The 56,772-nt window shown below is 33.8% G+C and carries 62 protein-coding genes (1 of these 62 only partly in view); 8 read left to right on the top strand and 54 right to left on the bottom strand.

Annotated elements, in window-relative coordinates:
* From FLACOL7796_RS16860 to FLACOL7796_RS16830, 7 genes are all read right to left on the bottom strand, one after another.
* Positions 1-3,506: the 5' portion of a PAS domain S-box protein gene (locus tag FLACOL7796_RS16860; RefSeq protein WP_173971901.1), read on the bottom strand. The gene continues 544 nt to the left of window position 1, outside the view; the window shows 3,506 of its 4,050 coding nt (coding positions 1-3,506); the start codon lies at positions 3,504-3,506; its stop codon lies off the left edge, out of view.
* A gap of 92 nt (positions 3,507-3,598) precedes the next feature.
* The gene (locus tag FLACOL7796_RS16855) at positions 3,599-4,390 is read right to left on the bottom strand and encodes a DUF2189 domain-containing protein (RefSeq protein ID WP_173971900.1); all 792 of its coding nucleotides are present in this window, start codon (positions 4,388-4,390) and stop codon (positions 3,599-3,601) included.
* Between the two features lie 123 nt (positions 4,391-4,513).
* Positions 4,514-5,842, bottom strand: a complete 1,329-nt coding sequence (locus FLACOL7796_RS16850; protein WP_173971899.1) for an aldehyde dehydrogenase — start codon at positions 5,840-5,842, stop codon at positions 4,514-4,516.
* Between the two features lie 75 nt (positions 5,843-5,917).
* Positions 5,918-6,607 (bottom strand): RluA family pseudouridine synthase, encoded by a 690-nt coding sequence (locus tag FLACOL7796_RS16845; RefSeq protein ID WP_173971898.1) that lies wholly within the window; start codon positions 6,605-6,607, stop codon positions 5,918-5,920.
* Positions 6,608-7,057: 450 nt separating this feature from the next.
* Positions 7,058-7,876 carry a 3-methyl-2-oxobutanoate hydroxymethyltransferase gene (panB, locus tag FLACOL7796_RS16840; protein ID WP_173971897.1) on the bottom strand — a complete coding sequence of 273 codons (819 nt, stop codon included), beginning with the start codon at positions 7,874-7,876 and terminating at the stop codon, positions 7,058-7,060.
* Positions 7,877-7,925: 49 nt separating this feature from the next.
* Complete coding sequence (locus tag FLACOL7796_RS16835) at positions 7,926-9,119, bottom strand: SH3 domain-containing protein (RefSeq protein ID WP_173971896.1); 1,194 nt, start codon at positions 9,117-9,119, stop codon at positions 7,926-7,928.
* A gap of 123 nt (positions 9,120-9,242) precedes the next feature.
* Positions 9,243-10,670, bottom strand: coding sequence for an L-serine ammonia-lyase (locus FLACOL7796_RS16830; RefSeq protein WP_173971895.1), 1,428 nt, complete (start codon positions 10,668-10,670; stop codon positions 9,243-9,245).
* A 320-nt stretch (positions 10,671-10,990) separates the two neighbouring features.
* Here FLACOL7796_RS16830 and FLACOL7796_RS16825 point away from each other — a divergent pair, with 320 nt between their 5' ends.
* The 5 genes from FLACOL7796_RS16825 to FLACOL7796_RS16805 all read left to right on the top strand — a co-directional run bounded on the left by FLACOL7796_RS16825 (position 10,991) and on the right by FLACOL7796_RS16805 (position 15,736).
* Positions 10,991-13,138 carry a cation:proton antiporter gene (locus FLACOL7796_RS16825; RefSeq protein WP_173971894.1) on the top strand — a complete coding sequence of 716 codons (2,148 nt, stop codon included), beginning with the start codon at positions 10,991-10,993 and terminating at the stop codon, positions 13,136-13,138.
* Between the two features lie 27 nt (positions 13,139-13,165).
* On the top strand, positions 13,166-13,813 hold the full coding sequence (locus tag FLACOL7796_RS16820) for a hypothetical protein (protein WP_173971893.1): 648 nt from the start codon (positions 13,166-13,168) through the stop codon (positions 13,811-13,813).
* 111 nt (positions 13,814-13,924) lie between these two features.
* Positions 13,925-14,587 carry a class I SAM-dependent methyltransferase gene (locus FLACOL7796_RS16815; RefSeq protein ID WP_173971892.1) on the top strand — a complete coding sequence of 221 codons (663 nt, stop codon included), beginning with the start codon at positions 13,925-13,927 and terminating at the stop codon, positions 14,585-14,587.
* A 2-nt stretch (positions 14,588-14,589) separates the two neighbouring features.
* A complete protein-coding gene (locus tag FLACOL7796_RS16810) occupies positions 14,590-15,288 on the top strand; it encodes a VanW family protein (protein WP_173971891.1) in 699 nt (232 codons plus the stop codon).
* A gap of 85 nt (positions 15,289-15,373) precedes the next feature.
* The gene (locus FLACOL7796_RS16805; RefSeq protein ID WP_173971890.1) at positions 15,374-15,736 is read left to right on the top strand and encodes a VOC family protein; all 363 of its coding nucleotides are present in this window, start codon (positions 15,374-15,376) and stop codon (positions 15,734-15,736) included.
* A 129-nt stretch (positions 15,737-15,865) separates the two neighbouring features.
* Here FLACOL7796_RS16805 and FLACOL7796_RS16800 read toward each other — a convergent pair whose 3' ends face one another.
* The 6 genes from FLACOL7796_RS16800 to FLACOL7796_RS16775 all read right to left on the bottom strand — a co-directional run bounded on the left by FLACOL7796_RS16800 (position 15,866) and on the right by FLACOL7796_RS16775 (position 20,137).
* Complete coding sequence (locus FLACOL7796_RS16800; protein ID WP_173971889.1) at positions 15,866-16,546, bottom strand: mutarotase; 681 nt, start codon at positions 16,544-16,546, stop codon at positions 15,866-15,868.
* A gap of 8 nt (positions 16,547-16,554) precedes the next feature.
* Positions 16,555-17,454 (bottom strand): TlpA family protein disulfide reductase, encoded by a 900-nt coding sequence (locus FLACOL7796_RS16795; RefSeq protein WP_173971888.1) that lies wholly within the window; start codon positions 17,452-17,454, stop codon positions 16,555-16,557.
* Positions 17,455-17,486: 32 nt separating this feature from the next.
* Complete coding sequence (locus FLACOL7796_RS16790) at positions 17,487-17,855, bottom strand: iron chaperone (protein ID WP_173971887.1); 369 nt, start codon at positions 17,853-17,855, stop codon at positions 17,487-17,489.
* Positions 17,856-18,025: 170 nt separating this feature from the next.
* Positions 18,026-18,493, bottom strand: coding sequence for an SRPBCC family protein (locus FLACOL7796_RS16785; protein ID WP_173971886.1), 468 nt, complete (start codon positions 18,491-18,493; stop codon positions 18,026-18,028).
* Positions 18,494-18,785: 292 nt separating this feature from the next.
* Positions 18,786-19,736: a polysaccharide deacetylase family protein gene (locus tag FLACOL7796_RS16780; RefSeq protein ID WP_173971885.1), complete on the bottom strand. Its 951-nt coding sequence runs from the start codon at positions 19,734-19,736 to the stop codon at positions 18,786-18,788.
* Positions 19,737-19,741: 5 nt separating this feature from the next.
* A complete protein-coding gene (locus FLACOL7796_RS16775) occupies positions 19,742-20,137 on the bottom strand; it encodes a DoxX family membrane protein (RefSeq protein WP_173971884.1) in 396 nt (131 codons plus the stop codon).
* Between the two features lie 86 nt (positions 20,138-20,223).
* Between FLACOL7796_RS16775 and FLACOL7796_RS16770 the strand changes: the two genes are divergently transcribed.
* On the top strand, positions 20,224-21,057 hold the full coding sequence (locus tag FLACOL7796_RS16770; protein WP_173971883.1) for a helix-turn-helix domain-containing protein: 834 nt from the start codon (positions 20,224-20,226) through the stop codon (positions 21,055-21,057).
* Positions 21,058-21,234: 177 nt separating this feature from the next.
* Here the strand turns inward: FLACOL7796_RS16770 and FLACOL7796_RS16765 are convergent, their stop codons facing one another.
* The 34 genes from FLACOL7796_RS16765 to truA form a co-directional block, all read right to left on the bottom strand.
* The gene (locus tag FLACOL7796_RS16765; RefSeq protein WP_173971882.1) at positions 21,235-21,816 is read right to left on the bottom strand and encodes an LOG family protein; all 582 of its coding nucleotides are present in this window, start codon (positions 21,814-21,816) and stop codon (positions 21,235-21,237) included.
* A gap of 135 nt (positions 21,817-21,951) precedes the next feature.
* Positions 21,952-22,494 (bottom strand): GNAT family N-acetyltransferase, encoded by a 543-nt coding sequence (locus FLACOL7796_RS16760; RefSeq protein ID WP_173971881.1) that lies wholly within the window; start codon positions 22,492-22,494, stop codon positions 21,952-21,954.
* Positions 22,495-22,861: 367 nt separating this feature from the next.
* Positions 22,862-23,986, bottom strand: coding sequence for a lactonase family protein (locus FLACOL7796_RS16755; RefSeq protein ID WP_173971880.1), 1,125 nt, complete (start codon positions 23,984-23,986; stop codon positions 22,862-22,864).
* 240 nt (positions 23,987-24,226) lie between these two features.
* Positions 24,227-25,324, bottom strand: coding sequence for an MBL fold metallo-hydrolase (locus FLACOL7796_RS16750; protein ID WP_173971879.1), 1,098 nt, complete (start codon positions 25,322-25,324; stop codon positions 24,227-24,229).
* An 8-nt stretch (positions 25,325-25,332) separates the two neighbouring features.
* Entirely contained in the window at positions 25,333-25,758 is a 426-nt protein-coding gene (locus tag FLACOL7796_RS16745) for a DUF1801 domain-containing protein (RefSeq protein WP_173971878.1), read from the bottom strand.
* 6 nt (positions 25,759-25,764) lie between these two features.
* Complete coding sequence (locus FLACOL7796_RS16740) at positions 25,765-26,811, bottom strand: serine hydrolase domain-containing protein (RefSeq protein ID WP_173971877.1); 1,047 nt, start codon at positions 26,809-26,811, stop codon at positions 25,765-25,767.
* Positions 26,812-27,036: 225 nt separating this feature from the next.
* Positions 27,037-27,405 carry a nuclear transport factor 2 family protein gene (locus tag FLACOL7796_RS16735; RefSeq protein WP_173971876.1) on the bottom strand — a complete coding sequence of 123 codons (369 nt, stop codon included), beginning with the start codon at positions 27,403-27,405 and terminating at the stop codon, positions 27,037-27,039.
* Positions 27,406-27,505: 100 nt separating this feature from the next.
* The gene (locus FLACOL7796_RS16730; RefSeq protein ID WP_173971875.1) at positions 27,506-28,201 is read right to left on the bottom strand and encodes a hypothetical protein; all 696 of its coding nucleotides are present in this window, start codon (positions 28,199-28,201) and stop codon (positions 27,506-27,508) included.
* Between the two features lie 16 nt (positions 28,202-28,217).
* On the bottom strand, positions 28,218-28,898 hold the full coding sequence (locus FLACOL7796_RS16725) for an aspartate/glutamate racemase family protein (RefSeq protein WP_173971874.1): 681 nt from the start codon (positions 28,896-28,898) through the stop codon (positions 28,218-28,220).
* A gap of 9 nt (positions 28,899-28,907) precedes the next feature.
* Positions 28,908-29,123 (bottom strand): ArsR family transcriptional regulator, encoded by a 216-nt coding sequence (locus FLACOL7796_RS16720; RefSeq protein WP_173971873.1) that lies wholly within the window; start codon positions 29,121-29,123, stop codon positions 28,908-28,910.
* A gap of 22 nt (positions 29,124-29,145) precedes the next feature.
* Positions 29,146-29,556, bottom strand: coding sequence for a hypothetical protein (locus FLACOL7796_RS16715; protein ID WP_173971872.1), 411 nt, complete (start codon positions 29,554-29,556; stop codon positions 29,146-29,148).
* Between the two features lie 63 nt (positions 29,557-29,619).
* Positions 29,620-30,534: a helix-turn-helix domain-containing protein gene (locus FLACOL7796_RS16710; RefSeq protein ID WP_173971871.1), complete on the bottom strand. Its 915-nt coding sequence runs from the start codon at positions 30,532-30,534 to the stop codon at positions 29,620-29,622.
* 12 nt (positions 30,535-30,546) lie between these two features.
* Positions 30,547-31,443 carry an NmrA family NAD(P)-binding protein gene (locus tag FLACOL7796_RS16705; RefSeq protein WP_173971870.1) on the bottom strand — a complete coding sequence of 299 codons (897 nt, stop codon included), beginning with the start codon at positions 31,441-31,443 and terminating at the stop codon, positions 30,547-30,549.
* Between the two features lie 102 nt (positions 31,444-31,545).
* Entirely contained in the window at positions 31,546-32,031 is a 486-nt protein-coding gene (locus FLACOL7796_RS16700; protein ID WP_173971869.1) for an SRPBCC family protein, read from the bottom strand.
* A 96-nt stretch (positions 32,032-32,127) separates the two neighbouring features.
* Positions 32,128-32,553 carry a hypothetical protein gene (locus FLACOL7796_RS16695; protein ID WP_173971868.1) on the bottom strand — a complete coding sequence of 142 codons (426 nt, stop codon included), beginning with the start codon at positions 32,551-32,553 and terminating at the stop codon, positions 32,128-32,130.
* Positions 32,546-32,932, bottom strand: a complete 387-nt coding sequence (locus FLACOL7796_RS16690; protein ID WP_173971867.1) for a hypothetical protein — start codon at positions 32,930-32,932, stop codon at positions 32,546-32,548. The genes FLACOL7796_RS16695 and FLACOL7796_RS16690 overlap by 8 nt, the downstream gene beginning before the upstream one ends.
* A gap of 93 nt (positions 32,933-33,025) precedes the next feature.
* On the bottom strand, positions 33,026-33,232 hold the full coding sequence (locus FLACOL7796_RS16685) for a helix-turn-helix domain-containing protein (protein ID WP_173971866.1): 207 nt from the start codon (positions 33,230-33,232) through the stop codon (positions 33,026-33,028).
* 3 nt (positions 33,233-33,235) lie between these two features.
* Positions 33,236-33,775 carry a DUF2975 domain-containing protein gene (locus FLACOL7796_RS16680; RefSeq protein ID WP_173971865.1) on the bottom strand — a complete coding sequence of 180 codons (540 nt, stop codon included), beginning with the start codon at positions 33,773-33,775 and terminating at the stop codon, positions 33,236-33,238.
* Between the two features lie 379 nt (positions 33,776-34,154).
* Positions 34,155-34,781, bottom strand: a complete 627-nt coding sequence (locus FLACOL7796_RS16675) for a hypothetical protein (RefSeq protein ID WP_173971864.1) — start codon at positions 34,779-34,781, stop codon at positions 34,155-34,157.
* Between the two features lie 14 nt (positions 34,782-34,795).
* The gene (locus tag FLACOL7796_RS16670) at positions 34,796-35,581 is read right to left on the bottom strand and encodes a hypothetical protein (protein WP_173971863.1); all 786 of its coding nucleotides are present in this window, start codon (positions 35,579-35,581) and stop codon (positions 34,796-34,798) included.
* Positions 35,582-35,754: 173 nt separating this feature from the next.
* Complete coding sequence (locus FLACOL7796_RS16665; RefSeq protein ID WP_173971862.1) at positions 35,755-36,171, bottom strand: hypothetical protein; 417 nt, start codon at positions 36,169-36,171, stop codon at positions 35,755-35,757.
* Between the two features lie 146 nt (positions 36,172-36,317).
* Entirely contained in the window at positions 36,318-36,728 is a 411-nt protein-coding gene (locus FLACOL7796_RS16660; protein ID WP_173971861.1) for a hypothetical protein, read from the bottom strand.
* A gap of 69 nt (positions 36,729-36,797) precedes the next feature.
* Complete coding sequence (locus tag FLACOL7796_RS16655; RefSeq protein ID WP_173971860.1) at positions 36,798-37,217, bottom strand: GNAT family N-acetyltransferase; 420 nt, start codon at positions 37,215-37,217, stop codon at positions 36,798-36,800.
* Between the two features lie 34 nt (positions 37,218-37,251).
* Entirely contained in the window at positions 37,252-38,154 is a 903-nt protein-coding gene (locus FLACOL7796_RS16650; RefSeq protein ID WP_197913332.1) for a PhzF family isomerase, read from the bottom strand.
* Positions 38,155-38,173: 19 nt separating this feature from the next.
* The gene (locus tag FLACOL7796_RS16645; RefSeq protein WP_173971859.1) at positions 38,174-38,833 is read right to left on the bottom strand and encodes a DUF2306 domain-containing protein; all 660 of its coding nucleotides are present in this window, start codon (positions 38,831-38,833) and stop codon (positions 38,174-38,176) included.
* A gap of 28 nt (positions 38,834-38,861) precedes the next feature.
* Complete coding sequence (locus FLACOL7796_RS16640) at positions 38,862-39,095, bottom strand: hypothetical protein (protein WP_173971858.1); 234 nt, start codon at positions 39,093-39,095, stop codon at positions 38,862-38,864.
* A 363-nt stretch (positions 39,096-39,458) separates the two neighbouring features.
* Complete coding sequence (locus FLACOL7796_RS16635; protein WP_173971857.1) at positions 39,459-39,848, bottom strand: DUF1801 domain-containing protein; 390 nt, start codon at positions 39,846-39,848, stop codon at positions 39,459-39,461.
* Between the two features lie 257 nt (positions 39,849-40,105).
* On the bottom strand, positions 40,106-40,750 hold the full coding sequence (locus tag FLACOL7796_RS16630) for a suppressor of fused domain protein (RefSeq protein ID WP_173971856.1): 645 nt from the start codon (positions 40,748-40,750) through the stop codon (positions 40,106-40,108).
* A gap of 180 nt (positions 40,751-40,930) precedes the next feature.
* On the bottom strand, positions 40,931-41,680 hold the full coding sequence (locus tag FLACOL7796_RS16625; protein ID WP_173971855.1) for a DUF2314 domain-containing protein: 750 nt from the start codon (positions 41,678-41,680) through the stop codon (positions 40,931-40,933).
* A gap of 172 nt (positions 41,681-41,852) precedes the next feature.
* On the bottom strand, positions 41,853-42,341 hold the full coding sequence (locus FLACOL7796_RS16620; protein WP_173971854.1) for a TPM domain-containing protein: 489 nt from the start codon (positions 42,339-42,341) through the stop codon (positions 41,853-41,855).
* Between the two features lie 237 nt (positions 42,342-42,578).
* Positions 42,579-43,967: a dihydrolipoyl dehydrogenase gene (gene lpdA / locus FLACOL7796_RS16615; RefSeq protein ID WP_173971853.1), complete on the bottom strand. Its 1,389-nt coding sequence runs from the start codon at positions 43,965-43,967 to the stop codon at positions 42,579-42,581.
* A gap of 340 nt (positions 43,968-44,307) precedes the next feature.
* Complete coding sequence (locus FLACOL7796_RS16610) at positions 44,308-44,892, bottom strand: NUMOD4 domain-containing protein (RefSeq protein WP_173971852.1); 585 nt, start codon at positions 44,890-44,892, stop codon at positions 44,308-44,310.
* A 143-nt stretch (positions 44,893-45,035) separates the two neighbouring features.
* On the bottom strand, positions 45,036-46,790 hold the full coding sequence (locus tag FLACOL7796_RS16605; protein ID WP_173971851.1) for an ABC transporter ATP-binding protein: 1,755 nt from the start codon (positions 46,788-46,790) through the stop codon (positions 45,036-45,038).
* Between the two features lie 146 nt (positions 46,791-46,936).
* On the bottom strand, positions 46,937-47,677 hold the full coding sequence (truA, locus tag FLACOL7796_RS16600) for a tRNA pseudouridine(38-40) synthase TruA (protein WP_173971850.1): 741 nt from the start codon (positions 47,675-47,677) through the stop codon (positions 46,937-46,939).
* A 278-nt stretch (positions 47,678-47,955) separates the two neighbouring features.
* Between truA and FLACOL7796_RS16595 the strand changes: the two genes are divergently transcribed.
* Positions 47,956-48,450: a metallophosphoesterase family protein gene (locus FLACOL7796_RS16595; RefSeq protein ID WP_173971849.1), complete on the top strand. Its 495-nt coding sequence runs from the start codon at positions 47,956-47,958 to the stop codon at positions 48,448-48,450.
* A gap of 1 nt (position 48,451) precedes the next feature.
* On the opposite strand, the gene FLACOL7796_RS16590 is transcribed toward FLACOL7796_RS16595, so the two are convergent.
* The 3 genes from FLACOL7796_RS16590 to FLACOL7796_RS16580 all read right to left on the bottom strand — a co-directional run bounded on the left by FLACOL7796_RS16590 (position 48,452) and on the right by FLACOL7796_RS16580 (position 50,665).
* Complete coding sequence (locus tag FLACOL7796_RS16590; protein ID WP_173971848.1) at positions 48,452-49,378, bottom strand: sensor histidine kinase; 927 nt, start codon at positions 49,376-49,378, stop codon at positions 48,452-48,454.
* 47 nt (positions 49,379-49,425) lie between these two features.
* Positions 49,426-50,088 carry a response regulator gene (locus FLACOL7796_RS16585; protein WP_173971847.1) on the bottom strand — a complete coding sequence of 221 codons (663 nt, stop codon included), beginning with the start codon at positions 50,086-50,088 and terminating at the stop codon, positions 49,426-49,428.
* Between the two features lie 163 nt (positions 50,089-50,251).
* Positions 50,252-50,665: a DUF4293 domain-containing protein gene (locus FLACOL7796_RS16580; RefSeq protein WP_173971846.1), complete on the bottom strand. Its 414-nt coding sequence runs from the start codon at positions 50,663-50,665 to the stop codon at positions 50,252-50,254.
* Positions 50,666-50,846: 181 nt separating this feature from the next.
* Here FLACOL7796_RS16580 and rho point away from each other — a divergent pair, with 181 nt between their 5' ends.
* On the top strand, positions 50,847-52,757 hold the full coding sequence (rho, locus tag FLACOL7796_RS16575) for a transcription termination factor Rho (RefSeq protein WP_173971845.1): 1,911 nt from the start codon (positions 50,847-50,849) through the stop codon (positions 52,755-52,757).
* Between the two features lie 322 nt (positions 52,758-53,079).
* Here the strand turns inward: rho and FLACOL7796_RS16570 are convergent, their stop codons facing one another.
* The 4 genes from FLACOL7796_RS16570 to FLACOL7796_RS16555 all read right to left on the bottom strand — a co-directional run bounded on the left by FLACOL7796_RS16570 (position 53,080) and on the right by FLACOL7796_RS16555 (position 56,662).
* Positions 53,080-54,099, bottom strand: a complete 1,020-nt coding sequence (locus tag FLACOL7796_RS16570; protein WP_173971844.1) for a M28 family peptidase — start codon at positions 54,097-54,099, stop codon at positions 53,080-53,082.
* Positions 54,100-54,105: 6 nt separating this feature from the next.
* Positions 54,106-55,074 carry a DUF3667 domain-containing protein gene (locus FLACOL7796_RS16565; RefSeq protein ID WP_173971843.1) on the bottom strand — a complete coding sequence of 323 codons (969 nt, stop codon included), beginning with the start codon at positions 55,072-55,074 and terminating at the stop codon, positions 54,106-54,108.
* Positions 55,075-55,312: 238 nt separating this feature from the next.
* Positions 55,313-56,086: a dienelactone hydrolase family protein gene (locus tag FLACOL7796_RS16560; protein ID WP_173971842.1), complete on the bottom strand. Its 774-nt coding sequence runs from the start codon at positions 56,084-56,086 to the stop codon at positions 55,313-55,315.
* 123 nt (positions 56,087-56,209) lie between these two features.
* On the bottom strand, positions 56,210-56,662 hold the full coding sequence (locus FLACOL7796_RS16555; RefSeq protein ID WP_173971841.1) for an Lrp/AsnC family transcriptional regulator: 453 nt from the start codon (positions 56,660-56,662) through the stop codon (positions 56,210-56,212).
* Positions 56,663-56,772 lie beyond the last annotated feature (110 nt).

The following is a 56,772-nucleotide window of genomic DNA, read 5'->3' as shown; positions in this document are numbered from 1 at the left end:
TGATTGGATATAGTTAAGCCCAATCCGGTTCCTCCAAATTTCCTTGTTGTAGAACTATCTTCTTGCGAAAAAGCTTTAAAGATTTTCTTCTGATTTTTCTCCAGAATTCCAATTCCTGTGTCGATAACCGAAAACCGAATAATACAATTGCCACTTTTATTTTTTTCTAAAACTGATACATTCAGTTTAATAGCGCCTTCATTGGTAAACTTAACGGCATTGGAAAGTAAATTGATCAGGATTTGTTTGATTCTCACAATATCTGTCCAGATATATTTAGGAACATCCGGATCTACATTCAATTCCAGTTTAAGATTTTTTTGATTTGATTCGTAAACAATCAAGTCAAAAACCTGCCCCAGTACTTTTTTAATATCATATAAATCGATAAAAAGCTCCAGTTTTCCGGCTTCAATTTTCGAGAAATCAAGAATGTCGTTTATAATCTCCAGCAAAGAATGCGCTGACTGATTGATGGTTGTCATGTATTTTTCCTGAATTTCTTCCAGATCCGTTTTCATCAATAAATGCGTAAAACCTATAATGCCGTTAAGTGGCGTTCTAATTTCGTGCGACATATTGGCTAAGAAATCAGATTTAGATTTATTTGCTGCTTCGGCTAGTTGTTTGGCTTTTATAGCATCTTCGGTTTCTTTTTTGTTGGTAATGTCAAAATAAATTCCACCAACAAATTCAATTTCATCTCCTTTTTTAATAACGTCTCCAAATTCTTCAATCCAGATATATTCACCGCTCTTTCGGCGAATTCTGTAGATATTATGCAAAGGCATTCCGTTTTGTAAATTATCAATCTGATTGCCGATAACTTCATCTTTATCATCAGGATGTATAAGCGATAAAAAAGATAAATTATTCTCGATAAATTCTGATTTAGAATAACCGGTTAAATTTAAAATCTCATCATTAAGGAAAATTTTGGTAGAGAAAGCATCAAATTTTGATAGATAAACCGTGCCGGGAATGTTGTTGGCAATCAACTTGAATTTTTCTTCACTTTCGAGAATTTTAGTTTCATTACGGTTTCGCTCCAATGCCGATGAAATGTTATTGGCCAAAACCTGAAAAATGTAAATTTCTTCTTCAGACCATTTTCTTTCATTCGTACAATCATCAAAACCAATAAAACCGGTAAAAACATCATTAATATACAAAGGCAAAATCAAAATAGATTTGATTTCGTTGGCAATTAATAGTTCTTTAAAAAAGGTATCACCAAGTTTACGCGTTACCTTATTTAAGATTTTTCGGTTTTTTGCTGCTTCGTAAATTTCCTGTAAATTATCTTCGGTAAGTTGTTGTAATTCGGTGATTTGATGCGCGATTCCTTTTCTTGACCATTTGTATTTCTGGCAGACACAATTAGTTTTAAAATCTCTTTCGTAATAATACATATGATCTACCTTGGCCGCTTTACCAATTATTTCATACGTTTCCTGAAACATTTCGTGAGTCGTTTTACTCAGCAAAAATTTCTCTGTACATAAAGAAAGCGCCGATAAAAGCTGACTTTTAAATTCTAATCTTCGCTCAGCTTCCAGACGTTTTTGAGACGAAATAGCCAGCGAAATTACATCCGAAATGGTTCTGGCATAATTAATATCTTCATTATCCCAGTCTCTTTTTTCCTGAGTACTTTCAAAACAAACCACACCGCCCAATTGTCCGCTCAAAAATATCGGAACATCAAGCATTGATTTTATATGGTTTTTTGTAAAATAAAGTTTTTGAAATTCTGATGTTTCTAATTTATTAAAAACATCGGGCGCATTAATAATGGCCTTGTTTTTTAAAGTTTCAAAATAAATAGGATAAGATTCTTTATCTAATATATTTTTGTCGTTTAAGTTTTGATTATCAACGCTAAATAGATTTTTGCATTTAATGAAATCTTTATCGTATTTCCAGAAACTGACCCTGTTTGTTTTTGTAACCGTGGCCGCTTCTTCTATGATGTAATCTATAACAGTATTTAGATTGTCGTATTTGCTAAAATCGGTAGTCGATAATTTTTTTGTAGAATGATTGTAAGCTTCAATTTTTTTAAGACGCTTCTTTTTTTCGTTTTCAATGTTTTTAATATCGGTAATATCCCGCGCTATACCAGCGTAACCAATGGTTTGGCCTAAATCATTTTTACGAATTATAATTTTTTGAGAGATCCATAAAGTTTTTCCGTTTTTCTTTAAAATCGGAATTTCTATAGAAGGAAAATTGTTTTCGTTGATATCTAGATTTTCATAAAAGTCAACCGCATTACGTTGGTAATTTTCATGAATAAAATTCGAATAATGTTGGGCAATAATCTCATTTTCTGAATAACCTAAAATCGAGAAACCAAAATCATTTACAAAAGTAAAATAACCATCACTATCGATTTCAAATATAATATCGGTTGCAGTTTGAATCAGGTTTTTGTATTGATCCTGTACATTTATTTGTTCCGTAACATCCTGACCAATGCTGATAATCAGATCTTCGGAGAATTTTTTGTCTTTCCATTGAATGTATTTGTACTCGCCGTTTTTACTTTTTAACTTCCGAATATAAAGCTTGTTTTCTTCCTGATTTAGATTTTTTATTTCTTCGATAAAATCTATTTCTTTGGTTAGTTTCCAAAACTTTAAACCCATTACTTCATCCGGCTGATAACCTAAAATGGAGATTATTGTTTCGCTGCAAAACAAGACCTCGTTTTTTTTGTTGGTAGCAATTGTTAGCGAATTTCCTTTATGTACAATTTCGTTTGTAAACCTGAAATTATCTGTATTGTTGACCAAAACAGCATATTTTACCTGGTTGATAATGAAAATGAGAATACAAAAATTGATTAAAATAATGGATGATTTTAAAGAAATCAGATGAAAAATAACGGTTATAATTAGAAAAGTAAAAACCAGACCAACAAAGAGCCAGTATATTTTTATGGGTTTTAAAATGTTGTAAGAAAAGAAAAATGAGATTAAAAAAACAATAACCGGAATAACATCTTTTGGTAGAGCGATAATATTATGCGCGACGTAGGCGATGTAAACAAAGAAAAAGAATATAAAAATAGGCTGAACCCGGTCCCGTAAAAACTTTACTCTATTGGTTATAAAATAGATTACCAATACTGTAAAACCAATAGATACATTGGTAATCAATAAACTTTTGGGTCTTATTTTAAAAAGTTCATTGATGATTTCGATTACGATAACAGCAATACCAAAAAATAAAATATAAAGTTGGTATTCTCTGTTGGCGGTTTCAGTTTCTAATTTTTTTTCTATGAAATAGCCAATGCTTGCTTTTATTTTAAAGAATTGATAAACCAAAACTCCGAGAAGCCCAAATAAGGCCAATCCTAAAAGAATAATTTTAGGATTGTGATAAAAAATAATCTCAGAAGTAAAAACGTACCAGTTTGCAATAATTGATTTTAGGGCATTACCAAATGTGGCAATTCCTGAAATCAACGAATTGAAAAAACTATAGTTCTCTACCATAGAATTTGAGGTATGTTTGGTTTTAGTAACTGGTTTTTTGAAAATTCTAAAGAGAGTAGGTTAAGCTCTTGTTGGTATAGAATTTTCTATTTTTATTCTAAATCCGATTGCCCAATTGAGTCAATTGGATCTTCTTTTTCATTTTTGAAAATTGCATAATATATAGCATATGTCATTGAATAACTAAGCGGAACAGTAAAAAGGATTCCGATAAAAAGTGCCATAAAACCAATAATTAGCGCGGCAACAATGGTAATCATTAATCCTAAAAGTACGATGGGTTGTTTTGAAATAAGAATACAACTTGATGTAATGGCATCGACAGCTTTTAAGTTTCCGAATACAATAAGCGGAATCGTTAAAAAGGTAAAAAATGAAATCATCAGCGAAACTACGATTCCTAATAAATTTAGGTTCTGAATTTCCAGAAATGTAGAAATAGAAACACTAAAGAGTGAAATGATCGCAGTGGCTAAAAATATTTGTAAAAAGTGACTTGATTTATAATAAGTAAAAATGGTAGAAACATTAAATTCCTGATCTCTGTCTGCGCAATACGCCATTTTTAAGAATCCGGCGCCAAAAGGACTTAGAATGGCCGAAAATAAGATTGTTCCGCCAATGTAATAAACCAGCTGAAGGCTTGATAAATGTGCAGGTTTAATCGAGAAAAAGGCAGGATTGTTTAATTTCTCGACACCAAATATTACGGCTAAAAGTACTGAACCTAAAATACCAAAAAGTATAGAAAAAACTAATAATATCAACCCAGCATAAAGTGCTATTTTTTTATAGTTTTCAAAAGCATTGTTAAAGACAGTTGAAAAATCTAAGGTATAACCATGATTCTTAATGTCTTTGATTTGATCAAGTGTGGATTTCATTTTTTGTAAAAGTAGAATTGTTTTATATTCTGGGGTTTAAGGTAAATATTGAGACGTAAATATAATATTTTTAATCAAATTCATATGAAAATCTCAAAAACATTACGAAATTGTTTTTGGCAGCTATATCCAGTCTAAAATCCTTTTTATAGAAGCTAATTTGTCCTTGTAAGGCGCATATCTCATGGGTAAATCGAGCCAGTTTGCCTTTTTTACGACAGCTTTATGATGAGAGAAAATATCAAAGCTCAACTGACCATGATAAGCCCCCATACCACTGTGTCCGACTCCGCCAAAAGGCAGTCTTTTGTTAGAAAAATGAACAACCGTATCGTTGATACAACCACCTCCAAAAGCATAGGTTTTAATTAATTTTTTAGCAAATGATTTATTTTCGCTAAAAACATAAAATGAAAGAGGTTTCTCATAACGGCTAACTACGTTTTCAATGTCGGATTCTGTTTCGTAAATAAGAATTGGTAATATAGGCCCGAATATTTCTTCTTTCATAACCGGACTATCCAATGCTGGTTCTTCGATTAAGGTTGGCGAAATATAAAGTTGGTTGGCATCTGTTTCTCCTCCAAAAACTACTTTTTCAGGTTCGATCATATTGGCTAATCGCAACCAGTTTTTAGTATTGATAATTCGAGCAAAATCGGGAGATTTGTCCATTTTTTTGCCGTATGCTTTTATGATTTCCTCGATTAAAAAAGAAATGAAATTAACCTTCATATTTTTCTGAATCAAAATATAATCCGGCGCAATACACGTTTGGCCGGCGTTAATAAATTTACCCCAGACAATGCGTTTTGCGGCAAGTTTTAAATTGGCCGTTTCATCAATAATACAAGGATTTTTCCCTCCAAGTTCGAGTGTAATTGGTGTTAGATTTTCAGCTGCAGCCTTTGCTACGACTTTTCCAACAGCAACACTTCCGGTAAAGAAAATATAATCCCAGCGCTGCGCCAGTAATTTATTCGAGACTTCGACACCGCCTTCAACAACTTCGACGTGATTTACGTGAAATGTCTTTTCGATAATTTTTGCGATTATGGCTGAGGTATGCGGCGTAAGTTCAGAAGGTTTTAAAACCACTCTGTTTCCTGCTGCTACGGCCGAAACTAAAGGACATAATGCCAATTGAAACGGATAGTTCCAGGGAGCAATTACCAGAACGTTTCCGTATGGTTCTTTATAAATATAATCTGTTGAAGGAAAATTAAGAAGTGATGGGAAAACGCGTTTTCGGTTTGCCCATTTATGAATGTTTTTGATCGTGTCTTTTAGTTCCGAAATAACATAATTAGTTTCGGTCAAAACAGCTTCAAATTCTGGCTTTTTAAAATCTTCGTACAAAGCTTTTACAATTAAGTCTTCGCTTTTCTGAATGTTGTACAACAATTTTTTTAGCGTTTCTTTTCTGTATCCGATGTCGTTTTTATAGTCCATTTTTATGATTCACTTGAATTTTGTCCATGCAAGTTAATCGATAAAAATTAAAAAATTAACAATTGTATCATAAAATCAAATCGCATTCCAAATAGTTTCATCCGGAGTTGGCGCGACGATCGTAATGTTCTCTTTAGAAACAGGATGCACAAAAACTAATTTTCTGGCATGAAGGTGAATTCCGCCATCAGGATTACTTCTGTCGAATCCGTATTTTAAATCGCCTTTAATTGGTGATCCAATTGCCGACAATTGTGCACGAATTTGATGATGACGTCCTGTATGTAAATTGATTTCGAGCGCTGTGTAATTTTGAAGTTCTTTAATGATTTTGTAATCGAGACTTGCGAGTTTGCTATCAGGAACTTCTTTTAAATGCGCTTTAGAAGTATTGTTTTTTTCGTTTCTCTTTAAATAATGAACCAGTTTAGCACTTGCTTCCTGAGGTTTATTCTTAACAACTGCCCAATATGTCTTTTGTGTTTCACGATTACTGAACATTTCGTTCATTCGTGTCAGTGCTTTGCTTGTTCTGGCAAAAACAACAATTCCGGTTGTAGGACGATCTAAACGATGAATCACACCCAGAAAAACATCACCAGGTTTATTATATTTAACTTTAATATATTCTTTTACAACATCAGATAAGGGTTTGTCACCCGTTTTATCGCCTTGCACAATATCGCCCACACGTTTATTAACCACAATAATATGGTTGTCTTCGTGTAGAACCTGGAGATTATTTTTATCTGAAACGATTTTCATATTAGACTTGTGTGTAATTTTAGATTTTAGATATCCGATTTTAGATTGAGCAACGTAGCGTTTTAATCTCTCGCAAAGACGCAAAAGCGCAAAGTTAAAATTTGATTCTTTGTGACTTTGCGTCTTTGGAGAAATAATAGTAAAATTAAGAAACTTTTGAACCTTTGCTACTTTGAGCCTTTGTCCCTAAAAAAAAGGAAGCTTAGAACCTTAATGCCTTAAAAATTTAGTATTTAGATATCTGATTTTAGATTGAGCACCGTAGCGTTTTAATCTCTCGCAAAGACGCAAAAGCGCAAAGTTAAAATTTGATTCTTTGTGATTTTGCGTCTTTGCGAGAAATAATAGTAAAATTAAGAAACCTTTGAACCTTTGCCACTTTGAGCCTTTGTCCCTAAAAAAAATAAACCTTAGAGCCTTAGCAACTCAGAACCTTAGTACCTTAAAAAATTAGTATTGCTCACTAGAATTAGGAAAATCGCTCGACTTAACGTCAGCAGCATATTGACCAATTGCTTTTGTCATTTCTTCGTAAAGATTTAAGTAACGGCGTAAGAAACGCGGACTAAATTCATTGTTCATTCCTAACATATCATGAATAACCAAAACCTGACCGTCTACACCGCCACCGGCACCAATACCAATAACCGGAATCGAAATACTATCGGCTACTTTTTTAGCTAAATCAGCTGGGATTTTTTCTAAAACAACCGCAAAGCAACCTACTTTTTCAAGCAATTTTGCATCTTCGATTAATTTCTCGGCTTCCTGATCTTCTTTGGCACGAACGCTGTAAGTTCCGAATTTGTAGATCGACTGAGGTGTTAAACCTAAATGCCCCATAACCGGAATTCCTGCGTTTAATATTTTTTTGATAGATTCTTTAATTTCTTTTCCTCCTTCAAGTTTTACAGCGTGACCGCCACTTTCTTTCATGATTCGAATAGCAGAACGCAAAGCTTCTTTTGGATCAGACTGGTAACTTCCAAAAGGTAAATCTACCACAACTAAAGCTCTTTCTACAGCGCGAACTACAGACGAAGCGTGATAGATCATTTGATCTAAAGTAATTGGCAATGTAGTTTCGTGACCCGCCATAACATTTGATGCTGAATCGCCCACTAAAATCACATCGACTCCTGCGGTGTCAACAATTTTAGCCATTGTAAAATCGTAAGCAGTAAGCATAGAGATTTTTTCTCCGTTGCTTTTCATTTCGATCAATGACTTTGTTGTGATTCTTTTATAATCTTTTTTTGCTACTGACATTTTGTTTTTTTTTGAAGATGTAAAAGTATTGAATAATTATAGATTGAAATCAGCAATAGAAGAATATTTCGATGGTAAATATCTTTCCATCTTTAAATTCGATTCTAAATTCGCTGTCTTCTATTTGTATAGCGTAAATATGTGGAGTTTTTATAGACGCATTAATATAAGCTCCATATTTCTCGATAAATGCTTTTTCAGTTAAGGTATGGTCTAATGTTGCATTTGGGTTTAGAACAAGTTTGTTGTTTTCGTTAATGAAAACCTTTGTGATTTCTGCCTGATTTTTTTGTTCGTCTACAGAAGCTTCTAAATCCGGATAATAGTAAAAAAGTTCACTTAAATAAACCCCGCATTCATCATTTACATTAGCTGTTTTAGGCGGTTTTCCGAATGTCTTTACCAGATCTTTTTGGGTTAAATACCAGGCTTTGGTTTTTAATCCTTTCAGAATAAATTCTGATTTTTTAACGAAAGCCAAAATCTCTTCCGGTTTTTTATGTTTGTTTAATCCTTTGGCTACAGCCATATTCAATTCAGTATCAGTAAGAAGTTTAGGATCGTTTAATTGTTTGACCACTTCGTAATAACGTTGATATGCAGGAGCTAATGTAGTGTTCTCGCTGTTCCAGGCTAATTCTACAAGTCGTTCACCAATCGTTTTGCGTTCCGTAATATTAGTAACATCAAGTTTGTCGAAGTCTTTTAGCAAAGAATTAAAATCAGGTCTTTTGCCAACAAATTTTCTCAATGTAAATTTGGCATATTCGTCGTTAAACTGACCGCTAATATTTACCCAGTCTTCCTGATTTTTAGGAAGATAATTGATAGCAACAGGATCACCAGTGTTGAGGATTTCTCTGATTTTTGCATTTTTATCAGGTTGTGCACGTGCTTTTAAACCCGCAACCAATACAAAAAGATGATTACTGCCATAATAATCATCACTTTCTATAAGTGGATTTTCGCTGTCTTTGACCTTAACATCCCTGGCGTTTAGTCTTGTTGCAACAAACTTCTCCGGAATATAACCTTCAGATAAATTATCAGCTTTTACTTTATACCAGCCGTCTTTACTTTCGGATAATAATTGCACTTCGGCACCGTATCTAAAATAACCCAAAAACTCAGCTGAAGTACTGGCAGAAGTATACAAACGCGTATCTGAATTTAGGAAATAACGTTCTTGAGAATGCAATAAAACGGTGGTAAATAAAAGTATAAAGAGGTAATATTTTTTCATGAAGTTGATTTTATAGATTTGCCACGAATTTCACGAATTTTCACTAATTCCTAATTGAATTTTATATTTTACGAATATAAAAATTCGCGTAAATTGGTGAAATTCGTGGCAAACTTTAAGCTTTTAACAATCCGCCATATTTACGGCAATTGCCAATCCGCCTTCAGAGGTTTCTTTGTATTTTGAGTTCATGTCTTTTGCGGTTTGCCACATTGTATTGATCACTTTATCCAAAGGTACTTTTGCGTTTTTAGAATCCGTTTCAAGCGCTAATTCGGCAGCATTTATGGCTTTTATGGCGCCCATTGTATTCCTTTCGATACACGGAATCTGAACCAAACCACCAATTGGATCGCAGGTTAAACCAAGGTGATGTTCCATAGCGATTTCGGCAGCCATTAAAACCTGAGCAGGAGTTCCGCCCATTAATTCGCAAAGTGCCGCCGCAGCCATCGATGAGGATACACCAATTTCGGCCTGACATCCACCCATCGCAGCAGAAATGGTTGATCCTTTTTTGAAGATACTTCCAATTTCTCCGGCCACCATCAAAAATTGTTTGATTTCTTTTTCGCCTGCATTATGGTTTTCAATTACCAGATAATACATTAAAACAGCCGGAATTACACCAGCGCTTCCGTTCGTAGGCGCCGTAACTACGCGGCCTAAAGAAGCGTTTACTTCATTCACGGCAAGTGCAAAACAGCTAACCCATTTCAGGATTTGACGAAATTTTACTTCGGTTTTTCTAATTTCTTCCAGCCAGCTTTGCGGATCAGAATAATTCGATAAGCCTATTAAGTTTTGGTGCATATCAAAAGCTCTTCGGCGAACATTTAATCCGCCCGGAAGAATACCTCCGGTATGACAACCAATATACATACATTCTAACATTGTGTTCCAGATACGCATTAATTCAGAATGAATTTCAGCTTCCGCACGCATTGATTTTTCGTTTTCATACACAATTTCAGATATCGATTTGTTTTCTGAAACGGTATAATTTAAAAGCTCAACAGCATTTTGAATCGGGAAGGGGAAAGCACATTTGATCACCTCTTTGATCTTGGCATTCGTGCGTTCTTCTTTTACCACAAAACCTCCTCCAATAGAATAAAAAGTAGATTCGTACTCAGAATCATCAGCTTTATAAGCCGTAAATTTTAATCCGTTGGCATGAAAAGGAAGAAACTCTTTATTGAAAACAATATCCTGAAGAAAATAAAACGGAATTTTATATTCGTTTGCCAGAATAATCTCGTTGTGATCTTCGATCGTTTTTATGATTCCGGCAATGTTATCAACGGGGATATATTCAGGATCCTGTCCGCTTAAACCTAACATTACAGATAAATCTGTGGCGTGACCTTTTCCGGTTAAAGAAAGTGATCCGTATAAATCGACTTTTACACGTGTAATCTGGTCTAAAATTGATTCGTCTTTTAACTCTTCTAAAAAACGTTCTGCGGCTCTCCAAGGCCCTAAAGTATGTGAACTTGAGGGGCCAACGCCAATTTTAAGCATATCAAAAACAGAGATACATTCTTCCATTGTGCAATATTTATTAAGACAAAGATAATTGAATAATGCAATGATCATTTATTTTCGTTTGTTAATGTTGCAGTTTTGTTAAAAAAAATATTAAATATTAATAATTTGGCAACGAAACAAAAATTATTACTTAATATACCGTTTTCGTAAAAAGTTCGTATTTTTTTTAGGTATTTTTGTAATGAAACAATCACTAAAGAATCCGGTTTTTTTAATGCTAAATAAAGCAATCGGTAAACCATAACTTCAGGTATTTCATTTTAATTTGGATACACTTTTCTGGAAAGATTAAAATACCACAAAGAAGATAAAAATATATTATGATAGAATTTTTCAAGCATTTTTTACAAGAATTCGAATTACCTCTCAGCAACCCAGTATTGATTTTCTCGTTAATACTTTTCATTATTCTCTTGTCGCCTATTTTATTAAAAAAAATAAATATTCCCGGAATCATCGGACTTATTATTTCAGGCGTTATCATTGGGCCACACGGACTTAATATTTTGGCCAAAAACTCAGCCGTAGATTTATTCTCGACAATTGGGCTTTTATACATTATGTTTATTGCCGGCCTGGAATTAGACATGAATGAGTTTAAAGCCAATCGAAATAAGAGTTTGTTATTCGGATTTTTTACGTTTATTTTCCCCTTAACCATTGGGTTTCCGGTTTGTTATTATTTGTTGCAATATGATTTTAATGCCAGTTTCCTGACCGCGAGTATGTTTGCTACGCATACGCTTGTAGCTTATCCCATTGTGAGCAAGTTAGGTATCGCAAAAAATCAGGCTGTTGCCATAACGGTTGGAGGAACAATTTTAACCGATACCGCCGTTTTGATCATTCTGGCCGTTATTATGGGAAGCAGTCAGGGCAACCTGAATCAGGCTTTCTGGATAAAACTTACGGTTTCATTGGCCATTTTCTCAGCGATTATGTTTTTGGTGATTCCAAGAATTGCAAAGTGGTTTTTTAAGAAATTAGAAAGTGAAAAACACGCCCATTATATATTCGTATTGTCTGTCGTTTTCTTCGCAGCCTTTTTGGCCGAAGTAGCAGGAGTAGAGCCTATTATTGGGGCTTTCGTTGCCGGTTTGGCATTGAATCCTTTAATTCCGCATTCGTCTGCATTGATGAATAGAATTGAGTTTATCGGGAATTCATTATTTATCCCGTTTTTCCTGATTTCGGTAGGAATGCTGGTCGATATTAGTGTAATTCTTAGCGGACCAACGGCCTTAATTGTAGCCGGAACTTTGAGTGTGGTGGCAATTTTCGGAAAATGGACTGCAGCTTTTTTTACTCAGATTGTTTTTAAATATACCAAAACAGAAAGACAACTTATTTTCGGATTAAGTAGTGCACACGCCGCTGCAACGTTGGCGGTTATTTTAGTGGGATTTAAAGCAAAAATTCTGGACGAGAATATCTTAAACGGAACGATTATTTTAATTTTAATTACCTGTATTGTAGCTTCATTTGCTACTGAAAAAGCAGCTAAAAAAATTGCCATTTGCGAAGAAGAAATTTCGCATGAAGAAGCAAATAGTGATCAAATTCTTGACGAGCATATTTTAATTCCGTTAGCTAAAACTTCGGCGGCAGCCACATTATTAGATTTTGCACTTTTAATTAAAGATAAAAAATCAGCAAATCCGGTTACATTATTAACGATTGTTCCTAATAACGATCAGGCCGAAAAGAACATTTTAAAATACAGAAAAGCAGTTGATAAATTTGTGATTCAGGCATCGGCTTCAGAAGTTAAAATCAATACAATTGCCAGAATCGACCATAATCCTGCTAGTGGAATTTCGAGAACTTCAAAAGAAATCATGTCGGATATTGTGATTGTGGGCTGGCCTAGAAAAACGGGTTTTCTGGATAAAATTTTTGGTGAAAACGTAGATTCCATTATAAACAATGTCGATAAAAGTTTGTTCATCTGCAGATTTCAAAAAACATTTATAGAAGAAAGAAGATTGGTTTTTATATGTCCGCCATTTTCTGAAAGAGGAGTTGGATTTCATTTGTTATTACAGAAAATCTGCCGATTATCGCAGGAATTAAGTGTTCCGATAATCATTTATGCCGAATACAAAACGCATCAGACGATTCAGCAAATTGCAACGAATTTGAAATTGAATGCCAAATTAGGTTTTAAAAGCATTATGGATTGGGATGATTTCGAATCGATTTCTGATGAAATTAAACCAACCGATTTAATCGTTTTTAACCTTTCCAGAAAAGGTTCTGTTTCGTACCAATCGATTTTTGATAAATTACCGCAAAAATTCGAAAGATCATTCGAAGAGAATAATTTGATTTTAGTATATGCGCAAGACGATCGAAAAGTTACTTCTATGGATGCCTACGAAGATTTTACAGCAACGCCATTAACAAAAGGTCTTGAAGCCATTGAGCAAATTGGTCGTGGTTTAGGAAATATTTTGAAGAAAGGATAAAAGTCTAAAATTTTATTTTACAAATTAATGAGTAATTTAAGAACGGATTATATTGAGAAGCTTTTAAAGACGATAGAGATTCAAAGAATGATTTTAAATAATTCTAGGTTCTTTGATAAAAAATTAAAAGAAAAATCTAGTAATTTTATTTTAGATGGGTCTCGTGATTTTAGTTTAGAAAATATAATTTTAGAAATGTTAGCTAAAGAAAATCTTACTCTTACACAACTCAAGTCAACATGTAAAATGTTGTTAACTTTTTGGAATGAAGGTATAGGTGTTGATGTAGAATTATTTTGGATTGAGCTTAAAAAGCATAATATTGATTTTGAAAGAAATGATGAATTGAAATTTGCTCTTAATAAAAATAGATTTAGAAGAGTTGATCAAGGCTTTGGAGCTAGAAGAGACTGGAATCTGATGAAAGATATGCAGTCACTTAAAGATAGATTTTCAGTTTCAGAAATCGAACAGATAGGAAAAATAATAGAAGCAGATGAGAATAAAAGAGTAGAAATTTTAAAAAAATGTCTTCTAAAAAAGCAGATTCCTAAAAGTCAATATTTGAAATTTGGGGAATGTTGGGCATATTTATCTTATTGTAATTTGTTTGAAAAATATTTTGATCAAGAACAAAAAGATGAACTTTCTGATATTCATAGAAATTTTAAATAATTTTTTTAAATCAATTTGTTGTATATCAAAAAACAATATTTTGAAGAAAGGATAAAAAATGTTTTTCGAGTAAGATTTTTATTATTTTTGATTTTGTCTTAAAAATTAGAAATGAACGAAATTGTACATTATTATAATGATCTTGCCAGGACTTATGATCAGGATAGATTTGATAATTCTTATGGAAAATTTATCGACTCGCAAGAACGAAAAATTCTCGATAAATTACTGATTAATCAAGATGAACAAATTCTTGATCTGGCGTGCGGTACCGGAAGATTATTAAATTATGCTTCGATTGGTGTTGATGCAAGTGCTGAAATGATTGCAGTTGCAAAACGAAAATTTCCTGAAAAAACATTTCTGCAAAACGAAGCCGATACGATCAATTTGGCCGAGAATTCTATCGGTACCATTATCAGCTTTCATTTTTTTATGCATCTGGATCAAAATAAAATCAATCAGGTTTTAGCTGAATCCAATCGGATTTTAAAAAAGAATGGCCGCATTATTTTTGATATTCCATCGCGAAAAAGACGAAATTTGTTGGGTTATAAAAAAACGAATTGGCACGGTGCAAGCAGTTTGAATATTGCTGATTTAAAAGCTAATCCAGATTTTGTTGTTAAAAAAACATACGGATTATTGTTTTTTCCTATCCATAGATTTCCTGCTTTTTGCCGTAAATTTCTCGTGGCATTAGACTCATTTTTGGCAAATTCATTCCTGAAAGAATACAGTTCTTATTTAATTATAGTATTAGAAAAGAAATGAAAATGCTAAAACCTCTCAAGATTAATATTAAATTACTCATTAGATTTAAAAAAGATCTGTTTAGTAAAGATTTGTTCCGGTTTTCTAAAAAGTGCCAAAATGATTTTGCCTTTAATCATACGATCACTTTATCGCAGGAAATAAAACCAGGTCAGACTTTCGAGAATAAACTGCATAATATTCTTTTGGCTTCAAAAAGAATTAATAGTTATGTTCTTGAACCCAATCAGATTTTTTCTTTTTTTAAAGTAGTAGGAAACCCCAATCAGGATTTTAAGAAAAGCCGAACCTTAGTAAACGGTCAATTGGTAGAGGAGAATGGCGGCGGTATGTGTCAGGTATCCGGTATTATCTATCAGATAAGTTTAATTGCCGGTCTAGAAATTTTAGAGCGACACAATCATTCGGTTGATATTTATACCAATGAAACGAGATTTGCGCCTTTGGGTTGTGATGCGACTATTGTGTATGGTTATAAAGATTTAAGAATAAAAAATAATCTACCATTTCCGGTTCGATTTAAAATTGAAATAAAGGAAAATTTTATTCATGTCAATTTATTAAGCGAAAGTGCAATAGAAGAAAAAGAATTGCTTTTTGAATCAAAATTGGATAAAGAATTTATTACCGTAAATGTGCTGAATAATAACAGAAAATTACTGAATCAATCGAAATACAAAAGGATGAAAACAGAGTTGTAGTGTTTTGATTGGTATAAAAACGTATAAAGTTTGAATGGTTTTCTTAAATTTGACAGAATACAATCAATCCTAAATATTCAATAAAATGAAACACAAAGCCCTATCCATCAGACCCTTTATTGGAGCCAAAGATTTTGAGGTTTCCAGAAATTTTTACCGTGATTTAGGTTTCGAAGAAGGAGTTCTAGATCCTAAGTTTTCTGTTTTTAAAACGGGAGATTTAGCCTTTTATCTTCAGGATTATTATGATAAAAGCTGGATCGAAAACACCATGATTTTTCTTGAAGTTGAGAATGTCGAGTATTATTACAATCAATTGTTGGCTTTAAACTTAACCGAAAAATATGGGGTAAAGCTAACTCCCACAGTGCATTTAGAATGGGGAAGTGAATGTTTTTTGCATGATCCGGCGGGCGTTTTATGGCATTTTGGAAAATTTAATAAATAGTTTTATTGCCACGAATTTCACAAATGAACACTAATTTTACTTAAATTGACATAAGATTTAAGCGTATTTCAATTATTGAATTGCTTCGTCTGTTCGCAATCGCTCGGGTCGTGTCGGAAAAGAGAAAAATCAAATTCTAAATTCGGCCAAATGAATGGTATTTTTTTCGCGCTGATACCAGTCATTATAAACCAATTCCAGATTTTCGACCTGAAATTCTCCAAAATCATAGTCACGATATTTTTCTAAAACCTGCATTAATTTTTGCGGATTTTCAAGTTTTTCCTGAAATCGCAACACGGTCGAATGTGCTGTTGAAATGGCATATCGGGTATCGATGCTTTGTTGTAAAGAAGACTTTTTAAAATCCTCCCGAAGTTTATCCCTGAAATTATTCAAAGAGTCATCTGTTGGGAAACCTTGAATCATTATAGCAGACGGAGAAGCCGTAACACCACGAAATTCAATTTTAATTTTATCTAAAATCACCAAGCTTTGCTGAATGAGATCGATATATTCGTGAACATTTATTGCATTTAAACTAAACTCATCAGAACAGGAAATAATCGACATCAGCGTAATATGAATGTCTGAGTCGGGATAATAATATTGATTGGGTTCAATTGCCTTTAATTCATTTAAAAACGACTGAATATTCGCTTTAATTATTTCGCTTGGGCGAATGAGAAACGTAATGCCAAAACGGGAATCAGATTCGTTATTAATTTGAGAATCTAGTTTATAATTACCTGCCAGAATAGTCTCTGAAGATTTTTTATAAAGTTCGTTATAGTGTTCTTGTAAATTCATTATACTGTTTATTCAGCTTCAAAAACAGATTTCAAAAGCTGTTGTAATTCATGTTTGTTGTTCTCGCTGCTACCTTTCCATTTTCCTATAATGACTCCGTTTTTGTCAATTAAAACCTTATGCGGAATTCCATAAACAAAATAGTCTTTATCAATCGTGGCTTTGTTTTCAGTAACAGAAAGATGTTTCCAGGATTCGATTTTTTCTTTCGCAATAGCATTCTTCCAAAGATCGGCTTTTTGATCTTGAGTAACGCTAATGATTTCAAATTCTTGTTGGTGGTATTTTTTGTATAATTCTTTAATATAAGGCAGTTCTTCAAGACACGGAGCGCACCAACTTGCCCAAAAGTCTATTAGAACGTATTTCTTTTCTTTAAAATCACTTAGCGAAACGGTTTGACCAGTAATATCTTTTAAAGTAAATGCCGGGGCAATACTGCCAACTTTGCTTTGTTTGAAATACTTTAGTCGTTCCGACATTTCTTTGCCTGTTGCAGAATTCTGTACTTCAGGAGAAAAATTTTGGAAAACTTCCACGAAAGTGTCATAAAAATTCATTCCCGTAAAACGACCAACATTTATTTTCATTATTTCTAAAGCCTTTAATGAATTTGGATGTTTTCTGGCAAAATCAAAATCAAGTTTTAATTGGTTGATATCGTTTTGATCTTTCGCATTCCAAAGTGTGTCCAGACGAAGTGTAAGCAGATTTCGTTTAGCGGTATCTGTTTCAAGTTCTATTTTAAGATTGTACTCTTTGATTAATTTCGAAAGCGAATCTTGAATTTTTTGGTTTGGTTTGTGCGATTCTGCAAGTTCTTTTTCGATTGAAGTTTCGTTTTGAGCGATAATAAAAGGACTTGTAAAAAGTGAAAGAAGCAAAATAAAGAGTTGTAATTGTTTCATAGAATTGGTTGAATTCGGTTTAGGATTAAATCTTATTTCTTTTTTGCTTTTTCCAGGTTTTCTTTTACTCTGAATTTTACAATTTTTGTTATCAAATCATACGGCATGGGCTGATCCAAAGGAAATTGTACCGAACCTTTACCGGATTTATATTTCGAAAGTTCTGCCGCAAAAGTTGCATGACCACTTGGTAAAGCATACAAACCAATATGATTTTTGAAAGCAGCAAAATAAACTAAAATTCCGTTTTGTTCAAAAGCCGGCATCGAATAACTGATTTTTTCTTTGGCCTCCGGCGCCGCTTTCTGAATTGTTGCCCTTACTTTTTCTAAAATCTCCTGTACGTCATTTGGGAATGCACCAATATATTCGTCGATATTTTCAGGTTTTTTTGTTTCCATTTTTAATGCAATCTATTTTGAAGAATAGGTTAATGAATCTCTCGCAAAGGCGCGAAGTCGCAAAGTTTTAGCACTCAGATTGCGCGTATTTAAGCTGATTTTTTAATGTTTTTATTTTAAACTTTGCGCCTTTGCGCGATTAAAACATAAAATCTTAATTTATAATCTTCTTACGCGAGACCTTTCGGAAAACGATCCAATACTAAATTCAATAAAATATTATGTTCTAAATAGGCTTTTGCTCCCGCCAATACTAACGTAAAACCTTCAGTAGAATTGCGAACCTGATCGATTATTTTATCCGCATCTCCTTTTAAACCTGAGTTGGTAATGCTCACAAATGTTTCATTTTCGTTTAGCGGACTAAAAATCCATTCTACTAAAGTCGTTTCATCGGGATTTCCCCATTCGATCACAATCTTATGATTTTCCTGTAAAACATGCGTGGTAACGGTTAATGAGAAACCATACATTTCCCATGTCCACTCAGTTGTGGTGTCTTGTTCTAATTTTCCGGAACCTTTTGTAAACCAAAATTTACGGGTAATTTCCGGATTTATAAAAGCCTGAAAAACTTCTGAAACAGGTTTTCTGATCAGCATTTCGGCTTTTGCGAAGTGATTATTTTCTGCTTTCATTTTTTTATGGATGAGATGTTGTTTGTAAGATGTAAGATCTGAATCAAGCTTAATTTGTCATTTCGACGGAGGAGAAATCACACGCGTTGATCTACTACGATTGACGACATTTTTTGACGAGTTTCATGTGTGATTCCTCGTTTCTCGGAATGACAAGATTGGGTTTAAACCTGGTACTTTTTTCGAACATCTAATTTAAGAAAGAAATTCCAATTACCATTAATTAAAAAATCCACACAAGTTTTTACCTGTATGGATTATAATCTAAAATCAGCAATCTAAAATATATTAGTTATTCTCTTATTGTGGTTTTATCGTGCAAAGCGATTTCGGCAATTTCATCTTTACGTTTAAAGCTAACTCCTTTATGTTGTTGCATATATCGAATAAGATCATTTGCAGCTTTTACCATTTGCGGAGTTCCGCCAATACGATCATGAAAACTAACCGACATTTGTCGGCGTTGTGTTTCGCTTTCGGCATATAATTGATCAAATTCCATTTTGGCTTGTTGTAAAAATTGATCTACGGAGAAATTTTTTCCTTCAATCAAAACAATGTCATTGCAACGTAACGTATAAGGAACTACAGCAAAATCTTTGTTTTTTACCTGAATAATAAAAGGTTCATCTCGACTAATATCATCGATATGATATTTAAAACCCAGTTCCTGCAGAATATTTAATGTATTCGGTCCGCGACGCAACCAGTTGGCATTATAACCTACGGCGGTAAAACCAGTTACATTCTTGATCGCATCGACACCATCTTTTATAAACTTCTTTTCTTCTTCGTAAGGCATTGTATATTGCGTGCTCCAGTTCATACCGTGTGCAGCAGCTTCGTGACCGCGTTGTACAATTTCTTTGGCCAGTTCAGGATTTTTTAGAACGGCAGTTCCTACCATGTGCGAGGTCACTTTTACGCCTAGTTTATCCCAATTGTCCAGCATACGAGGGATTCCTTCTTTGTACCCGTAATTGTACCAGGTTGCGGCAGGAAGATCGATATAACCCTTTTGTATGTTTTGAGGAAACGGACTTTCGGCATTATCAGGTTGTCCGCCGGCTTCAAATTGCATCGAAATCGAAACTACTAATCTCGAACCATCGGCCCATTTTGTTTTTGGCGGCGATAAAAAAGATGACGTTTTGGATACTTCTGCGAAGGTGTCTATCGGATTCATCATTCCGACCATTCCAATAATTCCGGTTTGTTTTATAAAATTTCTTCTTGAACTCATGACTATTATTTTTTAATTAAAAATGAATCTATTGCCCAACTATTATAATCTATAAAATGTAAAAGTAAGGCAAAAAATGCAACGTGAATTAACTGTGACGGAATGGCTTCCCAGTTCTCAATCATCGAAGTTCCAAACAGTAAAGCCAGCATTACAAATCCTCCCGCAATCAAAGAAGGTTTTGTAAACAAACCCAATAGCAAAAGCAAACCAATTGCGAATTCGGCTATTGGTAAAATGTAGCTAAAAGGTGTTACGATAAATTTAGGCAGCATAGAATTTTCAAAACTGCCAATCATCCAGTTGCTGAAAGTGGCTAGTTTGGGTAAACGTACCAATCCGTGGCCAAACATGCTGATGGCTACGGCAAGGCGTAATAATAAAAAAGAAGTAGTTTCCATATTTTGTATGATTTTAAAGTACAAAGTTGAGAAGAACTGCTTTTTAAAATTTGTACAATCATTGGAATATTTTGTACTTTTGCGAGATGGAAATTAGAAATTTATACCATCCTTTTGAACTTCAGTTTTTAGAAGTTTCAGAATATGAAGCCAAAGAACGCAAGAATACATTTTTTGAAATGGTTTTTGTATTAGAAGGAAAAGGCATCCAGATTATAAACGATCATCGTTTGCCTTATGCCGGTGATAAATTATTTCTAATTTTTCCGCAGGATACGCATAGTTTTGAAGTTGTCGAAAAAACAAAATTTTTCTTTATTCGTTTTCAGGATAGTTATCTCAAAACCCAAAGTAATGACTGGATCCAGAAACTGGAATTCATTTTTCATAATCACAATCATTTGCCGGGTTGTATTTTAAAAACAATCACCGATAAACCTTTATTAAGAGCCATGATCGAGGCTTTGATTCGGGAGGAGAGTAGCAGTTTTCCGCAACAGCAAGAAGTTATCAAACAAATTCTGAATACGATTATTACGATTGCTGCCAGAAATATTTCGCTTATCTCGCCAATGGCAATTGCGCCATCTAATACAGAACAAAGTTTGGATTTACTGCATTATGTTCATCAGAATATTTACAAACCTGAAGCGCTAAAAGCAACAAAAATGGCTTTAGAATTTAATGTTTCGCCGACTTATATCAGTGAATATTTTAAAACCAAAACCGGACAAAGTATTCAGCAATATACGATGGCCTATAAAATAAAACTGATCGAAACGAGATTGAAATTTACCAATATGCAAATCAACGAAATTGTGTATGAGTTTGGTTTTAGCGATGCAAGCCACCTGAATCGATTATTTAAAAAATATACAGGATTGAATCCAAGTGATTATAAAAAGCAGTTTAAAAATTAGATAAAACCCGTTGATTATTAATTTTTTAAGTCCCATAGGGACGAAATATTTATAGAGAATCAAGAATTTACATAATAAAAGAGCCCCAGCGGGGTGAAATATTTATCTATTCAATAAAAATAAATATGTCACTCCGCTGGAGCTTTGATGTAAAAATTAATTACATTCAAGATCAATTTAAAGTTTTTTTCCATCAATCCATTTTCCAAGGGTTGGAGGATCATAATTTTTCATCTGATGTAATAAATCATCAATATTATCGCTCACTAAAAGCATTTGCTGATTAACATCTTTCAATAAACCTTTCTCTACCATCACTTTCGTTAATTCGATCAAAGAATCATAAAATCCGTTGATGTTTAAAATGGCGATTGGTTTTTTATGCAAGCCTAATTGTGCCCAGGTAAGCATTTCGAAAAGTTCTTCAAGAGTTCCAAAACCACCTGGAAGCGCAATTACACCATCGCATAAATCGTTCATTTTGGTTTTTCGTTCGTGCATGCTTTCTACCAAAATCAATTCGGTTAAACCCAAATGCGCAATTTCTTTCGATCTTAAAAAGTTGGGTAAAACTCCAATTGCTTTTCCGCCTGCATTTAAAATTCCATCAGCTACAGCGCCCATCAAACCTACGTTTGCTCCGCCGTAAACCAATTCTATATTTTGTTTTGCCAGAGTTTGTCCCAGCAAAGTCGCTTGTTCTTTATAAATTTCTTCGGTACCAAAACTGGATCCGCAGAAAACGGTAATTCTTTTCATTGTTGTTTTTTTATGTGAAAAGTGAAATTTCTCTAATTATGAGTTATGAATTATAAGTTATGAGTCGTAAGTTTTCGAAAATAGTAAATGTCTATATCCTAAATTTATAATTCATAACTCATAATTCATAATTCTTTATAATTGATAATTTTCAGCTTTCAATTCATATTCAAAATGAGGTAGATTTAGCGGAACATTACCTATAACATTTACTTCGCCAATGTTTACAGCTCCCAATTTACCAACTGCTTTTTGCGAACGAATATTATCTGTATCAATATGAAATAATACCGAGTCGACATGCTTAAAGGCATAATCGATCAATAATTTTTTATTCGATTTATTGTATAATCCGCCCCAGAATTTTCGACCAATAAAGGTAAAGCCAATCGCAATACTTGATTTCTCTGGATTGTAATCGTAGTAACGGGTATTGCCTACAATTTCGTTTGTTTTTTTATCTAAAATTAAAAAAGAACTTTTTGAGTTGATGGCCGCGTCAAAAAATGTTCTGAAAACTTCAATTTTATATCGGTCTTTCATTGGATGCTGTTCCCAAATTAAAGGATCTGACGCTACTTTATAAAGCGCGTCAAAATCGCTTTCCTGCAAAGGAACTAATTTTGTAATGTCGTCTTCTAAAAAATCAGGCTGTAAATTGAATTCTGAATTATTCATTTTTTAAAGTTTTAAAGTTTTCGTTTACCACTAAAGTTTACGAATGAGCACGAATTTAAAATAAAAAAATGACTTTAGTTTTTGTATGAGGGAGTTTTTTGCCACAGATTACAGGAATAAAATGATTTTTTACGCAAAGTTTGTTATCTCGATTTCTATGATAAATGCATTTTTTTAGGAGCTAATCCCGCTATCCGTTCCAATCTTTTGTGGCGAACACCGCCACAAAAGGATTTCCACTTCTATCGGGGCTAGGACAATCATTTTCATAATAATATTTTCGCCTAATTTGTCATTTCGAGGAATGAGAATAAAAAAAAACCAGTGCAAACCAGTTCAATCCGTAAACCCTGTGGGCAATTACAATCTAAATTCTTTTAATCTGAACACAAGAAACATTCTCCATTTGAACTTCTTTACCTACTTTTTTAAGCATTCCTGTTTTTGGATTTCTTTTAAAAACAATCACATTTCCCGAATTGACATTTGTGGCAATCAAAAACTTCCCACTTTCATCAAGAGCAAAAACTCGGGGATGATTGCCTAAAGTCGATTGATAGCCAATATTTTTTAAAAGACCCTTTTCATCAATAGAAAAAATGGCGATGTTGTTTTCTTTTCCGCGGTTTGTGGCGTATAGAAATTTTCCGTCTGGCGAAATGTGAATGTCTGAACTTTCAAATCCGGAAGTTATGCTGTCCGGATGTGTATTGATGCGCTGAATTTGTTTTAGAGTTCCATCGTGGTAATCATAAACGCTTATTGCGCCCGCCATTTCTTCGATACAATAACCAAATTTTCGGTTCGGATGAAAGGTAAAATGTCTTGGTCCGGCTTCTAAATCTGTTTTGGTAAAAGGTACTTTTGTTGCTACTAAAGGTTGTTTTAAAGTGGCATCAAAACGATAACAACGAATTTTATCGGCACCCAGATCAGGAAGAAATAAGTAATCATTTTGAGGCGAAAATACCGTCGAATGAACGTGAGATCTCGTTTGTCGTTCTTTATGAGTGCTTCCGTCAGTATATTGAAAATTCTGTGCAAGCGAATCAATTTTTCCATTTTCTAATAACGAATGAACCGAAACACTTCCTTCAGAATAATTACCATTTACAAGCCATTTTCCGCTTTTATGAACCGAGAGATAAACCGGATTTTCGCCACCGCTGGATTGTTTGTTTAAAAAAGTGAGGGTTTTATTTTCAGGATTAAATTCAAAACTGCTCACGCTTCCGGCATTTGGTGTTTTGGTATCGGTACAGGCATACAAGTATTTCCCGTTGGGCGATAAAGTCAGATACGATGGATTGATGGTGTTTTTTGCTGCGGTTATTTTGGTTAGATTTCCTTTTAAAGTATCTAATTGATACACCTGAATAGATTCTGCGTTTTTGTCACGATTGTAGCTTCCCAAAAAGACATACGTATTTTGGGAGAAGCTATTTAAAGTGAGGAAAAAAGCAATTGCTAAAAGGTATATTTTTTGGTTCATGTTTTTTTGAAGTTTTTTGTTTCAGGTTTCAGGTTTGCACACAATCTTGTCATTTCGACGGACGAGAAATCACACTCGTTAATCGACAAAGTTTAGTAATACTTTGCGGAGTTTCTAGTGTGATTTCTACTTTCAGTCGAAATGATATACTATTGGATTATTTGTTTTAGGTTTCAGGTTTTCAATATATAGTCACAGTTTTTAATCTAAAATCTAAAATCTGCAATCTAAAATCAAAGATTACCTAACCCCTTTCCACCATTGTTGAAATTCTTGTTTTTCGTTTCTTAGCTCTACTAATTCTCCAATTTTTGGTGTAATTAGCGGAATTGGATTTTCTGAAGCGGCATTCAATTCGGTTACTTTTATCAGAGGTTCGTCCCAGGCATGAAGCGACAAAGGGAATTTTGAAGAATGAACCGGGAAAACTCTTTTTGCTTTGATATCTTTCATTGCTTTGATAAGATCTTCGGGAAGATTATGAATGTATCTCCACGCAGGATTATATTGTCCGTTATCGAGAAGCGCAATGTCAAAAGGACCATATTTATCGCCAATTTCGGCATAATGTGTGTCGTAACCGCTGTCACCGCCCAAATACATTTTAAAATTGTTGGCTTCTAATACAAAAGAAGTCCAAAGTGTATTGCAGCGCTCAATACTTCTGCCCGAAAAGTGTCTTGACGGCGTGGTATAAAGCGTTAAATTCTGATCAAGTTCTATTTTTTCGTACCAGTCTTTTTCGATGATAATTTCTTTAGGAAACTTCCAATATTCAAGATGGGAACCTACGCCAAGCGGACAAATTATTTTTTTGATTTTTGGCTGAAGATCCATGATTGTTTTATAATCAAGATGGTCATAATGATCGTGCGTGATCAATAAATAATCAATATAAGGAAAGTCATTGGCGGTATAAATATCCGTTCCTTTAAATGCTTTTGTAGTTCCGTAAATAGGAGAGGCGTTGCCGCTAAAAACTGGATCGATTAAAAAACGTTTTCCTTCGAGCTGAATGTAATAGGAGGAATGCCCAAACCAAACCAAAATATCCTGATCCGGAGAAAGCTGTAACAGATTGGTTTTTACACTAGGAATTACATCCGACGGAATTTTGCGGTCTACTTTTTTAAATAAAAAATCGATAAATACTTTAGAAAAACTATAACCTTCTGCGAGTTCAGGCGTAAAATGAATGTTTTCGAATTTCCCGTTTTTATAATTGGGTGATTTTTGCATTAAAGCCAATCTTTCTCCGGAGGGTTTTTTACCATATCTGGGATGTTGTGAAACCAAAATAAGAAGGGCGAACAACAGAATTATTAAAGTTAGGATCATGGTGGAATTTAATTTGAAGGATATAGTTTTTTTAAATTTTCTAAAGAAATTGCAATCATATTTTTAAGGACATCAACATCGATATCGGCTAATTTTTTGACATAAATACAACCTTTTGAGGATTTGTGCTTGCCTAGTTTAGCAAGTAATTCGTCTCTATCTTCGGGCGCTGTATATACATAAAGGGATATGGCAGCTTTTCTTGGAGAAAAAGCCACAAGCGGGGCGTCGCCTTCATGACCGCTGGCATATTTGTAATGATAACTTCCGAAACCAATAATACTTGGTCCCCACATTTTGGGTTCAAAATGACTAACTTCCTGCATTATTTTGACAAGCTCAAAAGCGTCCTTTTTTTTGGTTTCATCTTCAACAAAAGCATCTATAAAATCAACAATACTTTCATTAGTTTCGGTAGTTTTATTTTTTGCCATTGTATCTTATTTTTTATTTAGTAAAGTACTTTTTAGCAGAATGTCTTTGATTTTTAGTTCTGTAGCGTAAAATAAATCACGATCTTGATTCATTTGGTTTTCTAGAATAATCAAACTTACGTCGCTTTCCGGAAAGTATAAATTTACAGAAGAAAATCCATCACCTAAACCGGTATGACCAACATATTTAATAGGTTCGTTGTCAACAATTCTAAAGCCATATCCGTATCCTACTTTTTCTTTTCCGAAGAAACTATTTTGGGCCGTTATATTGTACTTAAACAGTAATTGATAACTTTCCGGTTTTAGCAATTTTCCTTTATGGAGATTTTCATTCCAGATGGCTAAATCGCTGGCTGTTGAAACAATTCCGTTAGAAGAAGTTCCATCAATAGTAATCATCGTTTTTGATATTTTTTTAAAGGAGTTATTGTTGTTGACATATCCGGAAACTAAATTTTTAATTGGCGCTGCAGAAAAACAAAGTGTATGTTTCATTTTTAGCTCTTTAAAAAATGAATTGGCTACTTCATAATAGCTTTTTTTAGTAACAGATTCAATTATTTTTCCCAATAAACTATATCCTAAATCACCATATTTAAAATTACTTCCGGGTTTAAATAAAAGCGGTTTCTTTAGATCCACTATTCCATGCGTATGATTTAAGAGTTGGTGAACCGTTACAGAATCTGCCCAGGTTTGAGTTAATTGCGGTAAATATTTTTTTATTGGTGCCTGTAGATCGATTTGGCCTTTTTCGACTTCTTTTAAGATTAAAACAGCCGTGATTTGTCTGGTATTCGACATGATTTCGAATTGGCTGTCTGTTTTTAAATATTTTCGGGTTTCAAAATTAGTAAAACCATATGCTTTATTATAAACCGTTTTTCCGTTTTTAGCAATCAGGACAACACCATTAAATATGGGATTGCTGACACTTATTAAACTATCAATTTGAGCGGCGTAATTGTTTTTTTTCTGAGCGAATGTATTATGATTTGAAAAGAAAAGAATAGAAGATAATAGGAAGAGGATTCGAAGTTTGGAAGTCATTTTTTTTGTTTCTGGTTTTTAAAGTTTGTTTTCAGTCTCAGTCTCAGTTTTCAGTCTCAGTTTTCAGTCACAGTTGTGAATTGTCTACTACGACTTAACGGCAAAGAACGCTAAGTTTTTATTTGTGTAATTTTATAAATTGGCAAAGTTCGCAAAGTTTTTTCAGTCTCAGTTTTCAGTTCCGTTTGTAAACTGTTTACCGCGACTGAAAACTGCGACTATAATCTAGAACATTCCGTTTTTGTTAATAGGTTCCCGGGGTACAGGTTGTCCTAAATCCCAAAGTTCTACAATTTTATCCGATTTAATTTTAAGGATATGAACTACCGCAAAACCCAGATCGACCGGGGTTTGTTTTAAATGCGAATGCACGGCGACCAGATTCCCGTCTTCTAAAATATGATGAATTTTAAAAACTTTATTAGGGTTTGTTCTTGTAGATTCTTCCATTGCCAACATCAAAGTATCGGCATCCCCTTTAAAATAGGCATTATGATGTTTAAAATTTGCGCCAACATACAGACGGAAAGCTTCGTGTGAATGCCCTTTTGCAGCAAGCTTTAAAAAGTTCTGGGCTATTTCTTTCTTAGTCATGATTTTAAAATTTTAAAAAGCTAACTAAGTTATAAAATAAGATTTTAAGAAGTTAAAAAAGCATTTAATATTTTATTCGAAATGTTTAAAATTTATATTCTTAAAGAATAATTAAACCATTAGATTTTAAATAGCGATTTTCATTGATAAGTTTTTTTGCTTCGGGACTAATCCAAAAATTGGGACGATAGAGTTTTGTACTGCTTTGCAATTTTGGTTTGTTAGATAATGCCTTTATATTTTTTACTAAGTCATTAAATAATAACTGATTATTAAATTGTTGTGCATCAATAGCCGAATTGAATTTATCCGTAGAAAAACTTACAACTTTAGGATACGTTAGTTCTAAACCTATCGTGCCTTGAGTATTCATGTAAGCAATGCTTAAACTTTGTTTATTCTCTGAAAAAGTAAGATAAAAAGGACTGATATTGATTACAGGTTCTGTTGGATCGACCAATTTAAATGCAGAAATAGCTCTTTCTTTGTCTATAATTTCTTTAAAGCCAATTTTATTGATATCGTTGGTAATGGATATTCTTATTTTACTCTCGTAAGACCAATGTTCTTTTTTATCATATTCTTTATTGCCAATTATGATTTTGGTAAAAAAATCTTTGTAACCATTAAACACATAAGATGCATCAGTTGCAGTATAATCTATGGGAACCCTTGTATTTGTGATAACAAAGTGAAATTTAAGTTTTTCGAAAATTGATTCAAATTCCGGAGGTGTAAGGATAAAATTAAATTTATTCCAGCCTTTTCCAGAACCCAGTCCGCCAAAATAGCTCATAGATTATAATTTAAGTTTAAGCAAGCATAAAGCTCACAATAGCGTCAGAATGTATTTTTGTGGTATCAAAAACAGGAACAGAAAAATCAGATTGATTTATTAATAACGGAATTTCGGTACAGCCTAAAATAATTGCTTCGGCGCCACGCCCGATGAGTTCGTTGGCAATTTTGATATAGTTTTCTTTCGATTCCGGATTTATAATTCCTTTGCCCAATTCTTGTTTCAAAACTTGTTGTATATAATTTCGGTTTTCCTGACTTTCCGGAATCAATACATTCAAACCAAAACTCTTTAGGCGATCTTTGTAAAAATCCATTTCCATAGAAAACGAAGTTCCTAATAAACCAACAGTCGTGATTTTTTCTTGTACTATAGCTTTTGCAGTTTCAGTACCAATATGAATTAAGGGTACATCAATTTCTTTTTCGATTTTTTCCGCATGCATATGAGCTGTATTGGCACATAGTACAATGGCATCAACGCCACTTTTTTGTAAACTTAAACACGCATTCAATACCAGTTCGTATGAGTTTGGCCAGGTTTTTTCCTGAATATCGCCAAAGTTCAAAGAATAAATCAGGCATTCTGCAAATTGCAGTCCGCCCAGCTTTTTATTTACACCTTCGTTTATGAATTTATAATAATCAATTGTCGAAACCCAACTGGTTCCGCCTACAAGCCCAACTTTTTTCATTCTTTTTATTTATAAATCTTCCGACTTGATTTGCGAAATATCGATGCCTAGTTTTTCAAATTCTTCCTGTCCTAAATCAGTAATATAAAAATGCTTATCGGTTGGTTTGCTTTTAGCAATCCATCCTTTTTCGGCAAAATTTTCTACCAATAGTTGCCCTAATTTTCCGCCAATATGTTCGTAACACATTTTTGCGGGTTTTCGTGATATTGATTTCTCGCTCATCTTGAAAAATATGAAGTTAAGATTATTTTGAAACAACCAGTTTTCTGGCAAAATAAGCCATTGGTAAGTATGCAAATACGATATCTATAATATTGTACCAAATTGGCGACGGCAAAGTGCACACATTTACAATACCTCCTAACAAAAAGAAAGCACCAATTACCAGAGATAATTCGGTTTTGCGAGTGGCGGCAATTACTGCTGTTGTAGCGGCCCCGGCAAAAGTACCTATAGCATGTGCCAGAAAAGGAAAAATAAAATGTTTAGGTTCGAATAAATGCATCGTAGCTTTTAATCCTTCCATAGTGGTAACGTCTGCGCCATTTGGAGGCGGTATAACCGAGCCACTCATTAAAATAATAGCCATGTTGACAATACTTCCCACAAAAAGGCCAATGATTACGGCCAGCGTATTTCTGAAAATAGGATTCATAATTTCAATTTTAATATCACGAATTTATGAAAATTATGAACGTCATTTTTACGAAAACGCTTTTTAATTAAAAGACTGCCTAAATTCTAAAGGCGAGACATTTGTTTTGGTTTTAAACAATTTGCTAAACGATTGCTGGTGTTCAAAGCCTAATTCAAAAGCAATTTCGCTTATCGACAAGTTGGTAGTCGAAAGTTTTTCTTTGGCTTTTTCGATGAGTTTATCGTGTATGTGCTGTTGCGTGCTTTGGCCTGTAAGGGATTTTAGCAATCCACTCAAATAATTGGGCGTAACATTCAGGTTTTCCGCAATATAATGTACTGTTGGCAATCCGTTTTTAGATAAAGAACTTGTTTCGAAATATTCTTCGAGCAGGTTTTCTAAGCGGGCCAGAATTTGATGATTGCTTATTTTACGGGTTATAAATTGTCGGTTATAAAAACGTTCTGCATACGTAAGCAATAACTCGATTTGGGCAATAATAACATCCTGACTGAATTTGTCAATATTCGACTGATATTCCTGCTGAATGTTTTTTATGATGGCAATAATCATCTTTTCTTCCTTATCAGATAAGTGCAAAGCTTCATGAACCGAATAGCCAAAATATTCGTATTGTTTGATTTTTTTTGCCAGAGGCGTATTCCATAAAAAATCAGGATGGACAAGTAATGACCATCCTGTATGCTGTAACTCGGCATTGCCTTCTATAGAAAAAACCTGACCTGGCGCAATAAATAGCAAAACTCCTTCTTTAAAATCGTATTCCTGCTGACCGTAACGCATGGTTGCATTGGCATGACGTTTTAATGCAATCGAATAAAAATCGAGCATCAAACTTTTAGGTTCTTCTTCGTTAAGATGTTTAAGATCTTCAAAATTATAAACGCTCACTAACGGATGCTCAGGTTTGGGCAAATCTCTAAATTCGTGAAATTCGCTGATAGTTTTTATTCGATGAGGTTGATGATTTGCCATAGTCTAAGGTACTTATTTCTGATTATAAATTGCAGCAAATTCCTGGGCATAATCAACCAGTTTTGTTTTTCCTAATATTGCCGGTTTATTGTTATTGTAATCTTCTCCCAACAACCCGTTGTAAAGTCCGGCGTACATTTCGACCAAACCTTCGGCAATTTTAGGCTGCATTCCCACATTTACCAAACCGTTTAAAGTTTCTTCATCGCTGATTAAAACCCATTTTAAATCCGGTTTTCCTATGGCTTCGCCCAAAATTCGGGCAGTTTCGTGACCTGTAACTTCCTCGCTTGATACGTAACGAATCTTTTTTCCGTCAAGCGGAGAGGTGATTTCTTCGGCAATTGCAGCCGCAATATCATTTGGAGAAACCCACGGAATAACACTGTCAGCCCCATAATTTGCCGCAATAATACCTTGCGATTGAATCAGCGGAATATACGCCAGCAAATTATAAAAGAATGAGGTAGGACGCATAAAGGTTATCGAAACATCCTGAAGCTTTTTCAAAATACTTTCGATCTCATTATAACGCTGAATAATTCCTGAATTTTGCTCTAAATGCGCGCCAATACTACTTAAAAATACAACACGTTTTACGCCTGATTTCTGGATTGCTTCGGCATAACTATTCCCAATTTTTCGGGTAAAAGCATCCAAATCAAGATTGGGATCAAAATAATTCGCACGCGGAATCATACAATAAACCGCATCTGCGCCTGTAAAAACCTCGGCTAAAAAAGCCACATCTTCAACAGAACCTATAGCTGCCTTAGCTCCAAGAGCTTCAATTTCGGCTTGTTTCGCTGTACTGCTGCTTATTACTGTAACTTCATGTCCTTTTTGCACTAACTCCTGGGTCAATGGCTTGCTGATGTTCCCTAACGAACCTGTAATTGTAATTTTCATTTGTCTCTATTTTTATAGTACAAAGTTGCGCAAGATTCATCGGGCAGATTTAGCCAAAACTATTTTTGTCGTAGTCTAAAAATGGAAGTCAAAAAGACCGAATTAATTTTGAGACAATTTCTTCTCGTTTTCGGTTTGTGGTTTTCCGGTGGCATTGGGTTCGCCTTTTTCGGTTGTAATTAGTTTTTTCAAACTATTCTGAATGTAATTGGTCCAGGCGCCCTGGCATATTTCAAAACATTCGTATTCTGAGGTTAAACCAAAATGCGTAAAACGAAGTTCTGTTTTACCGTCTTTTTCAGCAATCTCAAAAGTAGGTTTTGTTCCCGTCCATTCTGTTTTGTCTTGGGTGAATTTAAAATAGTTTTCTTCAACCAGCCAAACGATTTTCTGATTTTCGATTACCTCAATCAGTTTTACTTTACAACGATGAATATCTTCATAATGATAGTTAAATTCATCGTTCAATTTAGCCGTGTTGCCTTCTATTTCTTCAGACCACCAACCCCGAACATTGGTTACGGCATTAAAAACTTCTTCAGGAGATTGGTCTACTTGTATTGTTGTGGTAAAATCTGTTGCACTCATTTTATCTGATTTAGAAATTAGTATAACAAATTTAATGTTTAATAATCAATAGTTTAGGGATTAAAAAAGACAGTTTTAAGGGGCATATAAGACGAATTATTTTACAGATTCATAAACAAAAACAGTAAAGTAACCGTCCTTTGGTTTAAAACTGTAGTTGTTAAATTCTTTATAGGGAAAAATAGCATCAAATGTTTTGGTTTTATAATATCTTCCGGTTAACTCAATTGTTTTTCCGTCATTTAGTTTCTCAATATTTTTGGCAGAAAAGCTCTGGATATTACTATTTTTAGTATCAAGATAAAAACAATATTCAATTAAAGTACTATCATTTTTTTTAGCATTATAGTTTTCTTCAGTGATAAAACCGGGTCTGTCGGTAGTGGCCCACTCAATAAATTTTATCTTTATAACTTCTTCTTTTGTACTAATTAGTTCATAGTTAGAAAAGCGGTCTTTATCATTTTGCGTACAGTTCCAGAATAGCGTTGCAACGAGAAATGTTAGTATAATCTTATTCATGTTTAAGGATTATTCTATATTTTTTCATTTGAGGATTTTTGATGATGTAGGTCACTTTATCAATAGCGGTCGAGGTACACGCGTCGCCTGACAGGGCTTTATGAATAAGTAAAATAGAATCTCTTTTTATTGCAACATCCCCCGCATAATTGGTACAGGCATTTACTTCAATAAATCTGGATACAAAGATTATATCATCAATATATTCCACTTTTAATTTATCATTCAATTTAGGCTGAAGTTCGAACCAATTTTTATCGCCCAATTCAGCAGCAGTAGAAGTTTTAAAGTAAATTAAACTATGATGCTGAGGCAATTGTTCCGGGCCTGTCTCTTTATTTTCGCAGGATAAAAGAGAAATGTAAGTAGTAAAAGGCATAGAGTATTGGACATATTTTAAAAATATAAAAAAAGTAAATATAAGATTTTATTTACATTTTTAAAATATGCCGTACTGTGATTATTAAAAAAATTATTCAGGGATAAACTCTAAAATGTCTCCCGGCTGGCATTCTAAAACTTTACAAATTGCTTCGAGCGTACTAAACCTAACGGCTTTTGCTTTGCCTGTTTTTAATATCGAAAGATTCGAAAGCGTCAGGTCGACTTTTTCCGAAAGCTCATTCAATGACATTTTTCGTTTTGCCATCATAACGTCGAGATTTACTATAATTGGCATAATTTATATGGTTAATTCACTTTCCTTTTGCAGTTCAATTCCTTTTGCAAAAAGTTGTGAGATGAAATATAAAATGCCGGCAAAAAATAAAAAGGCATCTCCAAGACCTATATGTTCCATTAAATTAGGAAGCTGAATTCCCATAGCAGTAAATTTTTCCGAATACGAAACGGTTACATTACTCAAAAGCCCGACAATAAGCGAAAAACCACTCATTTTTTGAATCAGTTTTCCAATTGTTTCATGAAACGGACTAACAAAATTAATTTTCAGGAAAATCTGAATGACCGCATAAAATATTAAAGCTTCAAAAATGGTAATTGCGGTAAGGCAGAAAACCATAATCGAATAATCGATTTGATCATAAGCCTTTAATGCTGACAAATCTAAACCCAAAGGCAGATTTTTTGCCCCAACTTCACTAATAAACATACTAACCCCGTATGAGGCCAAAAGCGAACCTGCTTTTACGCAAAGTCCGATAAAAGCAATCCATGACACTATGTTCAGGAGCTTTAAAATGTAAACTGATTTTGTAGACATAATATTTTGATTTAAAAAATTATATGATACAAAGATATATAAATTTATTGTTTATCAATAAATATTTGTTTTTTATTAATTAAAATTTGTGTTTATTTAATAAGGAGCAGAAGAATAAAGCTTTTGCAATAACCATTTGTCCCGCTGTACACTATATCTTTTTCTTGTTAAAGAAACAAGAAAAAGGATACCGCTCCCATCGGGGCTAGACCAAAAGTTTTTCATTTATAAGAAATGAAGGTAGGGGTATATTAACTGACTATGAGATAAAAATAATGACGTCAATTTGCAATATCACTTTCAAAGCAAAAAAAGATCTCAGTAAATCTGCTTAAATCCGTTTAATCAGCGTGCTATCTTAATCCTGTTTCATAAAGAATCACGAATATTTTTTATAGATGATATACGCGATTAAAAAATAAATAAAGAAAACCCAAAATACAAACCAGCCATACCGCTGTGTATTAACAATATTGTCATAATAATGGGTTTTTATCTTAAAGTAAGGCTTGGTAATGTTCTTTAAATTTTGAGCAAGAATCGCATAATTTGTAATCTCGAGAGAAGTAATTACAATGTTCTTAGCGTCATAAAGTTCGATTATCGTTTTTTTGCCTTTATAGATATCATATTTTTTAAAATTATGAGAACCTTTTATATCATAATCCTGATCGTAAACATTGCAAACATCATCAAAATGAATATCGCGTGACGAAAACAACAAAGGATATGCAATTTTTAAACCGGTATGGGTAAGTATAACTTTCTTTACAGTTAAAATCATGTAGATGCTTAAAGCAGCAAATAATAAAATCGAGAGAGCAAATACCCAAACAAAAATATTTTCTGTTGAATAATGGATGAAATAATTAATATTAAAGGTAAAATAAGCAATAGTTACAGAAAGCAGCAGTGTAAAAATACCCAAACCAATTAAAAGTAAATTAGGATTACCTACAATTATTAGTGTATTTTCAATTGCTGTTTCATTTTTGGTTTTACTCATCAGTACAATTATATTTATTCAATTCGTTTTACCACATTATCAAGACTATTCACCACAAGCTTAAAAATGATCTTATTGTCAGGGAAAAACTTTTGCATGTTGTTTCTTAATTCTACAAAAGGTTGTGATGCAGTTACATCGTCTTTAACAGATTCATTGCACGAAATGGATATTTCGTAGTTATTATTGATCTTTTCGAGATACACATATTTGGTCAGGGCATCGTCAAAAAAAGTAGTCTTTTTAAAAACTTCGGCAATTTTATCGACTTCATTTTCATCAATATTGTTTTGATACACAATTTGATGTTGCATCGCGCCGTATGTTTTTGTTGACTCTGTAAGTCTTCCGTTGGCAGTTTCGGTCAAAAAATAAGTACTAAAAACAGCACCAAGAAGAATTGAAATGCCGATAATAGAAATTACGATTGTACGGCCCCAGTTAAATTGTTCGCCACCACTTTCGATGTGTTCATTGATTAGTTTTTCCTGATATAGTTTGGTATAATAAGCCGCAATCCCCATATAGATAAGCGGAAAGACAATATTAGGAATCTTATCTAGAATATTTTCAGGAACAAAAAATATAAGGGCAAAGATACAGAGGGTTGCCAGTATTGTGATAATCCATGTTTTTTTTGCCTTGTCAGAATCGCCAAAAACTTTAAAATTTTCTGCCATAAAATAACCGGCAACTAACGGACCTCCTAAAAAAGTCCCAACACGAATTGCTTTTTCAGTATAAATTTTTTCTGTTGGTATTTCTTCAAAAATTGATTTTTCAGGTAATGTTTCTTCCATAAAATATTTTTTAAATGACCGTTTTTCTTTTCAACGAAAATACAAATTAAAACCAAAACAGAGATTTGATAGTATCGCTGTAAAAAGGGAATTAAAAATAAAAAACCGCTTTTAGATGTATTACTAAAAGCAGATTTTTTTTGAAGGGTGTATGTAGATGTTATTAAAGTTCTTTACAACTTCGCAGCATTTATTCTCGCATATTTGTAAGTATAACAATCATAACATTCATCTTTTAAGTACAATTCATCTCCTTTAATTTCAAAAGATTGCAGTTTAGGAATATCGTTTGCTATTAAATTACTTTGAACCTCTATCATTTTTTTGATATCGCCAAAAATTGATTTTTTTGTTTGATAAGAAAAGGCCTGAGTATTAGTTAAAGTTCCATTGTTATATGTTTTTAGGATATTAGCAGCAAACTCGATTGTAATTTTCTGTTCAGGTTTTGGTGAAGACTGGGAATTAATTCCGCCGGAAATACTAATTAGGGACCATTCTCCTTTTAATTGATTTTCTGATGAATTTTTATCATCATTACTGCAAGAACAAAATAAGACAATTGCGATTAATAGAAGCAATTTTTTCATAGTTATAGATTTTACGTTGGTTTAATTAATAGATGTAAAACCTGTAAATGGTTGCGTATTTTTTGTGTAATTTCTTAAAACTTTACATTTTCTTAATATTGAGTAGTGAAAGTTCAAATGAAATAAAAATACAATTCCGGACTAAATTATTGTATTGCAAAAATAATTACATTGCTAAATTGCTCTATTTGTTCGATTACAAATAAGCTGTCATTAAAATAATCCATATCAAAATCGTCATCGCCCCAAATCTCAAATCTTTTGCGGCAGGTTTCTAATGCTGTTTTGTCAAAAGTATTTTCATTCCAATCCAGTTGCTGTTCTTGTGCGATCTCGAGGGCTTCTTCATTAACATATTCTTCTTCAGAAAATGCAATATATAATTGATATTCATCATCAAATATAATATTGATCTGATTGTCCTCTAATACAATTTCAGGCTTGTTTTCTATTACCGGTCTTTCATAAAAAGTTTCCAGATTGTTTTTTAAAGCAATCAGACTCGCATCTGAAGTGGGTGTTATAAATGCTAAGTAGGAGTAAAAAGTATTTGCCATTTTTGGGTTTAATGATGGTTTGGTTTATGATCAATTTCTATTTTTTGCGATTAAATCTTTAGTTATCTGTTACATTAACTCAAACAAAATATAATCTCCATGTTCAGATGGGCCTATTTCTTTTTCAATAAATCCTTTTTTTCTATAAAAGGCAACGGCTTTTGTATTTTCTTTTAAACATTTTAAGGTAATGGGCAGGAGCGTTTTCTGAATTGCAGCGTTTAATAATAAAGTCCCAACGCCTTTGCCCTGATATTTTTGATCGACATAAAAATGGTGAATAAAGTTATTAGGCATCCAGATCGAAATAAAACCAACGGGAATTTCCTGGTCTATAGCAACTAAGACCAATTCTCCTTTTATGTGTTTTTCAAAATCGTCTAATTTAAATTCTGTAGGATCGAGCCAGAAAAATGTATCTTGTCTTTCCTTCAGGAACAGTTTTCTTAAAACATCAAAATCGGTATTTTTAATTTCTCGTATTATCATAATAGTTTTTTTATCTCACTTAACTATTGTTCTACTAGATTTCTATTTCGGCTCTAAAGACAACTACAGCGTCGCCTTTTATCTGAATCAATTTTGGTTTGTTTTCTTCGGTTACGACTTTAACTTTTATTACACCAAGACGATCTATTTTTTCACCTTGTTTTCCGTTAAATTCAAATGTGTTGTTTTTATAATCGATGATATTGTTTTGTACCAGATAGCCTCCTAACGGGCCATTTGCGTTTCCGGTTACAGGATCTTCATTTATACCAATTGCGGGCGCAAACATTCTGCCGTATGTCAAAACATCCTGATCGTCTGAATCGAAAGTAAAAACGAAATAACCATTGCAGTTAATTTCGTTACTTAGTTGGGCTAAATCATTGTAAATTGGAGATAAATTATTGAGTTTCTCACGGCTTTTTATCCCGATCATTACTTTAGAATGTCCCGTAGAGGCAATTTGAACAGGACATTTTTCATCAAGATCTGATTTTTGTAATCCCAATGCTGTTATCATTTTTTGAGTTACAGCGGAATCAAAAACATCGCCGAGTTCGAAATTTCCCTGAGTCATTAAAATTTGATAATCTTCATTTTCCTTGATAATTTCAAATGGGAGAATACCAATTTTAGTTTTAAACCTTAAAATGCAGGAATCCAGTTTTTCTTCGATTGCTTTTGCATACATGGCTGCAATTGTCGCGTGTCCACAAATAGGTACTTCAGTATTTGGGGTAAAATAACGAATCACGCCATCGCAATCGTCACTGTCTGGAGCGAAAAGAAATGCCGTTTCGGAGTTGTTTAATTCTCTGGCGATCTGTTGCATTTCGTAATCGGTTAGTTCATCGGCATTGATGACAACTCGCGCCGGATTTCCTTTGAATTTTTCTTTTGTAAAAGAATCAATTTGATAGGTTATGAGTTTTTTCATTATTGTTTTGCGATGTTTTTTATTCCAGATTTATCTGTGTTTGTTGTTGTGTTTTATTTACTTTTTTAATCCAGTAAATAATATAAAATCCGCCAATTATTCCGGGTACAAACCAGCCATAAAAACTTGTAAAGAAATTGTTTACTACGACAAAGGCGGTTGTGGCTGAGATGTATCCGCCAATCATTTTTCCTAAATGTAGTTTTAGCCAGGCGGTATTTAGTTTCTCTATATTTTTGTAAAGAATTAGGTCACGGGTTGAAAAAACAAATCCGACGATACCCAAAACGGTTAAAACAATATTTATTTTTTGATGTACAAGAGGATTGTATACCACCATTATGACGGCGGTAAAAATCATAATGCCTGAAATAAGTTTGTCGGTTTTAAGATCGATATTTTTATTTTTGAATCTTAGGGCTCTGTAACCCGTTATGATAAAATAAGAACTAAAAATGCCTATGGCGAATAAAAACGGACTTTGATGTTGAGGTAAAACGGCTATAATTAAAGCGGTTAGGGCAGATAAAAGCATGCAGTAATAAAAAAGCTTTCCTGATTTTTTGTGTATGTTTTTTCCTTTTTTAACGATAAGTGCAATTAGTCCGGATAGGAGAGCAATGCCGCCAAATACAGCGTGAGAATAAATTAAGAGTGGTATTATTTGTTCTTTGTTCATTATAAGTTTTAGACTTTATAAAGGCTGTTTATTTGCTTATACTGAGTTTTGTTTCGAGTATAATGGGAAAATTCCAATATCCTTTCTTTATTTTTATTTCGGCAAAGTTGTACATGCTTATTTCTTTAAAGTCGTAATTGTGTATGTTGATTTCTTTTTTGGTGCCTTCGATCTGAACGACAATGCTGTTGGGAGATCTTTTGTAGCTTTCATGTTTTTCGAAGATGGGCGAAACTACAATGTACTCTGTATTTGTAGACAAATATTCGTTGGCAAGAAAAAAACTGGCGCAGGTAATTGTACCGTAAACTATGAGAATGGAAGCGAAATAGTTTACTGATTTAAAATTTTTTCCTTCGTAGTTTTTTTGATATTTATAAAATAGGGGCCCAAATATAAGACCGGCAATTAAGTAGATGTAAAGTAAAAACTCAAATTTTACTATTACAAAATTATGATAATGCCTTATTACATATATAAAACTGATAAGACAGAGTATAATTGAAATTACTTTTATGATAAAAGCAATGGTGTCCTTTTTTGAGGTTTTTTCTACTATTCTTTTTTTGATTCTTCGACTCATAAGTATAAAATGCTTTTGACTTTATGCTAAAGGATAAATTTATTATTTTAATCGTATTAAAACACCTTTTCTTTTGATTAAATTTTTATAATCCCATTGTATTTCCTGTGCTTTTTTGAGCCATCGTTCGAGATCGTCTTTGTTGATTTGGTCGACGGCGGTATAACGGGATTCTGCGGCTTTAAAAGAACCTTCGTTTAGGAGTTTTTCTTCGTCGAAAGATTGGCCGCTCCAGAAAAGTAGGCGCACAGCATTTTTTAGTTTGCTGTATCCTGCAATTGGATTTCCGTCGAGGAACCAAACGGGATGTGCGTGCCAGATTTTATTTTCGGCATTGGGAAGGTTCTGAGTGATTATTTGGGCTAACTGATCACAGATTTCTTTGTCTGATGGAGTTTGCGAATCGTTGTATTCTTGTATGGCTGCATTCATAATAATTAACTTTTTTGGTTGGTAACTAATTGAATGGTATTGTTTTGAAGATAAATTTTGAGTTATGCTAAAATAATCTTTTTATTGTAATAATTTGGTTTAGAAAGGGATGTTCTTATGAAAACGTTTGTTTGCGTTAGGGATGGGAGCGGTATCCTTTTATGGTGGGGTTCACCATAAAAGATATAGTGGACAGCCCCACCGAAGGGAACGCCCAAATAAAAATCCGACTTATGTTTATAAATCGGATTTTGGAATTATTTTCTGGTAAGATCTGTAATGAGCAACGGATTGTTTTCTTTGAGTTTATGGACTAATTGCTCGGCAGTTTCAGGATTTTCTTTAAGATGCTCGTATTCGGCAGAGGTGATTCCTACGATTTGCAGAAAGGAAACTTCGCCGTGTGGGGTTTGTTTCTTTTCGATTTCGGGATCGGCAACAATTAATAAAGCTGTGATATCGGTATCTGTGTCGAGTCTGATTGGGCCATTTGCGGGCATGTAATGAAATTCTTCAAACCAGTTGCCACTGTCGAATACGTATCTGGCAATGTTTTGAAGCATTATAATGGCCCAGCTTGGGTTTCCGTTATCGGGTTCGAAAGGTTTTAGTCTAAAGGTAAGTTCGAAACCCCATTTGCTAAATTCGTCATCCAGTTTTTCTTCGTTGTAATACAACTCCGAAAAGCCGTAGGTTACAAAATGAAAGTGATCTGTTTGTTTTTTGCTTTCGTAAATGCTGATTCCGTCAAGCGGATCTTCGCCGCCAAGTATATAAGGTATGGGAGGTGCGTAATGTTTGGGTTCCAGATTGGGATAAAGGCGTTCAAATTCCTGATCTATAGCCATCCAGCCAACAGCATCGTCTTCTGAAAATTGTTTTTTGTATTCGTCTAATGTCATGTTTCTGGTTTAAATATGAGACTTTATAAAATATCTCTTTAAGAGTGATATTGTTTAGTCTAATTTAAAAAGAAAATTTAGGATTTCTATATTTTGTAATGTTGTTTTTTATCGTGCAGAGTGGGGGAATATCAAACAAAAAATCCGACTTGCTTTCACAAATCGGATTTTTGAATGTTATTATTTTAAGATGGGAATTAAATGTTCCCATTTTAGTTGTTCGGCAAAATCTAAGGCCGTTTTATTGTTGTGTGTTCTGGCATTTATATCTGCGCCTGAATCTAATAGTACTTTTACCGTTGTACTGTTTCCTGCAATTGCTTCGCGGTGCAGGAAAGTATATCCTAGTTCGTCCTGAGCAGTAAGTTCGTTCGGGTTTGATTTTATAAATTCTAAAAGACTTTCCTGCATGTTTTGGCTCATCGGATGTTCTGTGAGGTTTTCAGGTTTTTCTTTTTGCTCGTAGGCAACAAGAATATCATTGTAATCTCCAAAATTCAATCCCCAGGCGGCGTCATGATCTTCTCTTTCGGCTTCGTTCATTTCTGATCGCATGGCTTGTATGGTAAACCCTCCGTATGTTTTGTCCTGAGTAACGAATAACCAATCGCTGATTTGATTTGCCGGAATTTCGACATATTCGCCATTTACAACATTGGTTAATTCGTTAGGATCATTAACTAAGATGCCTTTTATTTTTTCGCCATCAAAATTAATCTCATTGATCCACATATGTTCTACAACAGTCTCGTTATTAATTTCCTGTGTAAAGGCTAGTTTTACGCAGGCTACATCAAGTGCCGGAACTATTCGGCGATATTCCCATGATAATTCTCGCCAGAAATATTTAAAATTTTCCTGAGCTTTTTTGAATGCGTCGATCATTTTTGGACTTTCTCCGTCTGCAAAAAATATTGGTGTATTTTCCATTACTGATATTTTAGAATAATTATTTCTTATCACGTAAATATAAATTTTTTGTAAGAAAGGAAAAAAAGTAATTACTGATTTTATGAATGTTTTAAGTAGTTGCGGTTTTTAAGAATAAAAAAAACCGATTTACAAATGCAAATCGGATGGTGTGAAAATATATGTTTTGATTCTATTCGAGTTTTTTTATTATTTGGTTTACGGCACTTTCTAAGCCTTTATAAAAATCTCCTTTTTTAAATTCAGGTATTGCAAAATTGCTTATAATCGTTTTGGTTTCTTCCTGGCTCAGTTTGTTAAGTCCTTTATGGCTGCTTTGAATTTGAATTTGTCGCAGTTCTTTACTCAATACAAGTAAAATGGTGGGATTTAGTTTTAAATTATTATAAAGATAGCTTTCTAATGTAGCGGCATATTCAGGAACATTCGCATAAGGTTTTATAGAAGAAATGGTGACTACAATAATTTTATGGCCTGTTTTCTTTTCAGATGCTTTAAGAGTATTGTTTAAAGTCGCAATTTGACTTGAAGTTAGTATTTTTTCGAAATCGTTTAGATAACCATACGATTTTGAAAAAGTGTTTTCGGTGCCTGAATTTTGAGCAAAAAAGGTGTTGGGTAATAGAAAACAAATGGCAATTATAAGTAATAGTCTTTTCATCTGAGCGTAAATTTGGGTGCTGCAAAAATATCATTTTATTATTATAAATCTGTTTTTGTTTTATTTGAAAAGGTTACTATTTTGTTTGTCTTTGCAGGCTAATATAAAATGATGAATAAAGGGGAATTAGGTATTTTATAAAAACAAAAAAAATCCGACTTGCTTTCGCAAACCGGATTTTTTAAATTGAAAATAATATGTAACTCGCATTGACGCAAAAGCATCAATACAATATTTTTACAAGTGAATTACTTCGCCGTAAGCATCAGCTACAGCTTCCATAACAGCCTCGCTCATTGTTGGGTGAGGGTGGATAGATTTAAGGATTTCATGACCTGTAGTTTCTAGTTTACGAGCTACAACTGCTTCAGCAATCATATCTGTAACACCAGCACCAATCATGTGGCATCCTAACCATTCTCCGTATTTAGCATCAAAGATTACTTTTACGAATCCGTCAGCAGCACCGGCAGCTTTTGCTTTTCCTGAAGCTGAGAAAGGGAATTTACCAATTTTTAATTCGTATCCTTTTTCTTTAGCTTGTTTTTCAGTTAAACCTACAGAAGCAATTTCCGGAGTTGCGTAAGTACAACCAGGAACGTTTCCGTAATCGATTGGGTCTACGTGTAAACCAGCAATTTTCTCTACACAGTTAATTCCTTCAGCAGATGCTACGTGAGCCAAAGCTTGTCCAGGAGTAACGTCTCCAATTGCGTAGTATCCAGGAATATTAGTTGCGTTAAAAGCGTTTACTAAGATTTTATCTCTGTCAACAGCAATCCCAACTTCTTCTAAACCTATGTTTTCGATGTTAGTTTTAATTCCAACTGCAGAAAGTACGATGTCAGCCTCAAGAATTTCTTCTCCTTTTGCTGTTTTTACAGTAGCTTTTACTCCAGTTCCGGTAGTGTCAATTTTTTCAACAGAAGAGTTGGTCATAATTTTTACTCCGGCTTTTTTCATAGAACGCTCCATTTGTTTAGAGATATCCTCATCTTCAACAGGAACAATGTTTGGCATAAATTCTACAATAGTAACTTCAGTTCCCATTGAGTTGTAGAAATGAGCAAACTCAACTCCAATAGCTCCAGAACCTACAATAATCATAGATTTTGGTTGTGTTGGTAATGTCATTGCTTGTCTGTAACCAATTACTTTTACACCATCTTGTGGTAAGTTTGGCAACTCACGAGAACGAGCACCAGTTGCGATGATAATATGGTCAGCGCTATATTCAGTAACTTTATTGTCTTTATCTGTAACGTCAAGTTTTTTTCCTGGTTTTAGTTTTCCAAAACCTTCAATAACGTCAATTTTGTTTTTCTTCATCAAGAACTGAACTCCTTTGCTCATTCCGTCAGCAACACTACGGCTACGTTGTACAACTGCAGGGAAATCTTTATCGAATTCAGAAACTTTTAATCCGTAGTCAGAAGCGTGTTTTAAGTAATCAAAAACCTGAGCTGATTTAAGTAATGCTTTAGTTGGGATACATCCCCAGTTTAAACATACACCACCAAGGTTTTCTTTTTCAACTACAGCAACTTTAAAGCCTAATTGCGAAGCTCTAATCGCTGTTACATATCCGCCAGGACCACTTCCTAAAACAATAACGTCGTATTTCATCTTTTTGGTTTTTAGTATTTATTACCGAAAATGAAGTTTAATTCCGAAACTCATTTTTCGATTTATTCTTTTGTTATTTGTGATTGCGAATTTAAGGAATTATTTTAAAAAACACCTGAAATTTTATTTTTACCCACACAGATTTTGATCTTTTCACCTAGATTGTGCGAATTGTGAATTGTTAATTATGAATTATTAATTTAAAATTATCTTTTATCTTCTAAATCTGCAAAATAAAACTTTCATTAACAAAGCGAAGTCGAAGACCTTTCGAGATGAAAAGCTCTTCGACTTCGCTCAGAGTGAAATACATTGATAATTCACAATTCATAATTCACAATTAAACCTTTACGTGTCCCCAGTTTTCACCGCTGGCAATACGTCGTATTTGCATTTCGCTTACGCCAAATTGTTTGGCAATCATTTTTAGACGGGTTTTTTGTTCAGGTCGCGCAAGGATTTTCTTGATTAACATTACTTTAGTAGTTGTTAATTTTCTTCCATCTGCTTTTAAGTTGTGTTCGATCAGATTCTTTTTGGCCTGAATCACACGCGGACTTTTGCGGCTGTGCGCCATCATTTCGGCTTTTGTTGCCCAGCGTAAATTATTCACATCATCATTACTTCTGTTATAATCCAGATGCAATACATAAGTTTGTTCTTCGGATGTTTTTGGGATAAAATAGTGAGCCACTAATTTGTATAAAAAAAGGTATTTATTAACGATCTTGTCGTCTTTCTTAACCTTAAATCTAAAAGTTGGGTAACCGTCACTTAAACCGCCTTTTAAAAGACGTCCGTTTTGTATTTCATCAGAAAAGCTTATTAAGCGACCTTTGTTTGAAATGGCATATCTAAGTTGTAATGAGGCGTTTATTTCTATTTCTTTGAACTGTTCGTTTGGATAAAATCTATTTTGTGGCATTTTCTTTTTCATTTGATATTTGTCTCTCAAAGATAAATAATTCAAAAAAAAGGAATGCTATCCCTTTGACTGCCAAGCACCAGTTTTATGATTCCTATAACGCTAATTTAACTTTTTTAAGAACTTTTTTAGCATTTCAAATTTCAGTTGGCGACAGAAAATTGAGAGTCATAGAGATTTTTGTAGTAACCGTCGACTTTATTTAACAATTCCTGATGTGTTCCCTGCTCTACAATTAAGCCTTTATCCATAACAATGATCTTATCTGCATTTACAATTGTAGCCAATCTATGCGCAATAATAATCGAAGTTCTTCCTTTGGTAATCGTTTCGGTCGCGCGCTGAATCAATTCTTCAGAATACGTATCTATAGAGGACGTAGCTTCATCCAAAATCAAAATACTCGGATTACTTACATACGATCTCAAAAACGCAATTAACTGGCGTTGTCCTGACGAAAGCATCACACCACGTTCCTTAACATCAAAATCATAATTATCCGGCAAACTCATGATAAAATCGTGTACACCAATTTTTTTTGCAGCATCAAGCACCTTCTCACGCGTAATTTCAGGATTATGCAAAGTAATGTTGTTATAAATAGTATCAGCAAACAAAAATACATCCTGCAAAACCACCGCAATTTGTTTTCTTAAAGAAGCCAGCGTATAGTGCTCTATATTATGACCATCAATAAAAATAGTTCCGCTGTTGATCTCATAAAAACGATTCAGTAAATTTATAATAGTCGATTTTCCGGCTCCTGTAGAACCTACAATAGCAACAGTTTGTCCTGAATCTACAGATAAATCAATTCCTTTTATCACTTCCTCTTCCGGAATATAACTAAAACGAACATCCTTAAATTCAATTTTTCCTTCAAAAACCGGAGCTTCAAGCGTTCCCGTATCCTGAATATGATCCTGAGTATCTATAATATCAAAAACACGATTGGCCGCAATCATTCCTAATTGCATCTCATTAAACTTATCCGCAATCTGACGCAATGGGTTAAACAACATCCCGATAAACATTGTATACGAAAATAAATCTCCAAAAGTCGTAAAATGATCCCCGTTCAGGATTTTAAATCCTCCGTAAACGACCACCAATCCTAAAGTAATAGACGAAATAATATCAGCAATCGGAAAAAAGATCGAGTTGTATAAAATCGTTTTAATCCACGCAACGCGGTGTTTATTATTGATTTCCTTAAAGTTTTCGGCCTCAATTTTCTCACGGTTAAAAAGCTGTACAATCTTCATTCCCGTAACACGTTCCTGTACAAACGAATTCATATTGGCAATTTGCGTACGAACTTCCTCAAAAGCCACCTGCATTTTACGCTGAAAAATTCGGGTAATAAAAACCAGAATAGGCATTGCAACCACCACAATCCAGGTAAGTTTCCAGTTCATGTAAAACATAAAAATCAAAACCACCAGCATTTTCATCAAGTCACTAATGATCATGAACAAACCCTGACTAAAAATACGCGCAATCGATTCAATGTCCGAAACCGATCTGGTTACCAATTGCCCAACCGGAACCAAGTCGAAATATTTCATTCTAAAACTCAAAATGTGCTTAAAAAGTTTCGTACGAATGTCTTTTACAATATCCTGTCCCAGCCAGTTTGCCCAGTACACAAAATAAAACTGAGAGAAAACTTCCATCAAAAGAACCACTCCCATCAAAACAATGTACATTAGCAAACCTTCCTTATCATGCGTCTTGATATAGCCGTCGACCGTTTGTTTTAATAAATAGGGGCGAAGGGCAGCAAAAATCGATAAAGAAATTGCAAAAATAATAACGCCATAGTAGCGCCATTTATAAGGTTTAGTATATTTTAAAATTCGTTTGAATAATCCGGTATCAAATGCTTTTGCTTTCATTTATTTTAAGGAGCTAATCCTGCTTTTCGTTACAAGTTTTTCTCAAAAATGTGTTTTTGTACTGTTTTTATAAAGCTTCCGCTGGTCGCTTCATAAAAACACAAAAACTACATTTTTCTCAAAAAAGCTTTTCACTGCAATCAGGGCTATTTTATGATGTAATCGTAATTAATTTCGGTTAAATATAATCCGTGCGCCGGAACCGAAAAACCGGCTTTTTCTCGACTTTTACTGGCAATGATATTTTCAAAATCAGTTAGAGAAATTTTGTGTAAACCTATATTGACCAAAGTGCCTACAATAGAGCGAACCATATTTCGTAAAAACCTGTTTGCCGAAATGGTAAAAATCAGGTTCTTGTTTTTTATTTTCCAATACGCTTCAAAAACCGTGCAATCAAAAGTATTTACATCTGTATTTACCTTCGAAAAACATTGAAAATCCGTATGATTCAGTAAGATTTTCGCAGCTTCATTCATCAAATCTACGTCTAATTTTTGATTAAAATACCAACTCAATTCCTGCAAAAACGGATTTTTAACAGTATTGATATGGTATTCATAAGTTCTTTTAGTCGCATCAAATCGACAATGCGCCTCATCCTGAACCAAAATAATATCAAAAATCGCAATGTCTTTTGGCAAATACGAATTCAGCTTATGTATTAAAGTCGGAACATCAATTGTGGTATCAAAATCAAAATGCGCATACATTTCCCGGGCATGAACGCCAGTATCAGTTCTTCCGGCACCCATTGCATTTATAGGAGCATTCAGTAAAACCGAAAGTGCTTTGTTTAAAGTTTTCTGAACAGAAGAAGCGTTAGGCTGAAATTGCCATCCGTGATAATGTGTTCCGTTATAGGCAAATTGAATAAAATATCTCATTTTTAAGGGACAGAGGTTCTGAGGGGCAAAGGTACAAAGATTTCTTTATAGGTTCAAAGGCGCAAAGGTTCAAAGGTTCAGAGGTTTTTGAATTGACTGTAATTCTAAGATTCTAATTTTGTGTTTTTTTATGGTAGAGACGCACAGCAGTGCGTCTCTCCAGAAATATCAACTTAAAAGAAACCTTTGTCCCTTTGAACCTTTGCGCCTTTGTACCTAATTTTAAACAAAAATCCTTTGTACCTTTGCGCCTCTTAAACTTTGCACCTCAAAAAAGAATGAAAAAAATCTTGCTACTTTCCGATACTCATAGTCATATTGATGATACTATTTTAAAATATGTAAATCAGGCCGATGAGGTTTGGCATGCGGGAGATATTGGAGATTTGCACGTAACCGACACTATAAAAAAGCTTAAACCTTTACGTTGCGTTTATGGTAATATCGATGATGCACAAGCCCGATTAGAATTTCCTTTGCACAATCGTTTTTTATGTGAAAATGTATCTGTTTGGATTACCCATATTGGCGGTTATCCGGGGAAATACAATCCGGCAATTAGAGAAGAAATGGCTTCAAATCCGCCAAAATTATTTATCTGCGGGCATTCGCATATTCTAAAAGTAATGTTCGATAAAAAGAACAATCTATTGCACATGAATCCCGGTGCAGCAGGAAAAAGCGGATTTCATCAGGTAAGAACCATGTTACGATTTGTAATTGATGACGATAAAATAAAAGATCTGGAGATTGTAGAAATCGGCAAGAAATAATTTAGTGAGGCAAAGGTATTTTAATCTTAATCGAAGTGCCTTCGTTAGGTTTTGAAACAATTGATAAAGTGCCTTTGTATTTTTTAATTCGTGCCCTGATTCGGTTCAAACCAAAACCTTCCGATTCGTTTAGTTTTTCAGTCTGAAAGCCTTTTCCGTCATCATGTATTGCAATGATAAAATGATCATTGCTTTCGTATAACGAGATCTCGCCTTTTTTTGCGTCGCTGTGTTTAATAATGTTGCTAAATAATTCAGATACAATAAAATAAATCTTCATTTCGAATTTTTCATTGTATCTTTTATCAGACGGGATTTTGCTCGAAAAATTAAACTGAATACTCGAATTGGTATTTCTTTCGCACAAATCTTCCAGCGCATAAATTAAACCAAAGCGTACCAAAAGAGTAGGAACAAGGTCGTGCGACATATCACGTAAAAGATCATGAGCTTCTTGCAAAATGGCTTTTGCTTTCTGGATTTCTTCAGATTTTACATTGGTTTGAGCGGTAAAAGTATTCAAATGCAAACCTACAGACGACAATAGTGAATTGATGTTGTCATGAAGAAAAGAAGCAATTTTTTTGCGTTGGATTTCCTGAGTATCTATTCCCGCATTGATAATGTTAAGCAGTATTTTTTGCTTGGTATCTTTTCGCTTGATCTTTTGTTTCAGTTGGTTATTTTGGTAAAAGAAATAAAACAAAAAGAATATAATGATGACCAGTACAATAGAAAGACTTACGATTTTTTTATTTCGCAATTGTTCAAATTTTCGCCCTTCAGAAGGTTTGATTTTTTTTGAATTTTGTTGCGCTATAATTTCTTTTTCTGCAGAAGGTGTAGGCTTGTTTTCCTGGCTTAATAAAGTGTTCCCGCTCACCGTAGTGAAAAGAAGTAACCATAAAAAAACTCTAATTAAAGCCATAAATCAAATATAAAATTCTGAATAGATTTTTAAACTCCCTAATGCAACTACGGATTTATTAAATTGTTTTTGAGCGCGTATTTTACAAGACCAATAGTGTTTTTGGTTTGTAATTTTTTCATGATATTCTTTCTGTGTGTTTCCACCGTATTCATACTGATAAAAAGCTGTTCGCTGATTTCTTTACCACTGTATTCAAGCGAAATGAGAGTAATAATTTCGATCTCACGAGCGCTTAAAATAGGATTTTCAACATAAAGCGGTTTGTTTAATTTAGGATTGTTGTGCGCAAAACTATTAAAGATTTTCTCTCTTACAGCATCGCAAAAATATTCCTGACCCTGATAAACAGCTTCGATAGCTTCTATGATATTTTCGCCGGCACATTTTTTTGTGAGATAACCTTTAGCGCCTAATTTCATTACCTCTTTTATGATTTTTAAATCATCATAACTCGACAAAATAATGACTTTGCATGGAAATTCCTTTTCGCTAAACTCCTTTAATACTTCGATACCGTCTTTTTTGGGCATACTAATATCTAAGACTAAAATATCGGCATTATCCTGAATGACATCGTTATAAACAGTTGTTCCGTCCAATGATTTGCCTACAACTTCAAAGTTGTCTACGGTTTGCAGCAAATTGGTAAGACCATCAATAAGTACCTGATGATCATCAGCAAGATGTATTCTTATGTTCTGTGTCATGATTGTTTTGGACTGAAAAGCAAATTTATAGAAAAATTATCTTACAAAGTTGTTTTTTAAATTTGTTTTAACGATTCTGGCAGATTTGCAAAATATAAGGCACAAAAAAACCCGAATCATACAATTCGGGTTCTCTTCGCACAAAAAACTTAAGTTTATAGGTTTATCTCAAACGATCTACAGATTTTACAAGATCTTCATCCTTCTTGATGGCCTTATTAGCTAACACTAATAATACGATAGCAACAATTGGTAGAAACATCCCAATACCTTTCTCAGAAACAGCTAGTGCTTCTCCAGATAAATTTAGAGAACGATATACAAACAATCCTAATAAAATTAAATTTAATATTATGTTCAGTCTGTTCATCACAAACTGATTTTGTCTTTTCTTATATGAAATAATACTAACAACAGTTAGCATTGTACTTAAACCAACTATTACGGTATAAATTGGGTCTTGATTAAAATAAAATAATTTACCGTCACTTAATGTCCAAATCGGAATAAAAAGTAATAAAACACTTGTCACTAAAAAGGCAAGAATTAAATAAACGGTTTGAATTCGTTGTATCATGGTGTAAAATTGTTTTACAAAAATATATTTTCTTTTTTTAAAATACTATTGTATGATTAAATTTTATTCGTATTATTGCATCATAATACCGTAAGCACTTCATACTGCGGTCAATCGAAAACTATTATCTACCTATCTTTTTACAGTATTCCGTTAAAATAATTAAATTCATAGAACATTCATGTTTGATATTTCTGCATTAAAAGAAATGAAGCTTTCTGAGCTTCAAGAAATAGCTAAGTTAGCTAAAACTATAAAGTTTACTGGTGTCAAAAAAGAGACCTTAATTAGTCAGATTTTAGCACATCAGGAAACCACTGTAGCACCGTCTGCTAGTGCTGTAACTGAAAAGGAAAATGTTGATGATAAGCCAAAAAGAGCAAGAATTGTTCCTGTGAAAAAAGCGGCTATTAGTAAAAATGCTCCAGTTTTAGAATTTGATACAATACAAGAAACTCCGGAAAAAACAGAAGCTCCAGTAGCTGTAAAACAAACTCCGGCAGCAAAAATAACTCCAGCAGCCAAAATTGCTCCAAAAGCCAAACAGGCACCTGTCGCTAAAGCAGCTGCAGAAGTAAAGGAAGTAAGCGAAGTAACAGAAACTCCTGAAAATTCAGAAGTTCAGGAAACTCCGGCAGTAGAGAAAAAAGGACCAAAAATCGTAAAATTCAACAAATCAGCTTACGAGAAAAAAGTCGCTTTGCAAAAAGAAAAAGAAGCCACAAAAGAAGCAATTCCGGAAGGCGAAGCTGTAGCAGAAACTTCAACTGCTGAAAAAACAGAAGCACCAGCTATTGTAAAAAAGGTCAATCCGAACCAGAATAAAAATCCAAACCAGAATCCCAACCAAAACCCAAATCAGAATCAAAATCCAAATGCTAACCCAAACGCAAATGGTAACGGAAATGGGAATAACGGGAATCAAAACCCAAATCATAAAAATAAAAAGAATAATTTCAGAGATTCAGACTTTGAGTTTGACGGAATTATTGAAAGTGAAGGTGTTCTTGAAATGATGCCGGATGGTTATGGTTTTTTACGTTCATCAGATTATAATTATTTAGCCTCTCCTGATGATATTTATTTATCAACTTCACAAATCAGATTATTTGGTCTTAAAACCGGAGACACTGTAAAAGGAGTGGTTCGTCCTCCAAAAGAAGGCGAGAAGTTTTTCCCATTAGTTCGTGTACTTAAAATCAACGGTCACGATCCGCAAGTAGTTCGCGATAGAGTTTCTTTTGAGCACTTGACACCAGTTTTTCCTTCAGAAAAATTTAAATTAGCCGAAAAAGGCAGTTCAGTTTCAACCCGTATTATCGATTTATTTTCTCCAATCGGGAAAGGACAACGTGGTATGATTGTCGCTCAGCCTAAAACGGGTAAAACAATGTTGTTAAAAGACATTGCAAATGCAATCGCAGCCAATCATCCTGAAGTTTACCTTATTGTTCTTTTGATCGATGAGCGTCCTGAAGAGGTGACTGATATGCAACGTAGTGTGCGTGGAGAAGTTATAGCTTCTACTTTTGACAGAGAACCACAAGAACATGTAAAAATTGCTAATATCGTTCTTGAAAAAGCAAAACGTTTAGTAGAATGTGGTCACGATGTTGTGATTCTTTTAGATTCGATTACACGTTTAGCAAGAGCTTATAATACTGTTCAGCCAGCATCAGGAAAAGTTTTAAGTGGAGGTGTTGATGCTAATGCATTACAAAAACCAAAACGTTTCTTTGGAGCTGCCAGAAATGTAGAAAATGGTGGTTCGTTAAGTATCATCGCAACTGCATTGACTGAAACAGGTTCTAAAATGGATGAGGTAATCTTCGAAGAATTTAAAGGAACCGGTAACATGGAGCTTCAATTAGATCGTAAGATAGCCAATAAACGTATTTTCCCTGCTATTGATCTTACTTCGTCAAGTACGCGTCGTGATGATTTATTATTAGACGAGAAAACATTACAAAGAATGTGGATCATGCGTAAATATCTATCAGATATGAACCCGGTAGAATCTATGGATTTTGTAAACGATCGTTTCAAGAAAACAAGAAACAACGAAGAGTTTTTGATTTCTATGAATGACTAGAGGAAGGTTCAAAGGCTCTGAGGTGCTGAGGTACTAAGGTTTTCTTTTTGGATTCTATAAAATATAAAAAAGGGATGAGTTTTAAAACTCATCCCTTTTTGTTTTTGATATTGTTTCTAAACATAGCCCAAGGTTTCAACCTCGGGGGTACAATATATTATCTCTATTCGTATCCCAAGGTTGAAACCTTGGGCTATTTTTACAATATAATAAGATTGCGGTTGTAGACTTTAGTCGATAAAAAAACTTGAGCCTAAGAACCTCAGAGTCTCAGCGCCTTTAAAAAAAACCTTTGAACCTTAGTACCTCTGAGCCTTTGCAACTACTTTTTATCAACTACCGGTCTGTTTTCTCTATTGGCTAAATCCCAGGCGATTGAAAAAGCAAGTTTTGTTCTTTTGGTTAAAGCATCGTATTCAATTTTTTCTGGTTCGTCGCCCTTTTGGTGGTAATCTTCGTGAACTCCGTTAAAGAAGAATACTGAAGGAATACCATGTTTTGCAAAGTTATAATGATCAGAACGCTCGTAAAAGTGGTTTGGATCTTTAGGATCATTAAACTTGAAATCTAAATCTATTTTAGTGTATTTCTCATTTTGTGCCACTACAATATTGTGCAAATCACTTGATAATCTGTCAGCTCCAATTACGTAAACATAATTGTTTGTTTGAGCATGTTCTACATCGCGACGACCAATCATGTCGATATTAATATCGGCAATAGTATTCGCGATAGGAAACAATGGATTTTCAGAATAATAACGAGAACCATGTAAACCATGTTCTTCGCCTGTTACGTGTAAAAACAAGATTGAACGCTTAGGCCCGTGTCCTTGTTTTTTTGCTTTTGCAAAAGCTTTAGCCATTTCTATAACCGCTACAGTTCCTGATCCGTCATCATCGGCACCATTGTAAATTTCTCCATTTTTGATCCCTACGTGATCGTAGTGAGCAGAAATCACTAAAACTTCATCCGGTTTTTCAGAACCTTCAATATAAGCCCAGATATTCTCTGAATCCGGTAAGTTTTCGTTGCGTCTTGCATTTAAGAAAGCAGCAGGAATATGCTGATAATAATCTGTTGCTCCTTTAGGAAACGAAATTCCGCTTTTCTTGTATTGTTCGATCATATACAGACCCGCTTTTTTCTGTCCTTTAGATCCCGTTTCACGACCTTCCATTTCGTCAGAAGCGATCACGTACAACATTGTTTTCAGACTTTTTTCGCTAATCGCTTTTATGTATTTGCTTGGATCCGAATTGTCTTTTGATGCAACCGACTGTGCGTTTTTACATGAAAAGGCTGTAGTACCAATTAGTAACAGAAGTATAATTTTTTTCATTTGATATTAGTGTAAATTGATGAATGTGAAAAGAATGTATAGACAAAGTAAAAATATAATAAAAAGTGAGTTTATTATAAATAATAAGATACTTTTCACAAAAGAAACTATTCTTGATTCGCCATAAAAACGATGATGCGCAGGATAAAAGTAATATAACATCCAGATTGTTCCAACAAAAGTTATAATTCCTGAAACATAAGACAAAGGACTGTTTTCTCCAAAGAGACCAAAAAATCGGTCTGAAATAAACATGATAAGAAAAATGAGCAATAGGAAAGAAAAATAATGGAGTGTGAAAATTCCGTGATCAAAATAATACCATTTTTTTTTGCTGTGGAAAAGCCACAGGAAAAAGGCAAAAAATGGCATAATAATAAATAGAATTTTAGGAAGATTGTGAAAGAAGGATTCTATGAATTTTTCATAAATCTCTTTTTTTGTATATTTTTCAGTGACATGTATTGCCTTTTCAGAAAACCAATAGCTAGAAGCATTCAGCTTTTCGTTTTCTTTACCATATTTCTGAATAGAATCAATTTCTTTCATGGTTTTAAAATGGAAATACCGCTTATCTGTTTTCTTATTTACAGTCGCATCATTTTTAGAGATTTCTTCATTTATGGCTTTTTCACTTTTTACAATTTTTTCGTTTACATTGGATGGAAAAAGAGTAATTAATAAAAAAGTGATAAAACTGATAAAAATATAAAGACGTACCGGTGCTAAATAGGACAATCGTTTTCCCGAAAGATATTCTTTGGTTAAAGAAGAAGGTTTAAACAAAAGATTTTTAATGGTACGCCAAAAGGCATTTTCGTAATGCGTTAAATCTTCAAAGAAATGAATAAATAAGTGATGAAATGTTTTTCGGGAATCGGTGTTTTCCTGCCCGCAGTTTGGGCAAAATTTTTGTTCTACAACGTGCCTGCAATTCAGGCATGTTTTGTCTTTTCTAATCGGACTGTGTGACATTGGGTATAAATTACTTTGGTTTGATTTTGGTTGTTATTTTTTAACCCAAGGCTGAGGTGGGTTTAAATGGGTTTATGCTGATTTTTTGCTCACGGATGTTACGGGTTAAACGGGTTTTCGCTGGTTTCTTTTTACTAATCCCACTAGCTATCGGTATTTCACAAATTAGCGTGAATTAATTTAAAAAATCTGTGTAAACCCCTTTAATCAGTGTTATCCGTGTACCATCAATAAAGTATTACTTTTTTAATACTTCGTTCAGGAAAAGCTGTAAATGTTCAAATGATCTTTTTGCTGCAACCGCATTATACGCTGCGCCTTTTGAGTTATCGTTTCCGGCTTCAGGATTGGTGAAAGAGTGAACAGCATTTGCATAATAAATCATTTGCCAATCGGTTTTTGAGTCACGCATTTCTTGCTGAAAAGCAGTAATTTCTTCTTTAGATTCAAATGGATCATCGGCACCATGACAAACTAAAACTTTTGTCGTAATAGGTGTAACAGGACGAGTTGCGTCTTTGCCTAAACCTCCGTGAAACGAAACTACACCTTTTAGATTCAAATGTCCGCGGGCAGCTTCCAGAACTCCCGTTCCTCCAAAACAATATCCTATAGCGACAATATTATCAGCATTTGCACCAGATTTAATCAATTCCTGCAAAGCTGCATCGATACGTTTTTGATAAATCTCGTAGTTTTTTTTATAATATCCGGCTTGTTTTCCTGCTTCGGCAGTGTTGGTAGGATAGTTTCCTTCGCCATAAATGTCAGCGATGAAAACATTATAACCTAGTTTCGATAAATTTTCTGCAATATCTTTAGAGGCTTTGTCGATTCCTAACCAGGCCGGTAAAAGTAAAATTCCCGGATTTTGACTGCTTTTTTTCGCAGATTTAACAAATAATCCGTTTAATGCCTGAGAACCATCTTTATACTTTACTGGTTTTAATTGTGCATTTATAGTGTTAGAAAACAATATAGTAGCAAATAATAGAAGGGCCGAATTTTTCATAGTGGTACAATTTTAAACAAATATCAGAAATAATATGTTACAAAAAAACCTCGAAATGTATTTCTTCCGAGGTTTCTGTAAGTTGATTTATAAGAGGAGCACTATTGGCTGATATACATTATATTACAGCGAGATATTACGTTTAAAAGCACATCCCAATTCGATAATAGAATCGGTTTTGGCGATACCCGGAATACTATCGATTTTTTCGTAAAGAATTCTTCGCATGTGTTCGTGGTTGGTCGCAATAATTTTAATATAAAGAGTGAAAGAACCCGTTACATAATAACATTCGGTAATTTCAGGAATATCTTTTAATGCTTCAATAATTCGATCTGAATCCGAATCTTTATTTAAGGTAATTCCGGTGAAAGAAGCCCAGTCATAACCAATTTTCTTTTCCTGAATAATGGGTTTTATACCGCTAATCACACCTTGTTCGATCATGCGATTAATACGCTGATGCACCATTGTGTTTGATATCTTTAAATTAGCAGCAATTGCAGAAAATGCCATTCGGCCATCTTTTTCTAATTCTTTAATGATGCTAATATCAAATTCGTCTAATATATCCATTATTTTAAATTGAGTTATTGTGTGTTATTCTTAACTATTGGATTGTATGTAGTCCCTAACGGGACATATTTTATTGTACTATTATTTATTTTCTACCAATATTATATTCC

This window comes from Flavobacterium bizetiae, assembly GCF_902804475.1.
GTDB lineage: Bacteria > Bacteroidota > Bacteroidia > Flavobacteriales > Flavobacteriaceae > Flavobacterium > Flavobacterium bizetiae.
Note: the sequence above shows the minus strand (reverse complement) of the source record. Positions and strands in the feature narration are given on the sequence as shown.

What these genes read in the sequence shown, in the direction of transcription:
- FLACOL7796_RS16730 (WP_173971875.1), bottom strand. Translation starts at nt 28,201, where the DNA reads ATGAGCTATTTTGGCGGACTGGGTTCTGGAAAAGGCTGGAATAAATTT.
- FLACOL7796_RS16775 (WP_173971884.1), bottom strand. Translation starts at nt 20,137, where the DNA reads ATGGAAACTACTTCTTTTTTATTATTACGCCTTGCCGTAGCCATCAGC.
- FLACOL7796_RS16750 (WP_173971879.1), bottom strand. Translation starts at nt 25,324, where the DNA reads ATGATCCTAACTTTAATAATTCTGTTGTTCGCCCTTCTTATTTTGGTT.
- FLACOL7796_RS16765 (WP_173971882.1), bottom strand. Translation starts at nt 21,816, where the DNA reads ATGAAAAGAATTACCGTTTTCTGCGGATCCAGTTTTGGTACCGAAGAA.
- FLACOL7796_RS16770 (WP_173971883.1), top strand. Translation starts at nt 20,224, where the DNA reads ATGGAAATTAGAAATTTATACCATCCTTTTGAACTTCAGTTTTTAGAA.
- FLACOL7796_RS16675 (WP_173971864.1), bottom strand. Translation starts at nt 34,781, where the DNA reads ATGAGTAAAACCAAAAATGAAACAGCAATTGAAAATACACTAATAATT.
- truA (WP_173971850.1), bottom strand. Translation starts at nt 47,677, where the DNA reads ATGAGATATTTTATTCAATTTGCCTATAACGGAACACATTATCACGGA.
- FLACOL7796_RS16580 (WP_173971846.1), bottom strand. Translation starts at nt 50,665, where the DNA reads ATGATACAACGAATTCAAACCGTTTATTTAATTCTTGCCTTTTTAGTG.
- FLACOL7796_RS16725 (WP_173971874.1), bottom strand. Translation starts at nt 28,898, where the DNA reads ATGAAAAAAGTTGGGCTTGTAGGCGGAACCAGTTGGGTTTCGACAATT.
- FLACOL7796_RS16745 (WP_173971878.1), bottom strand. Translation starts at nt 25,758, where the DNA reads ATGGCAAAAAATAAAACTACCGAAACTAATGAAAGTATTGTTGATTTT.
- FLACOL7796_RS16850 (WP_173971899.1), bottom strand. Translation starts at nt 5,842, where the DNA reads ATGGACTATAAAAACGACATCGGATACAGAAAAGAAACGCTAAAAAAA.
- FLACOL7796_RS16800 (WP_173971889.1), bottom strand. Translation starts at nt 16,546, where the DNA reads ATGAATTTACAAGAACACTATAACGAACTTTATAAAAAATCTTCAGAG.
- FLACOL7796_RS16805 (WP_173971890.1), top strand. Translation starts at nt 15,374, where the DNA reads ATGAAACACAAAGCCCTATCCATCAGACCCTTTATTGGAGCCAAAGAT.
- FLACOL7796_RS16795 (WP_173971888.1), bottom strand. Translation starts at nt 17,454, where the DNA reads ATGAAACAATTACAACTCTTTATTTTGCTTCTTTCACTTTTTACAAGT.
- FLACOL7796_RS16560 (WP_173971842.1), bottom strand. Translation starts at nt 56,086, where the DNA reads ATGAAAAATTCGGCCCTTCTATTATTTGCTACTATATTGTTTTCTAAC.
- FLACOL7796_RS16630 (WP_173971856.1), bottom strand. Translation starts at nt 40,750, where the DNA reads ATGACATTAGACGAATACAAAAAACAATTTTCAGAAGACGATGCTGTT.
- FLACOL7796_RS16610 (WP_173971852.1), bottom strand. Translation starts at nt 44,892, where the DNA reads ATGCCACAAAATAGATTTTATCCAAACGAACAGTTCAAAGAAATAGAA.
- FLACOL7796_RS16665 (WP_173971862.1), bottom strand. Translation starts at nt 36,171, where the DNA reads ATGAAAAAATTGCTTCTATTAATCGCAATTGTCTTATTTTGTTCTTGC.
- FLACOL7796_RS16620 (WP_173971854.1), bottom strand. Translation starts at nt 42,341, where the DNA reads ATGAAAAGACTATTACTTATAATTGCCATTTGTTTTCTATTACCCAAC.
- FLACOL7796_RS16760 (WP_173971881.1), bottom strand. Translation starts at nt 22,494, where the DNA reads ATGAATAATTCAGAATTCAATTTACAGCCTGATTTTTTAGAAGACGAC.
- FLACOL7796_RS16715 (WP_173971872.1), bottom strand. Translation starts at nt 29,556, where the DNA reads ATGAATCCTATTTTCAGAAATACGCTGGCCGTAATCATTGGCCTTTTT.
- FLACOL7796_RS16735 (WP_173971876.1), bottom strand. Translation starts at nt 27,405, where the DNA reads ATGACTAAGAAAGAAATAGCCCAGAACTTTTTAAAGCTTGCTGCAAAA.
- FLACOL7796_RS16705 (WP_173971870.1), bottom strand. Translation starts at nt 31,443, where the DNA reads ATGAAAATTACAATTACAGGTTCGTTAGGGAACATCAGCAAGCCATTG.
- FLACOL7796_RS16690 (WP_173971867.1), bottom strand. Translation starts at nt 32,932, where the DNA reads ATGCCTTTTACTACTTACATTTCTCTTTTATCCTGCGAAAATAAAGAG.
- FLACOL7796_RS16830 (WP_173971895.1), bottom strand. Translation starts at nt 10,670, where the DNA reads ATGGAAGAATGTATCTCTGTTTTTGATATGCTTAAAATTGGCGTTGGC.
- FLACOL7796_RS16605 (WP_173971851.1), bottom strand. Translation starts at nt 46,790, where the DNA reads ATGAAAGCAAAAGCATTTGATACCGGATTATTCAAACGAATTTTAAAA.
- FLACOL7796_RS16670 (WP_173971863.1), bottom strand. Translation starts at nt 35,581, where the DNA reads ATGGAAGAAACATTACCTGAAAAATCAATTTTTGAAGAAATACCAACA.
- FLACOL7796_RS16655 (WP_173971860.1), bottom strand. Translation starts at nt 37,217, where the DNA reads ATGATAATACGAGAAATTAAAAATACCGATTTTGATGTTTTAAGAAAA.
- FLACOL7796_RS16685 (WP_173971866.1), bottom strand. Translation starts at nt 33,232, where the DNA reads ATGCCAATTATAGTAAATCTCGACGTTATGATGGCAAAACGAAAAATG.
- FLACOL7796_RS16740 (WP_173971877.1), bottom strand. Translation starts at nt 26,811, where the DNA reads ATGACTTCCAAACTTCGAATCCTCTTCCTATTATCTTCTATTCTTTTC.
- FLACOL7796_RS16595 (WP_173971849.1), top strand. Translation starts at nt 47,956, where the DNA reads ATGAAAAAAATCTTGCTACTTTCCGATACTCATAGTCATATTGATGAT.
- FLACOL7796_RS16660 (WP_173971861.1), bottom strand. Translation starts at nt 36,728, where the DNA reads ATGGCAAATACTTTTTACTCCTACTTAGCATTTATAACACCCACTTCA.
- FLACOL7796_RS16790 (WP_173971887.1), bottom strand. Translation starts at nt 17,855, where the DNA reads ATGGAAACAAAAAAACCTGAAAATATCGACGAATATATTGGTGCATTC.
- FLACOL7796_RS16785 (WP_173971886.1), bottom strand. Translation starts at nt 18,493, where the DNA reads ATGAAAGCAGAAAATAATCACTTCGCAAAAGCCGAAATGCTGATCAGA.
- panB (WP_173971897.1), bottom strand. Translation starts at nt 7,876, where the DNA reads ATGTCAGTAGCAAAAAAAGATTATAAAAGAATCACAACAAAGTCATTG.
- FLACOL7796_RS16570 (WP_173971844.1), bottom strand. Translation starts at nt 54,099, where the DNA reads ATGAAAAAAATTATACTTCTGTTACTAATTGGTACTACAGCCTTTTCA.
- FLACOL7796_RS16755 (WP_173971880.1), bottom strand. Translation starts at nt 23,986, where the DNA reads ATGAACCAAAAAATATACCTTTTAGCAATTGCTTTTTTCCTCACTTTA.
- rho (WP_173971845.1), top strand. Translation starts at nt 50,847, where the DNA reads ATGTTTGATATTTCTGCATTAAAAGAAATGAAGCTTTCTGAGCTTCAA.
- FLACOL7796_RS16555 (WP_173971841.1), bottom strand. Translation starts at nt 56,662, where the DNA reads ATGGATATATTAGACGAATTTGATATTAGCATCATTAAAGAATTAGAA.
- lpdA (WP_173971853.1), bottom strand. Translation starts at nt 43,967, where the DNA reads ATGAAATACGACGTTATTGTTTTAGGAAGTGGTCCTGGCGGATATGTA.
- FLACOL7796_RS16835 (WP_173971896.1), bottom strand. Translation starts at nt 9,119, where the DNA reads ATGAAAAAATATTACCTCTTTATACTTTTATTTACCACCGTTTTATTG.
- FLACOL7796_RS16780 (WP_173971885.1), bottom strand. Translation starts at nt 19,736, where the DNA reads ATGAGTTCAAGAAGAAATTTTATAAAACAAACCGGAATTATTGGAATG.
- FLACOL7796_RS16590 (WP_173971848.1), bottom strand. Translation starts at nt 49,378, where the DNA reads ATGGCTTTAATTAGAGTTTTTTTATGGTTACTTCTTTTCACTACGGTG.
- FLACOL7796_RS16820 (WP_173971893.1), top strand. Translation starts at nt 13,166, where the DNA reads ATGAGTAATTTAAGAACGGATTATATTGAGAAGCTTTTAAAGACGATA.
- FLACOL7796_RS16565 (WP_173971843.1), bottom strand. Translation starts at nt 55,074, where the DNA reads ATGTCACACAGTCCGATTAGAAAAGACAAAACATGCCTGAATTGCAGG.
- FLACOL7796_RS16650 (WP_197913332.1), bottom strand. Translation starts at nt 38,154, where the DNA reads ATGAAAAAACTCATAACCTATCAAATTGATTCTTTTACAAAAGAAAAA.
- FLACOL7796_RS16710 (WP_173971871.1), bottom strand. Translation starts at nt 30,534, where the DNA reads ATGGCAAATCATCAACCTCATCGAATAAAAACTATCAGCGAATTTCAC.
- FLACOL7796_RS16855 (WP_173971900.1), bottom strand. Translation starts at nt 4,390, where the DNA reads ATGAAATCCACACTTGATCAAATCAAAGACATTAAGAATCATGGTTAT.
- FLACOL7796_RS16680 (WP_173971865.1), bottom strand. Translation starts at nt 33,775, where the DNA reads ATGTCTACAAAATCAGTTTACATTTTAAAGCTCCTGAACATAGTGTCA.
- FLACOL7796_RS16810 (WP_173971891.1), top strand. Translation starts at nt 14,590, where the DNA reads ATGCTAAAACCTCTCAAGATTAATATTAAATTACTCATTAGATTTAAA.
- FLACOL7796_RS16645 (WP_173971859.1), bottom strand. Translation starts at nt 38,833, where the DNA reads ATGAACAAAGAACAAATAATACCACTCTTAATTTATTCTCACGCTGTA.
- FLACOL7796_RS16815 (WP_173971892.1), top strand. Translation starts at nt 13,925, where the DNA reads ATGAACGAAATTGTACATTATTATAATGATCTTGCCAGGACTTATGAT.
- FLACOL7796_RS16825 (WP_173971894.1), top strand. Translation starts at nt 10,991, where the DNA reads ATGATAGAATTTTTCAAGCATTTTTTACAAGAATTCGAATTACCTCTC.
- FLACOL7796_RS16625 (WP_173971855.1), bottom strand. Translation starts at nt 41,680, where the DNA reads ATGGAAAATACACCAATATTTTTTGCAGACGGAGAAAGTCCAAAAATG.
- FLACOL7796_RS16845 (WP_173971898.1), bottom strand. Translation starts at nt 6,607, where the DNA reads ATGAAAATCGTTTCAGATAAAAATAATCTCCAGGTTCTACACGAAGAC.
- FLACOL7796_RS16695 (WP_173971868.1), bottom strand. Translation starts at nt 32,553, where the DNA reads ATGAATAAGATTATACTAACATTTCTCGTTGCAACGCTATTCTGGAAC.
- FLACOL7796_RS16700 (WP_173971869.1), bottom strand. Translation starts at nt 32,031, where the DNA reads ATGAGTGCAACAGATTTTACCACAACAATACAAGTAGACCAATCTCCT.
- FLACOL7796_RS16720 (WP_173971873.1), bottom strand. Translation starts at nt 29,123, where the DNA reads ATGAGCGAGAAATCAATATCACGAAAACCCGCAAAAATGTGTTACGAA.
- FLACOL7796_RS16585 (WP_173971847.1), bottom strand. Translation starts at nt 50,088, where the DNA reads ATGACACAGAACATAAGAATACATCTTGCTGATGATCATCAGGTACTT.
- FLACOL7796_RS16635 (WP_173971857.1), bottom strand. Translation starts at nt 39,848, where the DNA reads ATGAATGCAGCCATACAAGAATACAACGATTCGCAAACTCCATCAGAC.